Below are 57,671 nucleotides of genomic sequence, written 5' to 3'. Positions count from 1 at the left end.
CTTGTCCATAGCTTTCGCCCAAATTAATTAGGGTATGAGCCAGTTTGACAGCAGGCCGATAAGAGCGAATTTGTAAGGGCTGGTTAATTTGTCGCAATCGCCGCACCATCAGTTGCAACATCCGGTGATGTAACTGCGGGTCTTTAAATAATATTTGAATAAAACGCTCTCTAGAGATACTCAACAACTTTACTGGCGAAAGGGCAATCACATCGGTTGAACGGGGGGATTCATCCAAAATAGCCATTTCGCCGAAAAAATCACCTCGACCCTAGCGCTGGCAGAAATCAAACATCGCCAGTTGTGAAACTCATTCCTGAATTCTTAGAGATTGGGCTGCAAGATAGACTTTTGTCCATTCGCCCATCACCTGATGAGTTTTGAGCTTTAACTGTTGAGCTATTGCTTCTATAGAATTGCCTGCTTTACGCAAATCTAGGATTTGTCGCCTCAAAGGAGTTAAGTTTTCATACAGCTGCTGCCATTGGTTTTGAGTTAGTCCCAAATTATTTTCTGCTAGGGAAATTCCCAACCAGTTATCCACGAGTTCTGGTTTACCTTTGAGGGCAAAGACGCGCACCGCATGGTAGCTAATTTTTTCTCGCAGTCGGTAAATTTCTTTGATTGGCTTATGTAGTTTTTTGGCGATTTCATCTTGGGATTTGCCTTGCAGATACAATCGCAGCCACTCTACTGCTTCTTCTCCCAGGGTTTCTTGTAAATAATCAGCAAATTCCTGTTGTACTAGCTGCCGCAGTGCTTGTTGTTCTTCTAGTTGTTGTGCTGTTTGATATTCGGCAACTGCCTGATTATCCGCCAAGTTCACCCGATGATCATTATCCTCTGAGAGGATTTCTTCGGAAACTATCCTAACTAAATCACTGCTTGGCACTTGGGTTAAGCCCCCACGCTGAACCCGTCGCAGGTAGTTGACAAATCTATATAGGAGCAAGGGTTGATTCCGCACTGGACGCATAGAATACTCTTCTATACTGGCAAATAATAGCGTATCACGCAGTCGTTTATCCGGGGTAAATTCAGCAATACAAGCCATTTGCTGCTGCATATACTTATCGTTTTGCAGTAATTCTTGTATAACTTCTTGCAAAACATCCATAACACTACGCTGGCGATCGCGACTCAGAGAAACCCAAGTCTGTATACTATTGCGTAATGTGACTAAATTTCCTAGACGAGTCAGCAGGTGACGGTAGGCACGTTCTCGCCCGATACCCAAGTAGCGTTGACGTAAAATTTTCCAGCGATATTCCATCGCTTGTTTAGCAATGTTGAGTTCTTGAGGTTTGCTCTGGTCGAAGCGTTCTAAATCACTTCCTAAAAGCCAAAGAATAATACTTTTTCTGTTGGCCATGCTTTGTTCTGGACACTCCGCCGCCAGACGCTTACCCCAATAATCAGCTAATTTTTCTGCCTCCTTAGTCATAGCGAGATTGCGCTCCTCAAAACCCTGTATTAAAGTTGGCATCACAACCCCCATTTGTCATACTTAACTTATCATCTGGCAGTTGCCCATGAGTATGTCTTTTTCATAAAGACATTTCATTGGTCTATTCTTATTACGTCTGGATTTACTAACTTTATGCAAAATTCAGGGAATTTTTTCTAAATTTTAGTTTTTATTTGACCTAGATGTATCTAAGATGAGTTGCTGCTGCCATCACTTTCTGTGCTTTGTTAAATAATATTTAGTAGATTAGGAACTAAACGGGAAGAAATAGGGGAGATGATGAGGTTGTGTTGCAATTAGTCCTACGGCTAATCTCAGGTAAAAAAATCTTTTTCCATGTCAACCTAACCTAAGTTAAAGTTTCATATTTAAGTATATAGCGATACCCACCTCAATCAGGTACACCAAGAATTAATTGACCACAGATAAACACAGATAAACACAGATAAATCCCTACCCCAGCAAACTAGGAAACGCTATATCTATTTAGAAAACAAATAACATCCCACCCTTAGTCTCTCCCACCTTAGCTTCATCTTTGTCGGAGAAGTTTGCCCAGATGAAAACTCTCCTAGCCACTTCTCTTTGCCAGGGAGGAGGGGACTAAAAGCTTTTTTTGATCACCTAGTACCGCAAGGCGGAAGTCAAAAGTCAAAAGTCAAAAGTCAAAAGTCTGACTTTATAGGCTTTTGATTGATTTTAAATGGTTGTCCTATTTACGCCGTACTGTACTAGTTATTGGGATAGAAAACTAAAGTTATGGATTTATCATAGTTTGGTCAAAAAAAAGTCAATAGTCAAAGGTTAATTGTCAATAATTCATTAACACCTCAACTTTTAACTCTTGACTAACAATTGATGAATTTTAGCTTATAACCTGTTAGATGAGCGTACAATTGGGTTTTCTACAGAATCCCGATACTGTTGGACTGCATCTGTATAGCCAATTGGTAGAACCGCTTCCACGTTTTCATGGGGACGAGGAATAATTACCCAGGATTCTAGAGTTCCACCATGAACATTTTCTGCGGCTTCAATACCAGCTGCCATAGCTGTTTTGACCTCAGAAACGTCTCCGCGAATATTGATTGTAAAACGAGCGCTACCCACTCTGATATAACCAACAAGGGTGACGCGACCAGCTTTAACCATCGCATCAGCTGCTGCTAGTACAGCCGGAAAACCCTTCGTTTCAAGTGCGCCAACGGCCTGTAGTGACATTAGTAATCTCCTGTATGAATAAATGTATTGTCGGAAGCAACGTGGGGAAGTTTGATGATTTTCACAAAAAACATTTTAAAACCCTGACCGGGTAAAAATTTGCTCAATGTGTTTTTTTCATACGTTGCGGGTTTGTCATCTGTGCTTATTCGGGGCTGAAATCTTGCATCACTGATTTGATGACAATTTTTATCGGGTGAATACTGTTTACCGTGCGCTCAAACCTTGATTTTTATGCTTTTGGTAGTGTTCACCCTAGAGTTATTGACAATGGTGCAAGACATGAGATCACGAATTTGCCTATTACATACGAAAAGGTTCAGATGTTTCGGTGAAGTGGATTGGTAAAATGGTTTCCACGTTTTCTGGAGGGTTAGGAACAATGTAGTGGGTAATTACTTGACCACCAAACGTTTGTTCTCCGGCGAATATTCCTGCTTCTACCGCCCTGTTAACTTCCGAAACGCGTCCCCGAACAGCGACTAACATCCGAGCGCTTTCAGCTTGACCATAATACACAATTGTGACTGCGGCAGATTTAACCATTGCATCGGCTGCTGCTAGTACAGCAGGAAAGCCCAAGGTTTCAATTACGCCAACCGCCATTGGCATGGCATTAGCTCCTGAGTTGAAAAAATGAAGTGATATCAATTGTACGAGGCTTTCGTACCAATTTTGACATTTGAGATATTTTTCTGTTTTTAGAGCAGTGACGGGTTAGGTGGTGACTGGATTTCTGCTATGCTTTACCAGCCAGTCTAAGAGGCTACCACTCAACACGGCATAAATTGGCGAAAAAATCATGATAAATATGCCCATACCGGGTAAACCACCGATGTTATACCCCAGAATCAATACCCCCAATGCTGCCAACAGCATAATTAAAGCATGAGCCGGAATCCAGCACCATGATTGCCGCACAGACGAACGTAGAATCAACCACTGAAATAATCCCATCAGCGCACCCGCTAATGTAACTTGTGCAATCGCTCTCCCAGCTAAGGGCAATTGTGCTATGATAGGCTGCCCAAATTCCGGCGAACCAGGTACAGGTATTGCTGTGTATAGCATGACAATCAAGGTGAAGAAGATACCGCACCATCCTAAAACCGATGCGAGAATCCACCATTGGGAACGCGATACAATGCTGCGGAGGATAAACCATTGGGCGATACCAACCGCTAGCCCTAAGCCTATCGCTGCGCCTAATGCTGCGCCAAGAATTATACATCCAATTGCACCTTGTCCTTCACACCCTCTAATCACCCAAGATAGTGGATAGGCAAGGATTTTAAAGCCCAAAAATCCCCCCATTAAGCCTGTAATACTACTCACAAGAAAGCCTAGTAAAGTGATGATAGTCCACTTTAGCCATAGAGAATAATTTAACAATCGAGTCAGGGACATAAACATATTTGATATACCCACAATTTGGCAGTAACTGGAGTACTCTTAAACGGTAAACTAAAATATATGTTTCCTAGTTTTTTACCTACCTCAGTTGGGCAACTGACAGAATCTACTTCCATCGCCTTGGCTGAAAATATTCAAAGTCAAGCGATCGCAACTCCTTTAATTAGCCAACCAATTACTACTACCTATGTTCAACAAGGTAGTGGTGGTACGCCGATTTTATTAATTCACGGCTTCGACAGTTCCGTGTTAGAATTTCGTCGCCTTTTGCCACTGCTCGCAAGGGATAATCAAACTTGGGCTGTGGATTTATTAGGCTTTGGGTTTACAGACAGAATAGAGGGTTTACCATTTAGCCCCATAGCCATTAAAACCCATCTGTATCATTTCTGGAAAACCCTGATTAACCAACCAGTGATTTTGGTGGGTGCGTCGATGGGGGGTGCTGCGGCCATTGATTTCACCTTTACTTACCCAGAAGTAGTAGAAAAACTGGTGTTAATCGATAGCGCTGGTTTAAAAGGGGGTTCACCGTTAAGTAAATTGATGTTTCCCCCATTGGATGCTTTTGCAGCTAACTTTTTACGTAATCCGAAGATACGCGATCGCATTTCCCGGACTGCGTACAAAAATCAGCTTCTCGCGTCAATCGATGCTCAATTATGTGGCGCATTACACCTAGAAATGCCCAATTGGACACAAGCATTAATAGCCTTTACTAAAAGTGGTGGTTACAGTGCTTTTAAAGCAAAGCAGCTTTCAGAAATTGTGCAACCAACACTGATTTTATGGGGTGATACAGATAAAATTTTGGGTACAGTTGATGGCAAAAAGTTCCAACAGGCAATTCCCCATAGTAAACTTATCTGGATTGAAGACTCTGGTCATGTCCCACACTTAGAACAGCCAGAAGTCACCGCCCAACACATTTTGGCATTTCGTAATTAATCAATTTCGTAATTAATCACGAATCACGAATTACGAATTACGAATTACGAATTCAATCGTACAACCAAGTATTATCGGCAAAATTATCTCCTTCTTTTTGGCGTTCTAGGAGATATTCGGGAACTTGATGTGATTTTTTATAACCCACTGGGTTATATTTTTCTTTTACTTGGATAGCCGAGGTGTTCGGTTTCTCTGGAATTACAGGCTTATTCTCTTTGACTGGGATGCGTGATTTACTTTCTTCTATAAGTTGAGAATTAGCTTCTGCAAGGTGTAACGCGTCTTGTTTAGCTTCGTGTAGTTCTTTTGTCAGCCGTTCTATTAATACTTGCTTTTCATACAAAACTGATTGCAAATCGACAATTTGCTTTTGAAAAGCTTTTTGTTTATCTTGAGATTCTTCAAGATTTTCTTTTAATTCTTGGACAGTGGTTTCTAAATTATTATTAGTAGACATAGCTTCCTTGAGAGGAGTCTGTTTATGAGACAGCGTAGGTAATTTATCTGTAGTTAAAGTATTTTCTTCGGTAACTTTCTCAGCTTTAACTTCAATCACCGATTGATTTTCCAGTGGTATCAACTTTTGCGCTTCTTCTTGTAGTGAGTCAGATAGATGTTTCTTAACCATTATTTTCTCCAATCACGCTGTAATTCCTCCGCCACGCAGCATGAGACTAACTCCGCCTGCGGTGCATTGTTTCCTCGCCATTGAGTAATGACGACACCTTCTAGTTATAATTCCGCCCCGTCCAATAATTGGCAGAAACTTGAATATCTGCATCAATGAGATTAAACTTGTTTTTTTGCCCAAATTGTGCAGCTAAATTAACTGCCATAGTCGTTTTACCGACTCCTTTCTTAGCGTTGAGGATAACGATGATTTTTGGCAATGCTTACTTACCAGGCTGCCTTAGTTAAATATACCGCTTTGTGTAGCCTTCATTCACAGAAAAACTCGTAAAAATTAACATCAGCAGCCGTCACTTCAAACAAACTCCTATGACAGTAACTTACAACTTACCTGATGGTCCCAAATTACCACGCTATTTGCGGATGGTTAAATTTATCACTCAGCCGGTGAAATATGTAGAAGATTTTGCCCAAGTTTATGGTGATAACTTCACTATCTGGAATCGCGGGGATAAGCATATTGTCTATTTTAGCCATCCTCAAGCACTAGCAGGAGTTACGCAAAAACCCTCTCAGACCCTTATTCCTCTGTGTACTCTGCGTCTGGTGTGGTTCGTTATTCCGTAATTTGTGCGTAAGTCATAAGGTATTATAATTGACATTATAAAATTTAGTATAGCTTTTCCTAAAAATCACAATTATTATTCAATACTGTATGGTATAATAGATACAAAAGATAGAATAGTAATTTTATAGTAATTTTTAAGAGTTGGGCTTCGATGGTCTCAATTGATCTCAGTCCCTCTAAACGTAACCTTCCCAAGTTGTAGTTAGATTTAGCTGAGGAAGTCGAATTGATCAGAAGTGTAACCGAAATCGGAAACGTTCAAAACGTAGGGATATTTATAAGGAAGGAAGGCAGGCTGAAAACCCTTGAGGAACAGGTGCGTAGCACCGTATCCCGTGCTTTAGGCAAGGGATGAAAGCTGCCTGGAGGAGTTTGCGCCATCTAAGAGGATGTTTGATAAGTTTTCCACAGGTAATTTTTATCTTAGGAAACAGGGAACAGGGTTGGGAACTGATTAGAAATATTTATCCATACTTACTCATAACTACTTAAATGCTATGCTATAGTAGTTATATGAGTAAGTTATCTATATCTGAAGCAGCAAAGTTAAAAGGTGTAAGTGTTTCCACACTCAGAAGATGGGAAACAGAAGGTAAATTAATTCCCGAAAGAACAGCTAGTGGTCATAGAAGATATGATTTAGCTCAATTGTTAGGAATCAAGCCTGATTTATCTTACACCATTGGTTACTGTCGAGTTTCTAGCCATGACCAAAAAGAAGACCTAGAAAGACAAAAGCAAGTTGTTGAATTATTTTGCGCTCAAAATGGTTGGCAATTTGAAATTATAGAAGACTTAGGTTCAGGCTTAAACTACAGCAAAAAAGGATTAAAGAGATTAATCCGATTAATTGTTGATAGTAAACTTGAACGTCTTGTTTTAACCCATAAAGATAGACTATTGAGATTTGGTAGTGAATTAATTTTTAGTTTGTGTGAACATTTTGGAACAGAAATAGTAATTATCAATAGAACTGAAGACTCAACTTTTGAAGAAGACTTAGCTCAAGATGTTTTAGAAATAATTACAGTTTTTAGTGCCAGACTGTATGGATCTAGAAGTCACAAAAACAAGAAAATTATAGAGGAGTTGAAAGAAGTTGCTGTTCGGCTTTAAAACTGAGTTAAAAATCAATAACCATCAGCGTACCCAACTACTTCAACATTGTGGTGTTGCTCGTCATGCTTGGAATTGGGGATTAGCTCTTACCAAACAGATATTAGATCACAATAAGTTAAATCCTAATTCCAAAATAAAATTTCCTACTGCTATTGATTTACATAAATGGTTAGTAGCATTAGTAAAAAGTGAAAATCCCTGGTATTACGAATGTTCAAAATCAGCACCACAAGAAGCTCTACGAGCTTTAAAAACAGCATGGGATAGGTGCTTTAAAAAAATATCAGGAGTGCCTAAATTTAAGAGAAAGGGTAAACATGATAGCTTTACCTTAGAGGGTAGTGTCAAAAATTTAGAGTCAAATAAAATACAAGTACCGAAGATAGGAGTTCTCCAAACTTATGAAAGACTACCTCAAAAAGAAATTAAATCAGTAACCATTAGTCGTAAGGCTAATAGATGGTTTATTAGTTTTAGATTTGATGTAGAAAAACAAGATAATAAAAACCTCAAAGTTGTGGGAGTAGACTTAGGTGTAAAAAATTTAGCTACTCTATCAACAGGTGAAATTATAGAAGGTGCAAAGTCTTACAAAAAATATGAATCTAAATTAAGCAGGTTGCAATGGTTAAACAGAAATAAAGTTATCAATTCAAACAATTGGAGAAAAGCACAACTAAAAATTGCTAAATTGCATCTGAAGATTGCCAACATTCGTAAAGATACATTACACAAACTTACTACTTTATTAGCCAAGAACCACGGCAAAGTGGTAATCGAAGATTTAAACGTATCTGGAATGTTGGCAAACAGGAAATTAGCAAAAGCAATCTCCGATATGGGATTTCATGAGTTTCGTCGTCAACTAACCTACAAGTGTGAATTGTATAGTTCTGAACTTGTCGTGGTTGATAGATGGTATCCCAGTTCTAAAACTTGTTCTAATTGCGGAACTAAAAAAGAAAATCTCACACTTAACGAAAGAGTTTTTCAATGTGAAAATTGCGGTTTTGAGTGTGATAGAGATTTAAACGCAGCTATCAATTTATCAAAAATTGATTTGTCAAAAGCTGTCAGTTAGACAGTGTTAGTCTGTGGACTGGATAATGCCGACATTACCAGGATGAAGCAGAAAGTAAACTTCAAACCCCATCTAGTACAAGTTATCTATTATAGAAAAGTCTAAATAGGTAAGTTTGAGTAAGTTTTATGTAACGGAACAGGGAACACACCCAACACACAAAAAACAATCAAATCCATTCCCCTCCCCTTACAAGGGGAGGGTTAGGTTGGGGTCAAATAATATTCGATACACTACACTAATCATGACTTTCCAAACATCCTCTCAGAGGATAGAAAAACAAGCATCCTTAATACAAAACCTCCGGCAACTATATCATTTGTTACCTTTGGCTCGGAGAAGACAAATGTTATGGTTACTAATGCTGATGGTAGTGACTGCGGCAAGTGAGGTAGTGAGCTTGGGGGCTGTGTTACCATTTCTAGGGGCATTGAGTAATGCCGAGGGTGTGCTGCAAAATCCGACTTTACAACCCCTTTGGGTGCAGTTAGGGGTAACTAAGACTTTTCAACTGGTGGCGTGGTTAGGGGGGAGCTTTGGAACGGCAGTAGTCTTGGCTAATGGGTTGCGACTGCTGACATTGCGCTGGCAGTTACGGTTTGCGGCAATGGTGTCCAGTGATTTGAGTTGTGAAGTGTATCGTCGTACCCTGTTACAACCTTACAGTTTTCATGTGCGTCATAGTAGTAATGAATTAATTGCCGATATTACCCAGGATCTTCAGAGTGTGAGTTCATCCGTTTTGCCAGCTGTTCTGAATCTGGTAGTTAATAGTATAATTGTACTAGCACTGGGGCTGTCAATTTTGGCAATTAATCTGGGAGTTGCCCTAGGTACAGCGGCAGTTTTGGGGATAACTTATGTTATTTTGCTGCGGATCACTCGTCGCGCACTAGCCCGCAATAGCAAGACCATCAGTAGTCAAAGTCGGTTTGTGGTGAAATATCTCCAAGAGGGATTAGGAGGGATTCGGGATGTGTTGCTTGAGAGTAATCAGGGGATGTTTATCACCCGCTATGATCAGGCCTATCGTCCCACCCGTGTGGCGATCGCAAATAATGCCTTCATTGGTGTGTGTCCCCGGTTTTTAATAGAGGCTGTGGCTATGGTCACCATTGCCCTCATGGCTGTGGCCATGGCCTATGATCAGCAGCAGTTAGCTCAAGTAGTACCCACATTGGGGGCTTTGACCTTGGCAGCCAATCGGTTATTGCCGGCATTGCAGGCTAACTTTAATGCCTTGGTTAATATACGTGGGAATCAGGTATCTCTGCAAAACGTATTGCGGAGATTGTCCATGCCTGTGTCCCTGGTTCCCGTGGGTTCTGGGGTGGGTCAACCTCTAGACAATGAATTGCGCTTACAGGGGGTGTGGTTTCGTTATACAGAATCTACACCTTGGGTATTACAAGACCTATGTTTACAGATTAAGGCTAATACTACAGTTGGTTTTGTAGGAACTACCGGTAGTGGTAAGAGTACTACTGCGGATATTATTTTGGGTCTATTACAGCCAGAACAGGGGGAAGTATTGGTGGATGGCGCAGCCCTGACAGGGGAACGGTTACACCGTTGGCAGCGTACCATTGCCCATGTACCCCAGAGTATTTTTCTCAGTGATGCTACTGTGGCAGAGAATATCGCCTTTGGGATTCCCCGCAGTGAAATTGATCTGGAGCGGGTGCGACAAGCGGCACGATTAGCTCAAATTGCCGAGTTCATTGAAAGCCGCCCAGAAGGTTATGGAGAAATAGTAGGAGAACGAGGAATTCGTTTGTCAGGGGGTCAACGGCAGCGTATTGGCATTGCTAGGGCATTGTATAAGCGGGCATCAGTGATTGTGTTAGATGAGGCGACCAGTGCCTTGGATAATGAGACAGAACGGGAGGTGATGGCGGCTATTGAGGGGTTAAGTCATCAACTGACGGTGATTTTAATTGCCCATCGGTTGACGACGGTGCAGAAATGCGATCGCATTTTTCAGTTGGTTCAGGGTCGGTTGGCAGCACAGGGAACTTATGAAGAATTGCTGGCTAATAGTGGCAGTTTTCGGGCTATGGCTTTGAAGGGAAATTAAGTATAGAAAACTCAGGTTGGCAAACAACATCAACAGAAATTAAAGGTATTTTATGGCAACTCAAAGGAGATATCTTGTGGATAAATTTCTAAATGATCAAATACCGTTTATGTCTGGTGACATTCTGGATATTGGGGGCAAAAAAAATAACAAGCGTGGTAATTTCCGTCCACCCATAAAGCAGGTATCGACTTGGAGGTATATCAACATTGACCAAACAACAAACCCTGATTTTTGTTGTAGTGCTGAGGCAATTCCATTACCTGACTCATCTGTCGATGGATTTTTACTTTGTGAGGTGCTTGAACATCTAGAGGCTCCTGAAGTTGTTCTGAAAGAGGCGTTCAGATTGCTTAAACCAGGCGGTAAGGGCTGGATTACGATGCCGTTTCTTTATCAGGTTCATGCTGATCCTTATGATTATCAACGCTGGACAGACGCAAAGTTGCATCAAGTTTTGAAAAAAGTAGGCTTTACAGAGATTGAGATCAGCCCTATGGGGGGGGTTTTCTCAGTCATTCATGACTTGTGGTACTCAAGTTTATGCCGTTCACCACAAAGAAGCAGTATTTTTAATAAAATTGGCTTCCGCCTACATCGGTTGTCAAGTCGTTTTTTCCAGATGCTTGACAAGAGTTTTTATTATACTAAACCTTATATGACAACTGGATTTGCTATTTTTGTGGTAAAATGAATGCGATACTATCTAGCGAACGCCCAAAGCTAGGTTTGCTGAGTCCATAGCGTACTGGTACGTGCGTATTTCAAACTCAATTCGATAGGTACGTTACATCACTGAATTTTCTTGGAAAACGTCATGAGGCGGTTTTCACTTGAATGAAGTACATGGCGATCCCCCTCTAAATTCCATTATAAGGGGGGGAAAGGATGGAGCTTGGAGAGTGAAAAGCTGGGAGGCTGAAGCTGGGGAAATTTGTATTTCACTGAATCAAGAACTACAATAGATGCCATTTCCTTCCCTTAAGTAGGGCTTGGTGAATAAATCCAAAAACCTTACATGTAAACGGTTTTAGCTATTTTGATTTTCAAAAAGTGCAAGCTTTTCTGAGGTGGCAACTGAAAAACCTTGCACTTAATTCCTACTTAAAGAAAAAATCGTTCCTATCCAACTCTTGAAACTGTCACCTGTCACCTGTCACCTAGCCTTCACAGATAACTTTTGCAGCAAACCCTAAGTAAGACCTATAATGTCTAAATCCTATACGCAGATTAATCTTCTTCCCGACAACAGTAGATGGGTCACTTCTTGGGAAAATAAAGCACTTAAACAAATATTATCCGAACTTGACTTTGAAGTAAAGTGTAATCGTATATCTTATCGACAAGTCTGTTATCTTCCTTCTAAATATTTTGCGGCTAGTTATAAGAGCGTAATTTATCATTTTCTTGGAAATAGGTTAGCATTTGATTATTACCACGGCGATCCTTCCATTTCGCCTGAGTTCTCCCCATTGCTAGATACCTTGAAAAGGAGAAAACATCACTTTCATCGTATTCGTGTTCCTCACTCTGGAATTGAAACTTTATTGAAAAATGAAGGCTTTGATCAGAAAGTTTTTCGAATCCCTATTGGCATTAATCTTGATTGGTTCCCCTTTAAGTCTCTTACGACAAAGAAACTGCTGCGAGAAAAGTATAATATTCCTCAATCAGCAGTTGTTATAGGTTCTTTCCAGAAGGATGGCAATGGTTGGGGTGATGGTAATGAACCTAAATATATTAAAGGACCCGATATTTTTCTGAAAGCAATTGAAATATTAAAGAGTCAGATTCCTGAACTCTTAGTGCTACTGACAGGTCCTAGCCGGGGCTATATGAAGAGAGGCCTTGAAGATCTGAAAGTTCCTTATCGTCATTATGTACTCAATGATTATCGAGAGATTGGCAATTACTATCAAGTACTAGACGCATATATTATTGCTTCTCGTGAAGAGGGTGGACCAAAAGCTGTCTTAGAGGCGATGGCTAGTGGAGTCCCCTTGGTAAGCACAAGGGTAGGACAAGCACAAGATTTAATACAACATGGAGTTAATGGTTGGTTAGTGGATGTATCAGATGTAGAAGCATTGGCAGAATATACTTTTCAGGCAGTCGAAAAATCAGAGGGCATTAATAGCCTTGTGCAAACTGCTCGGCAAACAGCAGAACTTAATGCCTATAACAAAAACAAACAACAAAAACTCTGGTACGATTTCTTCTTACCTTTAGTCACCAAATAAAATTGAATGAAAATTCACATTGCGTTTCCACTCACTGATAAGCCTCACGGAGGTGGGAATCAGTTTCTCTCCGCTTTGCGCGATCAATTGCTCGGCAGACAAGTTTATGTTGATAGACTAGAAAAAGCTGATGTTTTACTATTCAATAGCTATCCTTTTGGTTCGGCTGGCCGTTTGTATCGTCAGGTCTCCCAACTCAAAGCAAAAAAGAGTAACAACTTGATAGTTATTCATCGTGTTGATGGACCTTTATCGGTAGCGCGAGGCTGTGCTCGCAGTATAGAGATTGATTATAGCATAGGCATTTTCAATAATCAAATAGCTGATGCTACTATCTATCAGTCTGCTTGGAGTCGTGAGATATGTTACACATTTGGTATCGGTATTGATAAGCCCAGTATAACTATTCCTAATGCCTGTAATCCGCTATTATTTTTCCCAAAAACTCAATGTTCCTCATTGTTGCCTGATCGACGAATCCGTATAGTTGCAACTAGCTGGTCATCTAACTGGCGAAAAGGTTTTGACATTTACAGTTACCTTGATCAGTATCTCGATTTTAGTCGCTATGAAATGACCTTTATTGGAAACAGTCCTACTGAGTTTAGAAATATTACTCAACTTTCTCCTTTGTGCAGTAAAGAACTTGGTGAAGTCTTACGAGAACATGATTTTTATATAACCGCTAGTGTAGATGATCCTTGTTCTAATTCCTTAATCGAAGCGTTGAGTTCTGGCTTGCCAGCAGTCGCCCGATGCAGCGGTGGACATCCAGAATTAGTGAATCAAGGTGGAGTTTTATTTCATGGACAAAGAGATGTTTTGAGTGCAATAGAACAATGTGCTAGTGATTTGAATCTTTATCGAGCAGCGATTGCGGTTCCCAGTATGGATGAAATTACTCAAAGATATCTTGATTTTGCAACTGAAGTATGGGAATCGTGCAAAGCACAGAAGCAGCCGAGTTCTAGAGCAACTTTCATGGATACTGCAAAACTGCTAACGACAGTTGCTAAACAACGCTATGGATCGAGAATCACCCGACAGATATCTACTATTATCCCAAGGGGGTTGAGAGAAGATCGCTTCTATCGGAATATTGCTGCCTTGCGTCAAGCTAGCTGGGAACCAAGGGGAGATTCACTCTGGAATGAATCTCAGGCTTTGCAATGGTTAGACGGTGTGCTGGAGCGGTTGCCTGTTTTCTTAAGCAGCATGCGACACCCTGCCGAATCTCGCCTCTACCGCTATAGTTATAGCGGTGATTTGCAGCCTAAGCCTAGCTTGGCCGCAAGTGCGTTTGTTGCTAAGATTCGTTTTATGGCTAATTTGCTAGATACCACCGAAAGACAGGTATTATCAGAACACATTCGCTCATTTGCGAGTCAAGATGGCTCAATTTCCGATCCTTGGGTAGTACAACATAGCCGACTCAGGCGTTTATGGACTGCTTTCAAAAATCGTGATACTGCAAACCTTAGGGTAGTTCAAACAGTTCGCGCTGAAACTCGTCAGTCCTTCGCTGCTTTACAGTGTTTGGGAACCAAGCCAGATAAACCTTTTGATGAAATTCCCTCTACAATGCAAGGAGTCGAGGATTATATTCAGAGTTTAGATTGGACAAATCCTTGGCATGCAGGCTCTCACATTAGTCATTTAGCCTTCTTTATACAGCGTCACTTTTTATGGTTTGGCATTAAGAGCGATTGGTCAACCGAAGACGTTTTACAGTATGTTGAAGAATGCTACCGTCAAGAAGACGGTGCATGGTATGCCAAGGATGCTGCAGTTTCAGTGCAGCAAAAAGTCAACGGAGCTATGAAAATGGTGACGGCACTAGATGCAGCAGAAATTGAGAATCTTGCCAACCCTGAAGGGCTAATTGATCTTTGTCTAGCTGCGGTGAATGATAAACAAGCCTGCGATCACTTTAATGTAATCTGTGTTCTGCATCGTTGCCAGAAATTGACCACTTACCGACTGGAAGAAATACGGGCTTATTGTCTTGACCGCTTGTGTCGCTATCGATCCCACTACTGGCCTTGGCAGGGTGGATTTTCCTTTTATTCTACAGGGGCTAACCATAATTACTATAACGCTAGAATAACTACAGGTATGGCAGAACCAGATGTGCATGGGACAGTGTTGATGATATGGGGAATTGTTTTGATTACGGAAATAATGGGTTGGCAAGATAAGTTTAACTTGGTCAGACCCTGGACATAGGAATTGAATGATTAAATGATTAAATGTACTTAAAGTTAGGAGATCTGCTTTGATAAAATCAAATTAATTTCATAAATATAAGCACAGAGGAGCATATCATTGGGAACAAGTATCCAAGAATCCTTTCAAGAGAAACCCTTTTGTTTTAGGACGCTATATCAAGGTTTGTTCGCTGATTAAGGAGAATTTTGGAAATCTGAAAGGCTCAAAAATTTTAGATGTCGGCTGTGGAGATGGTGTTTTAACTAATATGCTGGCTCGACAAGGTTGCCAGACATCCGGCATTGATTACTCCTTAGAAGCCATTCGCTATGCACAGCTAAATTCAGATCCTTGTTTGAAAATAGATTTTAGGCAAGGCAGCGTCTATGCCTTACCGTGGACAGATCAGACCTTTGACATCGTAGTTTCTAGCGATGTTATAGAACATTTGACAGACGTGAATAAGTTTTTAGAAGAATTAGTTAGAGTAACTAGAAAAGGAGGTCTAGTAGTAATCAGCACACCTGTTAGATTCACAGAGAGACCTCTAGACGAAGAACACGTTATCGAGTGGTTTCCTGATGAGTTTGTCAATGTGATTTCTAGACATATGGCAAATGCTAATTTTTGTGTTTCACATCCTGTATCACTGATGGAGTTACAACAATCAAGATATCTATTTAAATTATTAATGTCAATTTACAGTTTACTTGAAAATCCTTTTTTAAAATCTGATTCAAGATGGAGGTATTTTGCCTTGCAATATGCTTCTTGGCGGAAGTTATAGTTCCTGTAATCTGTAACTATATCGACAGATTATGAAGATTAAGAGGTCATTGAAAAAGAAAGATTGAAGTCTGTTCAGGAAGTATCTCCTACTCTGGCGAAGATGCACTCCTTGAAAGAACAATTTAGAGACATATTTGAATCCTCCACATCTTGGGGAGACAGCATCATTAATTTATTAGACATCTCCAGAAATTAAATATGCGGTTTCCAGAACCCTTGTAAAGACGTTGCATGCAACATCTCTATATTCATTTTCGGAGAAGTCCATTAGATTGGATGCATGATGCACTGTTATTATTTCCCAAAACTATCGGGACAATGGTTAGATGGTTTGGGGAAATAGTCGGTTATTTTGATGGCAGAACTACCAGTGGGACTGTGGAAGGCCTTAATAATAAACTCAAGTTGATTAAACGACTTGGATATGGATTTCGTAACTTTAGCAATTTTCGACTACGCAGTTTATTAAACTGGCACTTTACTATTAATTCTCCATAAAAGAGACGCAAGAACCAGATTTGAAAGACGTTATAAGTTTTAAAATGGGAACTATCAACACAATAAAACGAGCCATTAAATCTTTCCTAACTCAGGAAAATTTTCCCCAGCATCCCTTTGGTACATCACCCAAAGCTGACCGAGAAACTTATCTACAGCTACATGAGAATGCCCGTGCAGTCACCTATCCTGAAATTGATGAGATGGAACAGCGATTAGGTTACAGTATTGATCGTAAGTGGCTGGAAAATTTAGCTTTACATACCCAAATAGTCATTAAAAAATCTCGGTTAAATTACCAGCATGGACGGCTTCTTTATGCGGCTTTGCACCGCTACCTTGCTGATAATATTAAATACATTAATGGGGGGGTGACAATTCTAGAAACAGGCACGGCGCGTGGTTTCTCTACGCTCTGCATGTCAAAAGCACTGACAGATACCAATTCACAAGGTAAAATTGTTACATTGGATATCTTACCCCATAACCAACCCATATTCTGGAACTGCATTGACGACCATGATGGGAGAAAGACCCGTCAACAGCTACTAAGCCCCTGGCTAGATGAATTAGATCGAGTTGTATTTGTCCAAGGCTGGACAAAAGCCCAATTACAACGCACAGGACTGTCTCGCATCCACTTTGCTTTTTTAGATGCCCAACATACTAAAGAAGATGTTTTAATTGAGTATGCCTATGTGCGCGATCGCCAAGTTACAGGGGATATGATTGTCTTTGACGATGTTACACCTGGCTTATTTGATGGCGTAGTTGCAGCGGTGAATCAGATTGAGTCTGATGGACTATACACCATAGAACGACTCACAGTCAGCAACGAAAGAGGCTATGCGATCGCTCGTCGAAGTTAATCCACCAACAAGCTTCTTATTATCGCAATTATTACACCATGAGAAGATATTACGATCCAAACAAAAAAGCTTTAGTTTATATTCAGTCATCAGCTACTCCGGAAATGTGGGATGCCCACTGGAGCATTACAGATGAGGATAAGGCCAGACTGGCACTTATTCCTCCTCAAAAACTAAACTTTGTGGCTTCCATAACCCGGCGTTATCTAACTCCTGAAGACGGATTGATCCTAGAAGGGGGTTGTGGAACTGGAAACCATGTTGTTGCCTTAACTTCAGCGGGTTATCAAGCCCTAGGCATTGATTTTGCCCCTCAAACCGTTGCGATGCTCAACAAGGTTGCGCCCCATTTGGATATTCGTGTTGGTGATGTCCGCTCCTTACCTTTGTCAGATCAATCTGTTGCCGGATATTGGTCTTTAGGTGTAATTGAACATTTTTACTCAGGTTATGACTCAATTTCTCATGAAATGCGAAGAGTAATCAAATCTGGGGGCTACCTATTTCTTACCCATCCCTACATGTCACCATTACGTAAACTCAAAAGGCTTTTAAGACTATTTGATTATCAAAGCTTACCATCAGAACCGTCAGATTTTTACCAGTTTGCTCTTGATCATCAGCAAACCATAATGAATTTTTGTCAACTAGGCTTTTCCCTTTGTGAAGTTTGTCCTAGCGCAGGATTAAAGGGATTTAAAGATGAACTGCCCTCATTTTTCAAATCACCACTGCAAAAACTCTATGACTATTCAGGAAAGTCAATCTTGGTTCGTGGGTTACGTTATATTCTTGATAAAGTTCTTAGTCCCCTATGTGGGCATTCTTGCTTAATTGTTTTCAGAAGACACTGAGCCTGGAAAAAGGGACTTTGACTCTAAAATATGCAGAAAGAATATTTAGAACAATTAAATAGAAGAAAAGGCATTTTAATACGCAAAAAGCTGATATATGTCATCATAGCGACTATTGCTTACGCCATTTTCATGGTATTTTTTGCCTGGGATAAAATATCTATATCTGCGGTTTTAGAAGGAGGATTTCGAGATTTTGGTCGTTATGTTTTATATTTTAATAATGCCGTTGTTACGGGTACAAGTAAGGCAGAATTATATAATTGGCAAAGTTGGAATGAATATTTTACAGGAGAGGTTTTATGGGATGAACTAGTCATAAAACTGACAGAAATCACAGGTGAAGCAACAATTGCTCTTCGCATTGTTTCCTTTTTCATATGCTTAGTTTGGGGTGCATACCTTTTTCCAAAAGTTAGTATTCCATGGGCATTAGTTTTCCTATTAAATCCTACATCTATCGATGTTATCCTTTCTGGAATTAGAAATGGATTTGCCTGGTCTATATTTATTCTGGCAACAATCTTAAAACCGCAAGGCGTTAAATACATCTTATTCGCGTTGACACCGTTTATTCATTCAAGCAGCGCCATATTATTACTGCTAAATTTTTGCCAAACAAACTTTTTTTCCCTGAGAATACCTAAATTGCGGCTAATACCAACAAGGATAAGAATTATTCTATGGGCAACTTTACCAGGGGTTTTTGCGGGAATAATCTTAACAGTTGGTAATTCTTTACTTCAATTCCTAGGGGATCGTCGTCTTAGTCAGGGCGAAGACTATATCAGAGGAGGAGGCAGTTTTCTACAAATGCTATTTTGGATTCTATTAATCCTTGTGCAACTGAACTGCAATAATGACTATATAAAGAAGCATAGCTTAGTGATTAATATATTAGCTTGGTATATTGTAATGAATCCTTTTATTCCTTGGTCATATCGAATTTGGGGGGCAACAATGCCATTGATAGCCTATGCAATTTGGGAATTGCCTCGAAAGCAGCGCAAGATAATTTTTTACATCTGGATTGCTTATCTTATAATTTGGTATCTTTATTGGTCAATATTATTTAACTATTGGTATCCTAGTTAAGCGAATATGAATATATGTAGTAATTTTTTAAATTAAAACTTAAAATATGTTTTGGTTAAAAGTATAAAAAATCCAAAATTCAATATTATGAAAATTGTCTTCATCGCTCCAAGATTTCACACAAATCAATATGAAATTGTCAAGGTATTGCAAGCCAATGGTCATGATGTAGAGTTACACGTGAATTATATCGGACCAACAGAAGAACACTCAATATTAACTCCTAAGGTATATCCCGCTTGTGGAGCTTCAAAATGGCTGGAAGCCACCTTTGGTAGTGGTGACGGTGATAAACCAAGATTATTTCCCAATCCTATTACTTATTTTCGTGAGCTGATTCATAGTCAGGCGGATATTCTTATTATCCGCAATCCCAATAGATATTTCTCTATACTAGCCGCTGTGTATGCTATGGTTCTGGGTATAAAAACGATTTTTTACACTCAAACAGAAATCAATAAACATCATTCCCTAGCTAAAAGAATCAAAATTCATCTGCTGCTATCGATTTTTAATGCTGCTTGGTATAGTCCCTTGTTAGGCACAGATAAAACCAACAGTCAATCCCTCAAATGTATACACTATGTTCCCTTTGCCGTTCCCCAAGCAAAAATAACTCATGTTGCCGAAGAAAAGGGCAGAATAATTCATTTGTTAATGATCGGCAAATATGGGGCAACTAGGAAAAATCATCTTCTATTTATCGAGGCATTAGCCCATCTGAAAGATCAATACAAATTTCATGCCACAATTGTGGGAGAATGCGTTCACCAAGATCAAATAGAAAGATTTAATTTGATTCAGCAAAAAGTTTATGAATTAGGCATGCAAGAGATAATTTCTCTGAAAAAGAATATACCATTTTTGCAAATGCAGCAATTATATAATTACTCTGATATTTTCGTGCTACCATCGCGAGATGAGCCTGCCGCTATTTCCATATTAGAAGCAATTGCTAATGGTGTGCCAGCAATATGCTCAGATACCTGCGGTACTCAATGTTATATAAAAAATGGCAAAAACGGATATGTGTTTAAGACTGACAATTTACTCGATTTAGTTGATAAAATTAAACAGCTTTTAGCAAAGCCTCAGCAACTTATAACTATGAAAAAATATTGTTTGTCTACCTATGCAGAGGAAATATCGGGTTTAGCTTATTATCAACATTTAAATAATTTACTTCAAGATAAATGGAACCTGAGTCTAGACAAATGAACATTATAAATAGTACGAATAATACAAATATTAATTCACTGTCTAAAACTTCCTCCAAGTCACAAAAACAGCCACACCAAAAAATCACTCTCTTTTTACCATCCCTTAGAGGTGGGGGTGCTGAGAAAATTATGGTGTATCTTGCCAATGGCTTTGCACAGCGCGGGTTTGCTGTGGATTTAGTTCTAGTTAAAGCCGAGGGTCCCTATCTTCCCCTAGTGAGTGATCAAGTGCGCGTCATAGATTTAAACTGTCCTCGCGTCCTGGCTAGCTTACCCAGTTTAATTCGCTACTTAAAGACAGAAAAACCCCATGCCATTCTCTCCACCTTAGACGATGCCAATGTCATAGCAATTATTGCTCGTTTTTTATCTGGCGGGTCACAGAAAATCGTAGTGAGGGTGGCTACTTCCTGGAGTAGTTTAATGCTTTATGAGAAAGGTATTCGGCTTCGGGTAACACAAGTGTTAGCGAAGTATCTTTATCCTGGGGTTAATCAGGTAATCGCAGTTTCTGAAGGTGCAGCTGAGGACTTAGTGAAATCACACAATATCCCCCAACATAAAGTCACGACAATTTATAACCCAGCTATAACGCCTGAACTACTACATCAAGCCCAAGAACCTTTCAACCATCCTTGGTTTGCTCAGGGGAAACCCCCTGTAATTCTCAGTGTAGGTAGGCTGACAGTGGCAAAAGATTTTACTACATTGATTCGTGCCTTCGCTCACTTAAATCAGCACCATTCAGCCCGACTGATGATTTTAGGAGAGGGAGAAGACAGGGCAAAACTTGAGTCTTTAGTAAAAACTCTGGATTTAGAGCAGCAAGTCAGTTTACCGGGATTTGTGGATAACCCCTTCCCTTACATGAAACAAGCCTCCGTATTTGTTCTTTCCTCCTGTTTTGAAGGTATGCCCAATGCCTTATTACAGGCTATGGCCTGTGGTACACCAGTAGTAGCCACCGACTGTCCCAGTGGACCGAGGGAAATCCTAGAAGATGGTAAATGGGGTCAACTGGTTCCTGTGGGGGATGTGGAGGCTATGGCTGAGGCAATTCTAGCTAGTCTTCAGGGAGAAACTCAACGCCCCTCCCGGGAAATCTTGGAAAGCCGCTTTGGGCTGGATACTATCATTGATCAGTATTTATCCATACTAGTCTGAAATTTTTCTTAACCCTGTGATTAAACTTACTCTTATCATCACCGGACTCAACACTGGTGGTGCAGAAATGATGCTGCTCAAACTTCTAGAGCGGTTATCACCAGAATTTACCCCTCAAGTCATATCCCTCACTGATATTGGTGCGATCGGTGAACGCATTCAATCTCTGGGTATTCCCGTCACAGCCTTGGGGATGAGTCGCACAATTCCCAATCCCTTGGCTTTACTTAAGCTAGTCAAGTTATTAAAACACAGTCAACCTGATATAGTTCATACCTGGATGCCTCATTCTAACTTACTAGGTGGTTTAGCTGCTTCTATGGCTGGAGTGTCAAAGGTAATTTGGGCTATTCACAATAGTGACCTATCCAAAGAAAAGAATAAAGCCACTACTCTCTTGGTTGCAGGATTATGTGCGCGACTATCCCCAATCATTCCCCATCGCATTCAGTGCTGTTCTGTTGTCGCAAAGGATATTCACATATCAATTGGTTATGCTGAAGATAAATTCATAGTCACACCCAACGGCTTTGACTTAGAAAGATTTCAGCCCAACCCAAACTTGCGTGAATCTGTACGACAAGAGTTAGGAATTGCAGCCGATACACCCCTAGTCGGTGTGATTGCTCGCTTTGACCCCCAGAAGAATCATACAGGCTTTTTTGCCGCTGCTGGTTATCTACATCAAAAAAGACCAGATGCCCATTTCTTGCTGGCGGGAAGTGGTATTAATACTGTTAATTCTGTACTGATGCAAGCGATTAACAAGGCTCAAGTCAGCCACGTCACCCATTTGTTAGGTCTGCGTCAAGACATTCCCCGGCTCATGGCTTCCCTGGATGTTTTAGTTTCCCCTTCTTCCTATGGCGAAGCCTTTCCCATTGTTTTAGGTGAAGCCATGGGGTGTGGTGTTCCTTGTGTGGTTACCGATGTGGGGGACTCAGCCTATATTGTTGGGGAGACAGGTAAAGTTGTTGCTCCTGATGACATGATCGGTTTAGCTGAGGCTGTTGAATCCTTACTCAGTCTCCCAAGTTCCCAGCGTCTCACCCTGGGGGAACAGGCTCGCCATCGGATTCAGGAAAACTTTGAAATTAATCATGTGGTGAGGCTTTATGAGTCACTGTACCAAGAAGTTTACACTGAAATAAATATCCCCACATACAAACCATAAAATCTTTAACAGCTATCTTTTCGAGTCAGTCAAGTATCCTTTGTGTAATAAAAAGGTTGTTAATCTGTTATGAAAAAAAATGTTGATATTCAGGTGGTCGAAGGATTTGGTGACGAGTGGAAACGTTTTGACTATTCAGGTTTCTCTCAAACTGAACTCAAAGAAATGTTCAATGGCTATTATAGATTTGGGACAAAGTTGGAAAAACGCTTCTCACGTAATCAAATCCAAGCAATGCTAGAACGTTCAGGGTTAGAGAATATCAGCTTTAGTGATACCCCACCTTATTGGTGTGCCGTTGGCTACAAAAAGTCGTGAAAAAAGTCAACAAAATCCACAAGAAAGTTGCAAAAACCAAGTCAATTGATTTCGGTGGTTGAGCGAAGTCGAAACCACGATCCCCCCAATCATCTCTAAAATCTCTTGGGGTTATCTTCACCTCACTTCCTCAGCCTGATATTGTTCCCTTCGACTTCGCTCAGGGAACATACAGCAGTGAGATGATTCCACAACCCAAACCCGGTGGTCGCCAGATCACAAGGGTAGGTATTTTACATTGTCGTCAGGGCAAGACTTGGGGGACAAAGAAGGACAGTGGACAAGGGAGAAACTCCGTACAAATAATGTACAATTAGTAACAAAAACTGACGCTCAACAGACCATTTTTTGTAGAAAATCTTTCTTGTCTACTTTCCCTCCTAGTCTTCGGTAGTCCTGCCTTCACAGTTAATATTAAAAACCTACCCCTGCTCCGGTGCCCCCTGCCCCCTGCTATAAATGAATAAATTTACTGTATATATTGTATTTCTATGTGTGGTATTATAGGATACTGGGTTGAGGCAATTAATGTCGAAGAGATGGAGACGATCGCCCGGCGAATGTCTGCCACTCTTTACTATCGCGGTCCCGATGACGGGGGAACTTGGGTAGATCCTAACGCAGGTCTAGCTTTAGGACATCGCCGTCTCGCCATAGTTGACCTGTCTCCGGAGGGACATCAGCCCATGGAGTCAGCCAATGGTCGTTATGTGCTAGTGTTCAACGGTGAAATTTATAACTTTTCCTCCCTCCGTCAACAACTCCTGATACTAGGTCATAGTTTTCGCGGTCATTCTGACACAGAAGTAATGTTAGCCGCATTCTGCCAGTGGGGCATTAAACCCGCAGTGGAAAAATTTGTCGGTATGTTCGCCTTTGCTCTGTGGGATAGACAGGAGCGGACTTTATCCTTAGGACGGGATAGATTAGGGGAAAAACCCTTATACTACGGTTGGATGGGGACAACCTTTCTCTTTGGCTCTGAACTCAAAGCCCTAAAAGCTCATCCCCATTGGCAAAGCAACATTGACCGCAATGTTCTCAACCTTCTACTAAGGTATAATTATATTCCTGCTCCTTATTGTATCTATCAGGGTATTTACAAACTTCCACCAGCCACTATCCTGACCCTTACCCACCCCAATGATGATTCCCAACCCCAACCCTATTGGTCAGTATTATCAACAGTGGAGTGGGGACAGGTCAATCCATTCCCTGGGAGTGTAACAGAAGCCATTAACCAACTGGATCATCTGCTCAGGGACTCCATTCAACAGCAGATGATCGCTGATGTTCCTTTAGGAGCCTTCCTGTCCGGTGGTATAGACTCTTCCACCATTGTGGCTTTAATGCAGGCTCAGAGTAGTCAACCTGTGAAAACTTTTACTATCGGTTTTGAACAAACTGCTTACAACGAAGCCCCACAAGCCCAATCCGTAGCCCAACACTTGGGAACAGAACACACTGAACTCTATGTCACTCCCCAAGAAACTCAGTCCGTCATCCCCAAACTCCCCACCCTCTACGATGAACCCTTTTCCGACTCATCCCAAATTCCCACCTTCCTGGTATCTCAACTAGCTCGTCAACAAGTCACCGTTAGCCTATCCGGTGATGGCGGGGATGAACTATTTGGTGGCTACAACCGCTACCTGTGGGCTAATAGCATTTGGCAACGCATGGGTTGGATATCCCCAAGCATGAGGAAACTGATTGCCCTCACTATGACTAGTTTATCCCCGAAAATTTATAACAACTTATTTGATATCCTCACCCCCATTTTACCCAAATCTCTACAACAAAGGCTACCGGGTGATAAAATCCATAAATTGGCTGGGGTTTTAGGCTTTGACAATCCATTAGACCTATATCATCGGCTATGTTCCCATTTGCATAGCCCAGAATCTTTGGTTATAGGTGCAGATAAATTTAAATATCACCCCACAATGAAATGGGTTGACCATCTCCACTATACTCAATGGATGATGGCGATGGATTCTATCACTTATTTACCGGGAGATATTTTAACGAAAGTAGATAGAGCCGCTATGGGGGTGAGTTTAGAAACCCGCATTCCCTTCCTAGATCATCGTATTGTAGAATTTGCCAGTACCTTACCCTTAGAGTGGAAAATTCGTGATGGTAAAACTAAGTGGCTCCTACGTCAGGTACTTTATCAATATGTTCCCCCCCATTTAATTGAGCGACCTAAGATGGGTTTTGGCATTCCTTTAGATACGTGGCTACGTACTGATTTACGAGAGTGGGCGGAAGATTTACTTAGTACACATCGTTTGCGCCAAGATGGTTTTTTCAATCCTGAACCCATACGGAAAAAGTGGCAGGAACATTTATCTGGTAGTCGCAATTGGCAACATTACTTGTGGAATATACTAGTATTCCAAATGTGGTACGGACAATAACTTTAGCGTGAAGTCGATATGTGGTCTGTATTGATTTCGGTGGTTGAGCGAAGTCGAAACCACGATACCCCCAATCATCCCTAAAATCTCTTGGGGTTATCTTCACCTCACTTCCTCCCCCTGATATTGTTCCCTTCGACTTCGCTCAGGGAACATTAGGAATCAATTTTCAAGTGCTAAAATCTGACTAGAAGAAAAGCTAAGTTAAATCATCCTCAGCTATGGAAGAACTCCTAGAATTAAAAGGCTTGTTGCTTCAAGGTGATATTTATGCGGCATTAGCCATTGTTGAAGACTTAGAAGAAATGAGTCGGGATGACAAAATCAACAATATTCGTAGTTACACAGTTATACTGCTATTGCACTTAATTAAGCGACAGGCGGAAAAGCGTACCACACGCTCCTGGGATGTTTCTATTCGCAATAGTGTCAGAGAAATTAGGGAGAAAAATAAGCGGCGCAAAGCAGGGGGACATTATTTAAACCCAGAAGATTTACTTCAAATCCTAGAGGTTGCTTACCCCATGGCTATTGATCAAGCCTCTCTGGAAGTAGAAGGGGGACGTTACGAAACCGAAGAGTTAGAAAACCTGGTGAATCAACAGGAAATTATCAATCACGCCCTGGCTTTGATTGACCCCACAGCCAACAGCAACACCTGAATAGTTTTCACCAACTACGCTATAGTACCGAAGTATAAACTAATTGAGAGATATACTACAGTAGATAAGCTAGATGACCTAACCTATGGAAGAACTCTTAGAATTAAAAGGCTTGTTGCTTCAAGGTGATATTTCTGGGGCGCTAGCCATTGTGGAAGACTTGGAAGAAATGAGCAGAGAGAGCATAAATAAACGGAGTAATCTGTAGTTTATGTGAACCAAACCACTCAAAACATGAGTAAACGTTATCTAGGTCATAACACCTTGGGATTCGCTAGTCCCCTGCCATGTTGCTACTTATTAAACAATCCGCAAGGATAGTGTATTTAGCATAACAAGCTCAGATAACAAGGTTGAAGCAAACATTACCCTGAAAAGGTGAAATTTAAATGTCTAATTTTGTTCTAGTTCTTGATACCAACAAAAAACCACTTACTCCAATTCATCCAGGAGATGCACGTTTTTTATTAAATCAACAAAAAGCTGCTGTATTTAGAAGATTTCCATTTACCATAATTTTGAAAGAACCTAAATCTGAAGTTCCAACTCAACCGATTGAATTAAAAATAGATCCAGGGAGTAAAACTACAGGTTTTGCGTTAGTTCAAAATAATAAAGTCATCTGGGGTATGGAATTACAACACAGAGGTTTAGCTATTAAAGAAAGCCTAGAAACTCGAAAAGGAGTAAGGCGAGGAAGACGTTCTAGACATACTCGTTATCGTCAAGCTAGATTTCTTAACCGCACTAAACCTCAAGGTTGGTTAGCACCTTCTTTAAGCCATAGAGTTTTAACTATTAACACTTGGGTTAAAAGATTATGTAATTTTGCCCCAATAACTGACATAGTTGAAGAGCTTGCTAGGTTTGACCTACAGCAGCTAGAAAACCCGGAGATATCAGGCTTTGAGTATCAACAGGGAGAGTTACAAGGGTATGAAGTCCGTGAATATCTTTTGAATAAATGGAATAGAAAATGTGCATACTGTACTGCGGAAAATGTCCCTTTACAAGTTGAGCATATTAAACCAAAAGCCAAAGGAGGAACTAATAGAATTTCTAATTTGTGTCTAGCTTGTGAGAAATGCAATATCAAAAAAGGTACTCAAGATATTGAGAAGTTTTTAGCAAAAAAGCCTGAGTTGTTGAAGCAAATTTTATCCCAAGCCAAGCGTCCACTAAAAGATGCGTCTGCTGTAAATTCAACGAGATGGGCTTTATTTAATAAGTTAAAAGAAACTGGATTACCTATAACAACAGGTTCAGGAGGTTTAACTAAGTTTAATAGAACTCGTTTAGGATTGCCTAAAACTCATTGGATTGATGCTGCTTGTGTAGGAAAAGTTGAAACTCTCAAAATACTGACAACAAAAATTTTAACAGTAAAAAGCACGGGGCATAGTTGCAGAAGATTCTGTAGGATCAATAAATTTGGTTTTCCTTGCACTGAGCCTAAAAAAATATTCACTCATGTTTCTACAGGAGATTTTGTTAAGGCTACTTTGCACAAAGATCGTAAAAACATAACTTCTGGAAAGTATGTAAGTCGTGTTAAAACTCCCACAAAAAACGGATGTGAGATTGTTATCAATGGTTTTAGAGTTGAATTTTCAACAATGAAAGATATTACTAAGGTTCATTGTAGTGACGGGTATAGCTACGTTTGACTACGCAAAACTACAATTTTATGAGATTAAATGCAAAGACGACAAAATCAATAATATTTGTAGTCATGGGAAAATTCTGCTCCTGCATCTGATTAAACAAGAGGCTGAAAATAGGACTACACGTTCTTGGGATGTTTCTATTCGTAACTCGGCTCTGGAGATTCAAAGGAAAAATAAACGGCGCAAAGTAGGAGGGTATTATCTGCAACCTCCAGAACTGCGCCTGTGTCTAGAAGACAGTTACGAACAAGCCCTCAATGCAGCATCCTTGGAAGTAGCAGAGGGGATTTACGATATAGAAACATTAGAGAAGATGGTCGATCGCCAGGAGATTATTGATCTGGGATTATCTCTGATTTTAGCTGAAAAGTAATGGTGATTGTAAAACAGTTACAATTGTAACCTTGCCCTGATGTAGAAAAACTATACTGAGTGTTACAATTCATTAGTACAATGGCAGGCGATCGCACAAATCTGTTCCTGAGAAATATCAGAGGGCGATCGCTTACAATTAATACTCCCCGCCACCCCATAGAGTGATCAATCTATGACTTATTGCGGCAGAATGTTTACCTAGATTTATCCAAACTTTATCTATGAACACAGAAAATCATCGCATTGCCGTGCTTGGTTTAGGCTATGTTGGCTTACCCGTGGCTTTAGCCCTAGCAGAAAAATTCCCGGATGTAGTGGGCTTTGATATCAACCCCGATCGCATCCATGACTTGAAAGCAGGAATCGATACCACGAAAGAAGTAGAAAGTCACACCCTGACTCAAACATCCTTACACCTGAGCGATAATCTAGCCACTCTCCAAGACAGGAACTTTTTTATCGTCTGTGTTCCCACCCCTGTGGATGACAATCATCAACCTAATCTCACTCCCCTCATTAAAGCCTCCCACACCATTGGTAAAGTCATTCAACCCGGTGCAGTGGTGGTTTACGAGTCTACAGTTTATCCGGGAGTGACAGAAGAAATCTGCGGACTTGCGATCGCCCAAATTTCTGGGTTAAAACAGGGGATAGACTTTAAACTGGGTTATTCCCCTGAAAGAATTAACCCCGGTGATAAGTTACATACCCTAGAGAAAATCACCAAAGTTGTGGCGGGGGAAGATGAAGAAACCCTAGAACGTATTGCTACAGTTTACGGTCAAATTATCACAGCTGGTATTCATCGCGCCCCTTCCATTCAGGTAGCAGAAATGGCCAAAGTTATCGAAAATACCCAGCGTGACCTGAATATTGCCTTTATGAACGAATTGGCTTTAATTTGCGATCGCCTCAATATCCGTACCCATGACGTGTTACAAGCGTCCCAAACTAAATGGAATTTTCTTCCCTTTACCCCTGGGTTAGTGGGTGGTCACTGTATCGGTGTTGATCCTTATTACCTCACCGCCAAAGCAGAAACCCTTGGTTATCATCCCGAAGTTATCTTAGCAGGAAGACGCATTAATGACCAGATGGGAATGTACCTAGCCCAGCGATTGGTGAAACTACTCATACAAGCTAAAATCCCAATTCAAGGCAGCCGCATCGGTATTTTAGGATTAACCTTTAAAGAAAATGTCCCCGACCTGAGAAATAGCCGCATCCCTGATATTATCAAAGAGTTACAGCAATTTGGCATTGAACCCCTAATTCACGACCCCCTAGCCGATGCCCAAGAAGCACAACAGGAATACGGAGTTGAATTAGTAGAGTGGCAGCAGCTATGCCATCTAGATGGATTAATCTTGGCTGTCAATCATCGGTTTTACCTAGACTTACCACGGGAAGAACTATTAGGTTGCTTAGGATCTTCTGGTGTTGTGATGGATGTCAAATCTGTTTTAAATCCATCGAGTATTCCTAATACAATGACTTACTGGAGTTTATAGTTTTAAATAGTTTTAAGATGTGTAACTTAAAATAGATTGTTACGGAATTTTTTGGGGAAATATCTAAATCCTAGGATGCCAACAGAAAAATTATGAAAATCTTAGTTACAGGTGCTGCAGGCTTTATTGGCTTCCACCTGAGCCAGCGACTATTAAACCGCGGTGACGAAGTTATAGGAATCGATAACCTGAATAACTACTATGACGTTTCCCTCAAACAAGCTCGCCTGGCTCAACTGCAATCACAGCAGCTATTCACCTTTACTCAACTGGACTTAGGGGATCAAGAGGGAATCAACAACCTATTTACAACACATCAATTTGATGTAGTTGTCAACCTCGCAGCCCAAGCTGGGGTGAGGTATTCTCTCCAAAATCCCCACGCCTATATTAACAGTAATATTCTCGGATTCACCAACATCTTAGAAGGTTGTCGTCACTCCCAAGTCAAACATTTAGTATTTGCCTCCTCCAGTTCTGTCTATGGAGCTAATACTAAAACCCCTTTTTCCATCCATGACAACGTGGACCACCCCATTAGTTTATATGCTGCCAGTAAAAAAGCCAACGAGCTAATGGCACATACTTACAGCCACCTCTACGGCTTACCCACTACGGGACTGCGCTTTTTTACCGTTTATGGTCCTTGGGGAAGACCAGACATGGCTTTATTTTTATTTACCAAAGCCATTTTATCAGGTCAACCCATTGATGTATTCAATTATGGTAAAATGAAACGTGATTTTACTTACATTGATGATATTATCGAAGGTGTGGTAATAGTTACCGATAATATCCCCCAAGGTAATCCTCATTGGTCAGGGGATAAACCTGACCCAGGGACTAGTAAAGCACCCTATAAAATCTATAACATTGGGAATAATAATCCTGTGGAGTTGTTGCATTTCATTGAGGTGATAGAAGACTGCTTGGGGATGAAGGCGCAAAAGAATATGTTGCCTTTGCAACCCGGAGATGTAACCATGACCTATGCTGATGTGGATGATTTAATTGCAGATGTGGGGTTTAAACCCGCCACTCCCATTGAGGTGGGTATCAGGCGTTTTATCGATTGGTATAGGGATTATTATCAGGTGTAAATTAAATAGAAGTTTGAAAACACAATCTTAGTTAATAGGTCAAAGACAAAGATCCCCGACTTCTGAACACAATCTTGTTATCTGATCACAAGTGCTGATAGAAGTCGGGGATCTAACTTCTTAATTTCGATATTCTGAATCAAGAGCTTACAAGTTAATGGCTAAAAATAATCTACAACGCCACTGAAACTTATGTCTAAGAAACTGCTTTTCATAATTAATGTGGATTGGTTTTTTCTTTCCCATCGCTTACCGATTGCCTTGAAAGCAATAAATTTAGGTTACGAAGTCCACATTGCCACAGGTATCACTAAACATCTTACACAGATGCAGTCATATGGATTACACGTTCATCCCCTATCTCTTCATCGCAGTGACACTAATCTCATTAGTTCAATGAAGTTAATATTAGAGATATTCCATATCTATAAAAATATACGACCTGATATAGTCCATCTAGTTACTATTAAACCTGTCATTATAGGCGGTATAGCAGCCCGTATAGCCAGAATTCCTAGTGTAGTATCTGCTATTTCCGGACTTGGTTTTGTCTTCACAGATTCTAGTTTGCGAGCTCGACTGATTCGGGTGATAGCCAATCAAATTTATCCTTTGGCTCTGGGACATCCTAATCTTCGTATTGTGGTACAAAATCCTGATAATTTGGTAATAATTCAAAAAATCGCCAAACTATCTACAAAATCCTTCAAGTTAATTCCTGGTTCTGGTGTCAGCTTACAAGAATTTCATGTCCAACCTGAACCTGTAGGGATACCGTTAGTTTTGATGGCCAGTCGCATGTTAATTAGCAAAGGAGTAAGAGAATTTGTGGAGGCTGCTCATCATCTCCAATCAGAAGGAGTTAAAGCTCGTTTTGTCCTTGTGGGCGATACTGATCCTGCAAATCCTGCTTCGTTGTCAAAAGAACAGCTTGAGACCTGGCATAAACAATCTGTGATTGAATGGTGGGGCCACTGCACTAATATGCCTCATATTCTGGCACAAGCACACTTGGTAGTACTACCCAGCTATGGCGAAGGCTTACCTAAAGTTCTCATTGAAGCCGCAGCCTGTGGTCGCCCAGTTGTTACAACTGATATTCCTGGCTGTCGCGATGCCATAGAATCTCAAGTAACAGGTTTATTAGTACCTCCAAAAAACGCCACTTCTTTAGCAGCAGCCATCAAGACCCTCCTCCTCAATCCAGAGTTACGAACAAGCATGGGTGCTGCTGGACGTAAGCGGGCTGAAGCAATTTTCTCAATCGAGCAAATTGTCTCAGATCATTTGGATATCTATAATGAATTGAGCCAAAATGTAGCCTCTAACAGATTACCCAACCAGGAGGAAAAGGCTGGCTATTCACACGGAAAAAACCAAGGTTTAGACTTATGACAGTAGCAGATGGGTTCATCGGATGTGTTTTAATGGCTAGTCCAAAGCACCACCCTTTTAATGTTTGTGGTAAGTTTGAACAACTTTACCAGCGTCAGGGATTTAAATTCTCCAACCAAGTAGACACCAAGCTGTTTAAACTATTTTCTAAAAACCTTACCAAAATCTTTCAGTTAATCCGCTGCCCCAAAAAACAGGCCTTATCTCTACAGCAGCTATGAATATTCTCATTACAGGTGCAAATGGCTTTGTAGGACAAGCCATTTGTCATCAGCTTGTGCATACCCCCCAAACTAACCTTATTTTTGCGGCAGTTCGTTCTGGCCAAAGTCAAGTCAATCTTTCTTACCCCATACAGACAGTTGAGATCGCATCTCTGGATGACCTCAACCAACGCCAGGACATACTAGCACGAGTTGATTGTATCATCCACTTAGCTGCCCGAGTACACCAAATGAAAGACACTGCGGCAGACCCCCTCGCCGCCTTCCGGGCAATAAATACCGAAGCTACTCTCAACCTAGCTCGCCAAGCCGCCCAACATGGTGTTAAACGCTTCATCTACTTAAGTTCCATCAAAGTTAACGGTGAAAAAACTACCCCTGGTTGTCCCTTCACCGCAGACGACACCCCCGCGCCCCAAGACCCCTACGGTATTTCCAAAGCTGAAGCCGAAATCCAAATCCGGGAACTGTCCGCAGAAACTGGACTAGAAGTAGTCATCATCCGTCCCCCCCTAGTATATGGTCCGGGTGTCAAAGCTAACTTCCTCTCTATGATGAGATGGTTAGACAAAGGCTTTCCTTTACCCTTAGGTGCTATCCATAACCGTCGTAGTTTAGTAGCACTGCCCAACCTAGTGGACTTAATCATTAACTGTCTCACCCATCCTGCCGCAGCCAACCAAACATTCTTAGTCAGTGATAACGAAGACCTCTCTACCACTGACTTACTCAGACGGATGTCCAATGCACTAGGAAAACCCGCCTGGTTACTCCCCATCCCTGTGCAGTGGCTGGAATTTACAGCATCCCTCCTAGGTAAAAAAGCTGTAGCCCAACGCCTCTGTAGCTCGCTCCAGCTAGACATCCACAAAACCCAAACTCTTCTCAACTGGACACCACCCATCAGCGTTGATGAGGCACTGCAATACACAGCCCGTCACTTTCGTCAAGCCTAAAGATCCCCGACTTCTATCAGCACTTGTGATCACATGAGAAGATTATCAGCAGAAGTCGGGGATCTAACTCCCCAAAGATCCCCGACTTCTATCAGCACTTGTGGTGACATGAGAAGATTATCGGCAGAAGTCGGGGATCTAACTCCCCAAAGATCCCCGACTTCTATCAGTACTTGTGGTGACATCAGAAGATTATCAGCAGAAGTCGGGGATCTGACTAGTTGCAATTACAGATTATAATATCAAATATTAACCATTAATTTTATACAAAGATTTATAAATTACACCCCAGGCATCTACTTGCTTTAACTTAGACATCTACATCTAATACCCATTTCATACCAAGTGATTTACTTCATATTCATTCCCCTGAGTTTCCTGCTTAGTTGTCTGTTGGTCTATCTGATCAAAAATCAACTTAGCGCCCATCTCATAGATATTCCCAATGAGCGCAGTTCCCACACTCAACCCACCCCCAGAGGTGGAGGACTGGGTTTTGTAGCCTCCTTCTTCATTGTCAGTTGGTGCTTTTCCTGGCTATTCACCCCCAATACCGTCAGTACAGCCCACATCAATGTCAGTCATATCTGGTTAGTTCTGCTCCCTCTGACAGTGGTTGGCTTGCTGGACGACCGTTCGCACATTCCTGCTAGGCTGAGATACTTAGTACAGATAGTTGCAGCCAGTATAGCCATATCTTTCTTTGGTATCTTTCCCCAACCCTGGTTAACCAACCTCGGTCCGGTTGGTATTACAGTCGCTATCCTTCTCACCCTCGTGGGTATGACCGCCCTGATTAACTTCTACAACTTCATGGATGGTTTAGATGGTCTAGTAGGGGGGATAACCATGATTCAACTGAGTTTGATAGCACTGATGGGAAATCAACCTCTGTGGGTGCTGCTAATCGCTGCTCTAGCGGGATTTTTGTACTGGAACTGGTCCCCCGCCAAGATATTTATGGGAGATGTAGGTAGCACTGTCTTAGGGGCTACAGTAGCCATAGCCCTATTCAATTATTCCCATGATGCCTCTGCTGTGCAATCATGGTCGGCCTTAACCATCACCCTACCCATCGCTGGAGACGCTATTTATACCTTAATTTGCAGGTTAAAGCGCCGGGAAAACATTTTTAAAGCCCATCGCACTCACTTATATCAACGCTTACACCAAGCCGGATGGAATCACTCCCAGGTAGCCATTAGCTATATGATATTTACCAGTGCCATAGGCCTGAACATTTATCTGTTGGGTAGCGTTGGAGCCTGGATAAACTTACTCATAACAATAGCCGCGATCGCCTTTCTGGAAATGTATTTAAAGCAACTTACTACATATTCTCGTGAGAAAGTATTGACAAAAGACGTAAAAGATGTAAATGATGCAAGTAAATAACTCCGTGACCAACTCAGCTTTTGTACCTATGCGCCTTTAACACTACCCTGGGGCGATCAATTCCCTGAGATCAAATGAAAACAGATAAGCTATTTTACCGTATATTCCTAACTCAACCAGGTATCCTTGCCGAACTGATACCGGGAATTCCCCCAGACTGTGAGTTTGAATACTGCGCCCCTGTGATTAAAGAACAGGAATTTCGCCACGATGGGGTATTAACTCCCATAGGGGAAGACATCAACCTACCCATAGTATTTCTGGAAGCCCAAATGCAACCAGATAAAGGTTTTTATGGGCGCTATTTTGCAGAAGTTTACTTATATCTGAAACAATACAACATCAGCGGATCATGGCGGGGACTAATCATCCTCAAATCCCGCAGTCATGAACTGGGGTCAGAAATACCTTATGGAGATTTAGAGCAAAAAGTACAGAGACTTTACCTGGAAGACTTGCTATTAGAGACAGACCTAAGTCCTAACCTGGGAATATTACAGTTAATTGTTCTCCCTCAAAACCGGGTAGGTGAAGCAGCCCAAAAACTACTGCAAAACGTAGAGAACAAAACACAATTCACACAAAGACTAGACCTGATCGAGGCTATACTAGTAAGCAAATTCCCCCAAATCAGTCCAGAGGAAATATTGAAGATGTTAGACCTGAAAACAGCAGATATTACCCAGACAAGATTCTATCGGGATGTGTTTCAACTAGGAGCTAAGGAGGGTAAAGCCGAAGGTAGACAGGAGGGTGAAGCCCAGCTAATTATCCGTCTGTTGAACCGTCGCTGTGGGGTATTGTCCCCCAACCAAGAAGCTCAAATCCGTTCCTTAGACCTGAATCAACTGGAGTCCCTAGGGGAAGCCCTCCTAGACTTTACTACCATTGCTGACCTAGAAGCCTGGTTAAATGGTACACATCAGGAAAAATAGGAATATTAATTAAATATACTAGTTAGGGTGCGATCGCCTACCTATACTAATACTAGTGGTGGTGCGATCGCATCTCTCAAAGAAAATGAAAACAGATAAGCTATTTTACCGTATATTCCTAACTCAACCAGGTATCCTTGCCGAACTTATACCGGGAATTCCCCCAGACTGTGAGTTTGAATACTGCGCCCCTGTGATCAAAGAACAGGAATTTCGCCACGATGGGGTATTAACTCCCATAGGGGATGACCTCAACCTACCCATAGTATTTCTAGAAGCCCAAATGCAACCAGATAAGGGTTTTTATGGGCGCTATTTTGCAGAAGTTTACTTATATCTGAAACAATACAACATCAGCGGATCATGGCGGGGACTAATCATCCTCAAATCCCGCAGTCATGAACTGGGGTCAGAAATACCTTATGGAGATTTAGAGCAAAAAGTACAGAGACTTTACTTGGAAGACTTGCTATCAGAAACAGACCTAAGTCCTAACCTGGGGATATTACAGTTAATTGTTCTACCTCAAAACCGGGTGGGTGAAGCAGCCCAAAAACTACTGCAAAATGTAGAGAACAAAACACAATTCACACAAAGACTAGACTTGATAGAGGCTATACTAGTAAGCAAATTCCCCCAAATCAGTCCAGAGGAAATATTGAAGATGTTAGACCTGAAAACAGCAGATATTACCCAGACAAGATTCTATCGGGATGTGTTTCAACTAGGAGCTAAGGAGGGTAAAGCCGAAGGTAGACAGGAGGGTAGACAGGAGGGTAAACAAGAGGGTAAACAAGAGGGTGAAGCCCAGTTAATTATCCGTCAGGTTAATCGTCGCTGTGGGGTATTGTCCCCCAACCAAGAAGCTCAAATCCGTTCCTTAGACCTGAATCAACTGGAGTCCCTAGGGGAAGCCCTCCTAGACTTTACTACCATTGCTGACCTAGAAGCCTGGTTAAATGGTACACATCAGGAAAAATAGGAATATTAATTAAATATACTAGTTAGGGTGCGATCGCCTACCTATACTAATACTAGTGGTGGTGCGATCGCATCTCTCAAAGAAAATGAAAACAGATAAGCTATTTTACCGTATATTCCTAACTCAACCAGGTATCCTTGCCGAACTTATACCGGGAATTCCCCCAGACTGTGAGTTTGAATACTGCGCCCCTGTGATCAAAGAACAGGAATTTCGCCACGATGGGGTATTAACTCCCATAGGGGATGACCTCAACCTACCCATAGTATTTCTAGAAGCCCAAATGCAACCAGATAAGGGTTTTTATGGGCGCTACTTTGCAGAAGTTTGCTTATACCTCAAACAATATAACATCAGCAGACCATGCCGAGGACTAATCATCCTCAAATCCCGTGGTCATCAACTGGGGTCAGAAATACCTTATCGATCAATCTTAAAGGAAGACGTACAGAGACTTTACCTGGAAGACTTGCTATCAGAAACAGACCTAAGTCCTAACCTGGGGATATTACAGTTAATTGTTCTACCTCAAAACCGGGTAGGTGAAGCAGCCCAAAAACTACTGCAAAATGTAGAGAACAAAACACAATTCACACAAAGACTAGACTTGATAGAGGCTATACTAGTCAGCAAATTCCCCCAAATCAGTCCAGAGGAAATATTGAAGATGTTAGACCTGAAAACAGCAGATATTACCCAGACAAGATTCTATCGGGATGTGTTTCAACTAGGAGCTAAGGAGGGTAAAGCCGAAGGTAGACAGGAGGGTAGACAGGAGGGTGAAGCCCAGCTAATTATCCGTCAGATTAATCGTCGCTGTGGGGTATTGTCACCCAACCAAGAAGCTCAAATCCGTTCCTTAGACCTGAATCAACTGGAGTCCCTAGGGGAAGCCCTCCTAGACTTTACTACCATTGCTGACCTAGAAGCCTGGTTAAATGGTACACATCAAGAACAATAGGAATATACTACCAAATATAGTAGTGCTGGTGCGATCGCCTACCTATACTAATACTAGTGGTGGTGCGATCGCCTTTAACACTACCACGGGTGCAATATAGAAGTAATTTTACCAAAAATTCAAACTACCCTAGCCACATTTAACCGGTGGCTAGAATCTCAGGTCAAGGTGAGATAAACGGATATCTGGGGAAAATTATGTCAGATGAAAAATTTGCCTCTAACATAGGCATATAGCTGAAATCTCATACATGGATTATGCTCAAACCTCTGCGCCTATTTACCCTAGCTGGTTGCTTGGGAATGTTCACTATAGCCACTGCTATCCCCCTGCGTCTAGCCATAGCACTTCAACAAAAACCCCATCCCCAAGCCATCTTGATGCTCAGTGGGGACAGCAGCAGACCCAAATTCACCCGAGAAATGGCTCAAGAATTCCCTGACCTTCCCATCTGGGTCTCCGTGGGCGACCCGGAAATCCGCAGCATCTTAGACGACCTTGACAACCAAGGGCTACAGGGAGGCGATCGCATCCAATACGACAACCGCGCCACAGATACAGTTACTAATTTTACCACAATTGTTGCAAAGGTGCAACAAAATAATATTCGCCACGTCTATCTCGTCACCTCAGACTACCATATGCCCCGCTCCCAGGCGATCGCCACTATCGTTTTTGGTAGTCAGGGAATCGCCTTTACTCCGGTCTCCGTCCCCTCCCAAAGCTCTCAGCGAGAAGCTCTACCCCGCATCTCTAGAGACATAGGGCGCTCAGTGCTGTGGCTAGTCACTGGACGCACCGGAGCCAGTTTCAATCCCCGCTTGCAATCGGCGACAGGGAATAGCAGATCATAACTGTGTAAATTTACTAATATATCCCCCAAATATCCCCGACTCCTGGTAATGTACAATTGTTACGAGAAGTCGGGGATTTCATTATTAACAGGACTTACGCAAAATATCTCTCAAACCTTCTTTCCTTCTCCCAAGGGGAGACGCTACGCGGTAAGCGTTCGCGGAGCGTCTCGTAGAGAAGCTATGCCGAAGGCTTTACGTGTTCTTCTCCCAAGGGGAGAGGCTAGCGCCAACGTTCCTTCTCCCAAAGGGAGAGGCTAGCGCCATAAGCGAAGCTATGCCGTAGGCTTTACGTGGTTCATTCTTTCGTAAGTTGTGCGTAAGTCCTAATTAATACTTAATTTATACCAAATTTAATTTCAAAACTGTTTGCTCACACTTTCACATAAATAATTATGCAAATAACATATTTTCTGCTGACGGTTTTGATCAATACTGTTTTTATCAAAAATATTGTCCATTTTCTCAAGACTTCCTCAAGAACAAAAAAGCATCTGATTCTGTATTTAACTGACTCTCTACTATTTTTATTGGCAATTTATATTGCATTTTCCATAGATTCCCAGATTTTATTTCCTTTGGATATCCTGGGTAAATATCTCCCTTCTATTATTCTGCTGATTCCCGGAAAAATCCTGTTATTTTCCCTACTGGGAATGTACAAAAATGTCCTCAAGTACAGTGAATTTGCCTTTTTATACACAGCATTCAAATCAGTTATTCTGGGACAAGGAGGATTGATCATCCTGGATTGGATTTTACAGGTCAATTTCCTACCCATCTCTGTTCAGATATTAGATACTTTAATCACACTAATTTTAATAGTCAAAGTCAGACTCATAGCCCGATGGCTGTTATATGGTTTGAGTTCCCCCCTGAGATTAAAAGAGCACTCTCAAGTCAATAGTAGTGTAGGAGATAGCAAGCAACTCCTGCAACCAGTAATTATCTATGGAGCCGGACAAGCTGGATTTCAACTATCCCAAGCACTTGCTCAGGATAACAACTTTCAGATTATAGCCTTTGTGGACGACAATTCACAACTATGGAAACATACGATTAACGGCATTCAGGTTTATAGCCCTGAGAAGTTGGAATATCTAATTAACAAGTACCAGGTGCAGCTAGTACTGTTAGCAATTCCATCAGCTACCCCCAAAAGAAAGCAAGGAATTGTTGCGGAACTCAAAGGTCTACATATAGAAGTGAAAACAGTACCCACCCTAGCAGAAATCATATCAGGTAAAGTCTCCATTGCTCAAGTCCGAAAAATCAATATAGGCGATATTTTAGGACGTGAGGAAGTTCTACCAGATCCCAAGTTACTGCGAGTCAACATCACAAATAAATCTGTTTTAGTCACGGGTGCGGGTGGTTCTATTGGCTCAGAACTCTGTCGCCAAATTGCTCAACAACAACCCCGCCACCTGGTTCTATATGAATTAAATGAATTTGCACTATATAACATTGAGATAGAGTTACGAGAAACCTACCCTAACTTATGTTGTTCTGCTTGTTTAGGCTCAGTAACTGATGCCGAACGTCTCAAACAGGTAATTACAGAATATGATGTTGATACTTTATATCATGCTGCGGCTTACAAGCACGTTCCTTTAGTGGAAAAGAACCCAGCCCAAGGAGTGATTAACAACATTTACGGTACACTAGTAGCTACCCGCACGGCCAATGAGTGTAAAGTTGAGACTTTTGTCTTAATTTCTACCGATAAGGCTGTACGTCCCACCAGTGTGATGGGGACAACCAAACGAGTGGCTGAGTTGATTTTGCAAGCTTTATCAAAACAGCCGGACACCCACACTCGTTTGATTATGGTGCGGTTTGGTAATGTGTTAAATAGTACGGGTTCAGTAGTACCCCGATTTCAGCAACAGATTTTACAGCGACAACCGATTACTATTACCCATCCCGAAATTACTCGCTATTTTATGTCTATTCCCGAAGCAGCTCGCCTGGTAATTCAAGCAGGCGCTCTGGGGGAGGGGGGGGAGGTTTTCCTCTTGGATATGGGCGAACCGGTGAAAATTTACGATCTGGCGGTGCAAATGGTAGAACTCAGTGGTCTAGTTTTAGGGAAGGATATTGAGATTAAGATCACAGGTTTACGTCCAGGGGAGAAGCTCTATGAAGAGCTGTTGATTCAAGAAGAAAATGTTAAAAAAACTATAGATCCGAAAATTTACGCCGCCCAGGAAGGGATGATACCTTGGATAAAGCTAGAGCCATATCTGCATCAGCTATTCTTAGCAGCCGAAACAGAAGACAGAGATACTCTTTTATCTTTGCTGAAAGTGGTGGTTCCTGAATATTCCCCCGGCAAAATCCAATCTTCCAGTGTAGAGCGTAACTCATTTTCGCACTCGCGCAAAGTCGAGCCAAAGGCGATAACTCCCTGACAAATAGGGATTCTCCCCGCAAATGTATCATCTTCCAGCTTGTCATAAACTGCACTAGCGATCGCTTGTTCAACATAGTCGCTCAAAATGAATCGTATAGCCATGAAATTCCATCCTATTAAATAATCAATAAACTCTACCCATTGCGCCTTTTTTGATCGCGGTTTCCATCTCTTCTAAAGATGCGCTTTTCATCCCCGGACGATATAAAATCCCGGATAAGCTTTGGATAGGAACATTGATAGGAATCAGTTTAACTATGCCATTTTCATCAATCACAAAATCAACTTTACTCCCAGGATTAAGATTAAGATAATCTCTAATTTCTTTAGGAATAGTTACTTATCCTTTGGTGGTGACAGTCGCCGCACTCTCAAATCCTAAAATAACGTAGTATACTGGGGTTAATCCTATTTAACCGAAAGATGAAATACCTAACCCCAGAACAAGTTTACAAACAATTTGGCTATCACCCTAAGACGACGGCAGAATGGGCTGACTTAGGGAAAATAGAATGTATCCGTTCCCCTGGTGGACATCGAAGATATCCAGAGTCAGCATTTATCAAAACAGTCTCAACGGATAAAGAGCGGGTTCTTTATGCCCGTGTCAGCACAAAAACCCAGTTGTTAGACCTTGACACACAAATAGAATTTTTAGGCAAAACTTACCCAGGATGTCGAGTCGTTAAGGATGTGGCTAGTGGCATGAACTGGAAGCGGAAAAACTTTCTTAAATTAATGACTCAAGTTGCTCCCGAATCAAATCTCTGAAATTGTCGTGGGACACAAGGACAGGTTATGCAGATTTGGCTTTGAGTTCGTTGAGTGGTTTTGCAACCTTCACGGCTGCAAAATTGTTGTGGTAAACAATGCCAAACTATCACCGCACGAAGAGTTAATGCAGGATTTTATGGCTATCATGCACTGCTTTTCCTCCAAACTTTACTTCCTTAGGGCTTACAAGAAAAAAATAGCCGAAGAGCAAAATATTCATGAAATAAATAGTAGTCAATACTAGTCAATAGACATCTCCGAAAAAGAATAAAATTATGGTATAAGAGTATAAAATGCTATTTTTAGTAAAGCATTATGAGCAGTATATTCGATTATATCCAAAATAATCCCCAGGAAGCACAGCGTTTAGTAGGGCTGAAATATGAACAGTTGCAGGAACTTTTAGACAAAGCCATTAAACGGCACAATCATAAACGAGAATTGCTTGAAGATAGAAAAGTGAGAATTATTCTGGGTGGAGGTGGTCGCAGACCAAAATTATCACCATCGGAGCAAATAATTCTCACCCTAACATATTTACGACATTTAACCACATTTCAACTATTGGGTATTCAATTTGGCGTGAGTGAAACAACTGCAAATGATACGTTTAACTATTGGTTGCCATTATTGGGAGAATTATTACCACCAAGTTTAGTAGAACAGGTAAAAAAAACTCCAGTGACTATGAAATTGTTAAAGAAGTTTTAACAGACTTTGAACTAATCGTAGATAGCTATGAACAGCCCATAGAAAGACCTTCAGAGTATCAACAGCAGGAAAAATATTACTCAGGTAAGAAGAAAATGCACACTAGAAAAAGTCAATTAATTGTTCTGCCTAATGGTAGAGATATTGTTGATGTAGTAGCTGGTGAGCCAGGACGAAAAAGTGACATAAATTTATTTCGGGAAAATAAAAATGGGTTTGAAGAGAAACAAAAATTTTCCGGTGACAAAGCTTACCAAGGAGAGAAATCAATTAAAACACCTGAAAAAAAGCCTAGAAAAAAAGAATTAAGTTCTGAACAAAAAATTCAAAATAAAGAACTGGCATCAGAGCGCATATTTGTAGAACATTTAATTCGTTTAGTGAAGATATTTAGAGTAGCTCAAGAAAGATTTAGATTAAATTCCTCTAAATACGAGCAGATAATTATGACTATTTGTGGACTCGTTAGATTACGCATTGGCACATTTATTTTGTAACTATAAAAACTTGAAATTATTTATAATAAAATTACCTCAAAGAGATCCTACTTTTGGCTAATTACCAACAACACGCATTTCTAACACCTATTCTACCGTAGAATCTCAGGATATTTGCAGTTAGCGATCGCTCACCAAAAATATCGTAACTGCAAGGGTTTGATAGTTTTCGGAGATGTCTAATGGGTGTATAGTAGTAAAAGATGTAGTAAACCAAGCCGATGAAACTCAAGGTAAAGAATCAATTAACCGTTACGAGAATAGCTATTTTAGGGACTCAAAAACTAAATAAGTGGAAATCTAACGAGCTTGATTTGATTGCTTTGAGCTTGGGTAAACTACGCTCTGATTTGTGGAATGAGTTCGGGTCGTTGAAAGCCTGGGGCGTTTCTAAATTTGAGATTGACAAACAGCTACGCACCTTAAAAGACAAATACAAATTACCTGCTAAGTTATGGGAAGCAACTCTCTATGACGTAATTGATGATATTCATTTAGTTCAGGCTTCTTGTGTCGAAAAGGTAATGAAATCTTTGGGTCAATCGTTCCAATCGTTTCCGACTAAAAAAGGGGTTTTACAACTTACCTTAGAAAGTCGTGAATGGTTGGAACACCCAAAACTTTGCACCTTAGTTAGAAAGTTTTGGTATCGAGGTAACACGAAAGTTTGTAACCAAATTATCGTGAAAGCTTATGATACTAAAATGGATGATAAAGGTGTGGTGTGGTTGCGTTTTGGAGGTTTAACTCCATGTAAAACTCTAAAACTACCAACGACTTTACCAACAGAAATCAAGTGTCAGGTAAGGCTAATTAACCGTAATAGCAGATGGGAAATTCACTACACGACTGATATCCAAAAAGCTGAAAAAAAGACCGATGGTAAAATAATTGGATGTGATAGAGGTTACACCGAAGTTTACGCCACATCTTCTAACGATGGTGCTAGATTTTTGGGTAATGATTTTGGTAAAATCCAAACTCAAGAAACCGATTACAGAACAGCGAAACAAGTTAAACGTAATAAAATCAGGTCAGTTTTTAACAAGTCTACGAAGAAAGGAAACAGTGCCAAGGCTGATAGAATTAAACGGAATAACCTTGGTAAAATCAAGTGGAATAATCGGGAAACATCCTTTAAAGGTAGGATTCAAACAATAGTTTTTACAGCTACGCATGACTTAATGACAGATGCGTTCAAGGTAGCTTTTGAAGATTTGACGGAGCAAATAAAAGGCAAAAAGCCCATGAAAAAGCGCATGAAGAGAAACGTTTCTTCATGGTGCAAGGGGATAGTTGCGGATGCCCTCAAACAAGTTTCAACCCGTGTAGGTTGCACGGTTGTTAGTGTCAATGGTGCGTATACGTCACAACTTGACTCCAGGTTCGCTACCTTAACAGGCAGTAGAAATGGTGACAAGTTTACCGGACATGATGGGGTCGTGATGCACTCAGATACTAACGCTGCTGACAACGTTCTAGCAAGAATGAGTGACGTTGAAATCACTCGTTACATGAAACATTCCGATGTAAAAGTAATCTTACTAGAACGGACTCAGAAGTTTCGGGAATCTCTGATAGTAGAGACCGAGGCGACAACGGGCAAGGATAAGCCCCAGACTCTAGAACCTAAAAGCAAACTTACGAGTAAGGTCAATCAGAGAGCAAATTATCAGCAATTGACGTTGTTTGACCTTAGTTAACTACGTTATTTGTGTATCCCTAATCAGAGTTGATATACGGTAATAGTCCTTATCAATCATCCCCAAGATGGTTTCATGGTTAGCTTCGGTCAGTTGTCAGATGTACTATGGCTTCTCAAATAGACATAAATTTGTCCGAAGAAGTTTTACAACGCTGGCAAACAGCGAAAAGTGCTGTAAACCGAAGCGTTAACTCGATAACTAACTCAGCACAGCAGTTTAGCCAGTCTTTAAAAGAAACAGCAAATACCACAACGGATCAAGCACTTAATACAGTTACAACTACCCTAGAAAAAGCTCAAGATTCCATAGAACAAACTTGGCAAACTGCTGAACACATAAAAAATACAACATCAGTCGCACTACAAACTGCTGTTACTTCCTCTGTAAATGATTGGCTGAATCAACACCCAGCATTTTTGCGATTATTTCATATCCTTGATTGGGCAGTTAATCATCCGATTATCAGTTTAATCATTCTGCTTGCAGGGATTGCTCTGATTTGGAGTATTATCAAAGCAATTATCCGCCTAATTGAAACAGCTAGTACCGCAAGGCGGAAGTCAAAAGTCAAAAGTCAAAAGTCAAAAGTCTGACTTTATAGGCTTTTGATTGATTTTAAATGGTTGTCCTATTTACGCCGTACTGTACTAGCACTTCTACCTACAAACCCTCCAACCCTTGATCAAAACAAACACCAACGATTAGCAGAAATCTCCACCCGATTAGAAAAAATTCAACAAGAACAACAAGAACTCTTGCAAGAAGCAGCAGACATAATTGCTACAGAAAAAATAGAGTTATAGCAACTCTCAATTATCTCTTTGCGCCTCTGCGCCTGGTGCGTGACACAAACCCACCAACCCTAACGTCCAGGCGATAACTGAGTAATAATCTCATCCTCCTTCCCAGCCAAGAAATTAGCAAAGCGCCGAGCCAAAGGTGGTACAATCACCAGAGGGTTACTAAAACTAGAAAAAATATGAACACCCTCAAATCCTGGAATAGCCCCAATCAAAGGTAGGCGATCGCTACTAAAAGCCACCAAACAATGATGCCAAGTTCCTGATAAATTCCCCAACATCGGTAAAATTTGCTGAACATTTGTTCGTAACCACATTTCACTTTCCTCAGCGTTAATCTTGCCAAAAGGATCTGTGAGAACACGGCTAACCTGACCCAAACGCAAACTACCATCTTGAAATTGAACCGCACCCACATCTAAAATCGGCGGTACTGGTTCATTAGGTACTTGCCATAATTCATCAACCTTAGTAGATTCCGCCTCTAACTGAAACCTTTGCAGATTTGCTGGCATGATTAAAGTGCGTAAACTCAACTCAACAGGTGGAGTTTCAATGACCTCAGCATGGGTAAAGTACAGCTTCATGGGAATACCAGCCAACTTTAGTAACTGTCTGCTAAATCCACCCGCGCAAATTACTACATTCTCACTGTGGTAAGTGTCAACATTTGTTTGTACACCAGACAACTTCATTCCTGCGTTAGAAGATGAAGTAGTCTGTAAATCGAGAACTTGGGCAATTTGCATTTCACCCCCAGCACGCAGAAAGCCTTGAATATAGCCCTGATTCGTCTTTTCTGGGTTGATATGACCATGTTTAACAGTCAAAGCCCCAGCGATCGCCTCTGAATTCAGCAGTGGTTCCAACTCACAAGCCTCTTTTATATTGAGTAACCGAGGTCGAATAGCAACATGATTGTAGGATGCAGCAGCAGCTTGTGGATCGTGATCAGCCGCAATAGTGAGTAATAAGTCTAGTTCCCGGAACTCAGTCTCAGCGTCTAATTCTAAATTCAAGTTCTGGTAAAGAGCGATCGCTTCCTCACATAGTTGGCGCGTTAGTGGCGTACTCCCAGACCAATAAGCTAGACCACCATAACTATAGCGAGTTGCATTATCAGGTGTGCCGTGTTGTTCTAACAAAAGTACAGAAAAACCTGTTTTCGCCAATTCGTAGGCGATCGCCGCACCCGTAATTCCCGCCCCAACTACAATCGAGTCATAGTTCTTCATCGATTTAAACCTGTTTTTAGTTCCCCTCTATATATATAGAACAGTTCCTCTACAATTCATATACGCCAAAACCCTTTCTGGGCAAGGCGTACAAGTAATAGCAAAAGAATTCAAAAAAAAACTTTGCCAAACCCCTTGACGAAACCAGATAGAGTTGTTATGTTAAATAAGTGCCAAGGCAAAAGCCGCAACACCTGAACCGAGAAAACAAAATACTTTGAAAGCGAAACAATAACCAATCCTCGTCAAGAAGATTTAGTTTGGGAAGATTCCCAAAGGTTAATCAAAAATTTTTACAGGATTCTGAACCGAGAGTTCGGAAGCAAACTCTAAGCACAACAAAACGGAGAGTTTGATCCTGGCTCAGGATGAACGCTGGCGGTATGCTTAACACATGCAAGTCGAACGGTCTCTTCGGAGATAGTGGCGGACGGGTGAGTAACGCGTGAGAATCTGGCTTCAGGTCGGGGACAACCACGGGAAACTGTGGCTAATACCGGATATGCCGAGAGGTGAAAGGCTTGCTGCCTGAAGATGAGCTCGCGTCTGATTAGCTAGTAGGTGTGGTAAAAGCGCACCTAGGCGACGATCAGTAGCTGGTCTGAGAGGATGATCAGCCACACTGGGACTGAGACACGGCCCAGACTCCTACGGGAGGCAGCAGTGGGGAATTTTCCGCAATGGGCGAAAGCCTGACGGAGCAATACCGCGTGAGGGAGGAAGGCTCTTGGGTTGTAAACCTCTTTTCTCAGGGAAGAAAAAAATGACGGTACCTGAGGAATAAGCATCGGCTAACTCCGTGCCAGCAGCCGCGGTAATACGGAGGATGCAAGCGTTATCCGGAATGATTGGGCGTAAAGGGTCCGCAGGTGGCTATGTAAGTCTGCTGTTAAAGAACCTAGCTTAACTAGGTAAAAGCAGTGGAAACTACAAGGCTAGAGTGCGTTCGGGGTAGAGGGAATTCCTGGTGTAGCGGTGAAATGCGTAGATATCAGGAAGAACACCAGTGGCGAAGGCGCTCTACTAGGCCGCAACTGACACTGAGGGACGAAAGCTAGGGGAGCGAATGGGATTAGATACCCCAGTAGTCCTAGCCGTAAACGATGGATACTAGGCGTGGCTTGTATCGACCCAAGCAGTGCCGGAGCTAACGCGTTAAGTATCCCGCCTGGGGAGTACGCACGCAAGTGTGAAACTCAAAGGAATTGACGGGGGCCCGCACAAGCGGTGGAGTATGTGGTTTAATTCGATGCAACGCGAAGAACCTTACCAAGACTTGACATGTCGCGAATCTCTCTGAAAGGAGAGAGTGCCTTCGGGAGCGCGAACACAGGTGGTGCATGGCTGTCGTCAGCTCGTGTCGTGAGATGTTGGGTTAAGTCCCGCAACGAGCGCAACCCTCGTTTTTAGTTGCCAGCATTAAGTTGGGCACTCTAGAGAGACTGCCGGTGACAAACCGGAGGAAGGTGGGGATGACGTCAAGTCAGCATGCCCCTTACGTCTTGGGCTACACACGTACTACAATGCTACGGACAAAGGGCAGCTACACAGCAATGTGATGCAAATCTCACAAAACCGTAGCTCAGTTCAGATCGCAGGCTGCAACTCGCCTGCGTGAAGTCGGAATCGCTAGTAATTGCAGGTCAGCATACTGCAGTGAATTCGTTCCCGGGCCTTGTACACACCGCCCGTCACACCATGGAAGCTGGTCACGCCCGAAGTCGTTACCCCAACTGTTCGCAGAGGGGGATGCCGAAGGCAGGACTGGTGACTGGGGTGAAGTCGTAACAAGGTAGCCGTACCGGAAGGTGTGGCTGGATCACCTCCTTTTAGGGAGACCGAATCCACTCAAACATCGAAAGCAAATCGCAATTAGATACTGAGTTGGTCATTCCTAGGTCGGTCGAGAATTGGTGAAAGCTTTCAAAGTATTTTTGGTTCAGTTCATTTATAAACATCTTAATCTCTAATTGGAATAAAAATTCAGCAATTGATTGCTTCATACAATCGAACTGCTGGGTGATAATCCAGCCAGAACCTTGAAAACTGCATAGTAACGCGAAAAAAAAGCAGGCAGACGGATTAGAGTCCTGATTGCTTCTTGACTGAGTGCTGAGTGAAATCAGTGCCTAGAAGGAAGTAAACAGAACGAAAAAAAGTTTGCAGAAACACCAATGTAAATGTGGTCAAGCTAATAAGGGCTTACGGTGGATACCTAGGCACACAGAGGCGAAGAAGGACGTGGTTACCGACGATATACTCCGGGGAGTTGGAAGCAAACATTGAGCCGGAGGTTTCCGAATGGGGCAACCCTAAATACTACCTGTTGAATATATAGACAGGAAAGAGCCAACCCAGCGAACTGAAACATCTTAGTAGCTGGAGGAAGAGAAATCAAAAGAGATTCCCTGAGTAGTGGTGAGCGAAAGGGGAAAAGCCTAAACCAAAGGATTTATCCTTTGGGGTAGTGGGACAGCGATATCGAATCTGGCGGTTAGACGAAGCAGCTAAATACTGCACCAAAGAAGGTGAAAGTCCTGTAGTCGAAAACTCAAGGATAGTAGCTGAATCCCGAGTAGCATGGGGCACGAGGAATCCCATGTGAATCAGCGAGGACCATCTCGTAAGGCTAAATACTACTGTGTGACCGATAGTGAACCAGTACCGCGAGGGAAAGGTGAAAAGAACCCCGGAAGGGGAGTGAAATAGAACATGAAACCGTAAGCTTACAAGCAGTGGGAGGACGATTGAACGTCTGACCGCGTGCCTGTTGAAGAATGAGCCGGCGACTTATAGGCACTGGTAGGTTAAGGCGAGAATGCCGGAGCCAAAGGGAAACCGAGTCTGAAAAGGGCGCTCAATCAGTGTTTATAGACCCGAACCCTGGTGATCTAACCATGGCCAGGATGAAGCTTGGGTAACACCAAGTGGAGGTCCGAACCGACTGATGTTGAAAAATCAGCGGATGAGCTGTGGTTAGGGGTGAAATGCCAATCGAACCAGGAGCTAGCTGGTTCTCCCCGAAATGTGTTTAGGCGCAGCGGTAATGATTAAATCTGGGGGGTAAAGCACTGTTTCGGTGCGGGCTGGGAGACCGGTACCAAATCGAGACAAACTCAGAATACCCAGAGAACACATTGCCAGTGAGACAGTGGGGGATAAGCTTCATTGTCAAGAGGGAAACAGCCCAGACCACCAGCTAAGGTCCCCAAATCATCACTAAGTGATAAAGGAGGTGGGATTGCATAGACAACTAGGAGGTTTGCCTAGAAGCAGCCAACCTTAAAAGAGTGCGTAATAGCTCACTAGTCAAGCGATCCTGCGCCGAAAATGAACGGGGCTAAGTGATGTACCGAAGCTGTGGGATTAATCTAGTATTAATCGGTAGGGGAGCGTTCCGTAATAGGTAGAAGCAGTAGCGGCGAGCAGCTGTGGACGAAACGGAAGTGAGAATGTCGGCTTGAGTAGCGCAAACATTGGTGAGAATCCAATGCCCCGAAACCCTAAGGGTTCCTCCGCCAGGTTCGTCCACGGAGGGTTAGTCGGGTCCTAAGGCGAGGTCGAAGGGCGTAGTCGATGGACACAGGGTGAATAATCCCTGACTACTATGTGGGAGCATTGCGAGGGACGCATGAAAGATAGCCATACCCTGATTGGTTTGGGAGGAGTTTACGAACTCCGCGTGGTGAAGGATAGTGTCAAGAAAAGCTCGTAATGTGATGAAAACATAGTACCCGTACCCGAAACCGACACAGGTAGGGAGGTTGAGAATACCAAGGGGCGCGAGATAACTCTCTCTAAGGAACTCGGCAAAATGGCCCCGTAACTTCGGGAGAAGGGGTGCCCACCTCAGACGTGGGTCGCAGTGAAGAGATCCAGGCGACTGTTTACCAAAAACACAGGTCTCCGCCAACTCGAAAGAGGACGTATGGGGGCTGACGCCTGCCCAGTGCCGGAAGGTTAAGGAAGTTGGTCAGGGGTTCGCCTTGAAGCTGACGACCGAAGCCCCGGTGAACGGCGGCCGTAACTATAACGGTCCTAAGGTAGCGAAATTCCTTGTCGGGTAAGTTCCGACCCGCACGAAAGGCGTAACGATCTGGATGGTGTCTCAGAGAGAGACTCGGCGAAATAGGAATGTCTGTGAAGATACGGACTGCCTGCACCTGGACAGAAAGACCCTATGAAGCTTTACTGTAGCCTGGAATTGTGTTCGGGCTTCGCTTGCGCAGGATAGGTGGGAAGCGAAGAAGTATCCCTTGTGGGGGATATGGAGCTAACGGTGAGATACCACTCTGGCGAAGCTAGAATTCTAACCCATGACCGTAAGCCGGTCAGGGAACAGTTTCAGGTGGGCAGTTTGACTGGGGCGGTCGCCTCCTAAAAAGTAACGGAGGCGCGCAAAGGTTCTCTCAGCACGCTTGGAAACCGTGCGGCGAGTGTAAAGGCAAAAGAGAGCTTGACTGCGAGAGATACAACTCAAGCAGGGACGAAAGTCGGCCTTAGTGATCCGACGGCACAGCATGGAATGGCCGTCGCTCAACGGATAAAAGTTACTCTAGGGATAACAGGCTGATCTCCCCCAAGAGTCCACATCGACGGGGAGGTTTGGCACCTCGATGTCGGCTCATCGCAACCTGGGGCGGAAGTACGTCCCAAGGGTTGGGCTGTTCGCCCATTAAAGCGGTACGTGAGCTGGGTTCAGAACGTCGTGAGACAGTTCGGTCCATATCCGGTGCAGGCGCAAGAGCATTGAGAGGAGCCTTCCTTAGTACGAGAGGACCGGGAAGGACGCACCGCTGGTGTACCAGTTATCGTACCAACGGTAAACGCTGGGTAGCCAAGTGCGGAGCGGATAACCGCTGAAAGCATCTAAGTGGGAAGCCCACCTCAAGATGAGTGCTCTCACTACATAAGTAGGTAAGGTCACGGGCAGAACACCCGTTTATAGGCTCTAAGTGGAAGTACAGTAATGTATGAAGCTGAGGTGTACTAACAGACCGAGGGCTTGACCTCAAATTCAGTTAACAGTTAACAGTTAACAGTTAACAAATTGGTTGATTCGCGTTACTGTGCAGCCTTCAGGGTTTTGTATCACTTATCTGATAACTGATAACTGATAACTGACCACTGTTTTTCCTGGTGTCTATTGCGCGGTGGAACCACACTGATCCCTTCCCGAACTCAGAGGTGAAACGCTGCTGCGGCGACGATAGTTTAGGGGTAGCCCTACGCAAAAATAGCTCGATGCCAGGTTTATATATGAAAAATAAGAGCCTCTTCTGTAATGGAAGGGGCTTTTGTTTTTCTATTGCCTTCTTTCATTGGGCATATTTCCTAATGATAAAATCTAGCGATCGCCAGATGCTAAAACTCTCTTAGAAGCTATAAACTGCAATTGTTGCACCGAAAAATATACTTGTGGATGCCATATTAGAACGATCGCACGAATTAAAACAAGCCTTAGTCGATTTTGTCTTAGATGCAGAAGGCGAACTAGCAGAAGCGCTCGAAACTTATGCAGCAGAACATTTGCGCCGTGGTAGTGGAGATAGTAGTCAGCAAGACTTAATCATTGATAGCTTTCTTGTAGAAGGCAAAGTTGGTGATAAGTCACCATTAGAATTGTTTATCGAAAACCGTCAAGATTTATCACAGAGCAATGGCATTTTACTAAAAAATTGGCATCGTAGTTTTATTGGCTTATTTGCCATATCTAATATTTTACCCGATGGCTTTGAGTTTACCAATTGGCTTACAGATAAGCACTACATTGTCAAGCCCAGCGATATTCAAACCTTAGAGAAATTATCTCGCTTGAAAGTAGGAGAAATATTACTAACTCATATTTTCCCCATTAATAATAGCGACTGGATGTTTTCTAGTCCCTACACAATCATGGGTAAATTGGGTAAGCCAAAACTCGCTGTAGCAATTGGTAATTTCAAAGAAAACTATAAAAATAATCTTTATAGCGATGCTCCTGAATTGTTAGAGGAAGCTTGGCAATCAGTAGAGCAGTATCATCAGCAGTTTCTAGACTTTTTCGGCAGTGATGAAATTACATTACCGGGATACCAACTGAATAAAAAAATTGCTGAATTTCAAGAGTTAATTACTGAAAAACGTTTGGCTGAGGCAGGAATTGATTCTTCCAAATCTCTGGCGGAAATGGCAGAAGAAGCTGGCGTTCGCGAAGAGGAAATACAAACAGCCGCAAAAGAAGTTGGTGCAGACTCCAATGTAGTTTCTCAAATTTTTAAAGATAACAAGAGTACCGGCAAGACTAAAATGGTCATGCCAAAGGTTGATTTACCAGCCGAACTGAGGAAAGCAGAACAGGTTACGGCTCTTTCTCATCCTCGTTGGGGACAAATGTTTTTACCAACGTATAGTAGGATGCAAGCAATTCTCTCAGAGGAGGATGGGCAAAATATTGAAGGTAACGAAAAACTAATTCGCCACTACCTGGAAGACAAAAGTATTAATGCTTTTATTTGGCATCGTTTAGCCCAAAAGTATCCAATTCAACTAGAAAAGTTGTTGCAAGATTTTCTACAACGTCCAGAGTTTAACCTTGCTAATGATTTAGATTCACTTTTACAGGAATTCGATAAACTTATAGAGCCAGATTTACCAGAAATTGCCAGTGTACCTATACATTTGCACAATTTATTTCAAGAAGCGATCGCAGAAGTTAACAAATCTAAGCCCAAAGGTAAGGGACAAAACAAGTCAGCAAAGGGTTTTAAATAAGCCTTGATTAGAGTTTCACTCCCCATAGAAGTTTTTTGGGATAAATTTAGTATAGATGTAGGGAGTGTCAAAAATTAGGGCGGATCACTAAAAAATGCTGCGATTAAAACTGTGGCAATGGGTAGTATTAGCATTACCCATTGCACTAATTATTACTTTTTTGCTCATCTTTGCAGGTATGCAAATTCATACCTGGGGTATTAGTTGGATTTGGGGTATATTTACCCTGGTATTTGTGGGCTGGCGTTGGCTGCTGGTGAAATGGACGAAACCCCAAATCAATGTGATAGAATCAACATTGGCAGAAGTCACAGAAGAGTTAGAATCTGCGGCAGATCAGCCAGTAGGACTACCAGCCCAAAGCGACAATATCAAACAGGCAGAAATAGCACTACAAGAGATTCTCAAAGCAGCAGAAAGCGATCGCCCGATTTGGGAAGATTGGCAAACTTTTTGGACACGATGCCAAGATTTAGTCACAGCGATCGCGCATATATATTATCCTCAAGTTCAATATCCCCTGTTGAATATTTATATACCCCAGGCTTACGGGTTAATTCGGGGAACGATGGATGACCTAGATCAGTGGATGCAGAAGCTATCACCAGCACTGAATCAGATTACCGTTGGACAAGCTTACCAAGCTTATGAAGTCTATCGCAAACTGGAACCATCGGCTCGGAAAGTTTGGCAAGCATGGAATTGGGCGCAGTGGCTATTTAATCCTGTAGTCGCAGTGGCCAAGCAAGCTACTAAGGGTTATACTAACCAGGCAACTCAGCAGTTATTAGTAAATTTAGGGCAACTACTGCGGGAAAATGCGCTGCGGAATTTATGCCGTCAGGCGATCGCACTTTACAGTGGTAGCAAATTACCAGTTACAGAAGCCAGTATTTCTACACCAACTCTACCCACAGCTAAGACTCAAAACCTGCGAGAAATTTTAACCAAAGCCGAACCAGCCGAGGAAATTGCCCAAAAACCCGTCAATATTCTGATTGTAGGGCGCACAGGTTCGGGAAAAAGCAGCTTGATTAATACTTTATTTCAGGCTGATCTCGCAGAGGTAGATGTTTTACCCAGCACAGACCAGATTCAAAATTATCATTGGCAAAGTTCCACCGGGGAAAGTTTAACGCTGTGGGATTCCCCAGGTTATGAACAGGTGAACCGAGGTGATTTGCGAAATCTGGTGCTTGATTATGCTACCAACGCAGATTTACTACTGTTAGTGACCCCTGTACTTGATCCCGCCCTACAAATGGATGTAGATTTTCTCCAAGATATGCGGGCGGAAGTCGCAGATTTACCAACTATCGCAATCATCACCCAAGTAGATCGTCTGCGTCCGATCCGGGAGTGGGAACCGCCTTATGATTGGGAATCAGGGAATCGTTCCAAAGAAATTGCGATTCGGGAGGCTACTCAATACCGCGCGCAACTTTTGGATAACTTCTGTAATCTCATATTACCGATTGTTACCAGTGATATTAAAACAGGTCGAGCCGCCTGGGGTGTAGAAACACTATCTTTGCAAATTGTAGAGGCGATCGCACCTGCTAAACAACTGCGATTAGCCCGCTTTTTGCGTAACTTGGAAGCTCGTACTGCCGCATCTGCCAAAATCATCGACCATTACACCTTCCAAATGGTGACTACTCAGGGACTAACCTCACTGCTGAAAAGTCCTGTGCTGCAATTTATTTCCACCGTATCAACTGGCTCTCCCACTTTGGCGTATCTCCTCGCAGAACAAATTCCCGTGGAACAATTACCGATTGTAATTGGTAAACTGCAAATGGCCTATGACCTGTTTTCCCTATTGCATACAGGTAAGGTTAATCCTCTTAACTTTGATTTGCTATCTCTTTGGCCATTGCTATTAGAAAACTCCGCTACACCTGACCGCAACGCCTGGGCATTTGGTCACTCCCTCGTCGAATACTGGACTCAGGATATGAGTGTGGAAAAACTACGGGAACGGTTTAGTTACTATTTGAAAGAAGTATAAGTAAAATAAAAAATAAAGTTTTCCTTGAGTTTTTACACAATAAGAAGTAAGTGAGCCAGAGAAATTTAATGTATGTCAAGAAATATAAATTATTCGTAGGGTGTGTTATGCCGTAAGGCTAACGCACCTTGAATCGTTGTCGGTGCGTTGCGCTGCGCGACAACACACCCTACATTGAAATTTATACGCCTGAATTAAATATTTAGGCATCTTCAATTTCAAGTTGAGCTACAGTCACAGCGTTAAAAGCGAAGGCAAAAACTAATGGCATAGGACATTTTAATACAACTGTAGAAACGATAGCTACGATTGTGCCAATTACCGCCGATACTGACCAGACTCTTTCCTCAACAGTTAACCCCTTTTCAGCTTTAATCAAGTTGAGGACGTGATGGGGAATTGGTTCAGGCATTACGCATCCCGGAGGAAAAGCCCAATAGTTGTTGCGCCGCTCGACAAATAATTCTGTCCAGCCATTTTCTTGACACCAGGCTTCAATCCAATCAATAGAGTAATGAGTCATAAGGATGTTGGTAATTAAGACTTGTGGAATTTGTGTAGTTGGTGAATATAAATGTGTGGGAGATTCCTTAATAGTTACTTAATGATTAGGAACTTGGCATAAATGCTTAGACATACAAGAATTGCTTAACTGCTCACATAATTAAAGACTAACAGCCGATAGAAAATGCTGCGTTCAAAATACAATAAACTTTACTTATGAACTTAATAGATAGATCCCCGACTTCTCAAAGAAGTCGGGGATCTGGTAACTGTGATAATTAATTTTTGTTAAGATAAAACATTTTAAATAGTTAACAAAATTAACAGTTAAGGCTAGTGCTTTCTTATTCTCTTAGAAAAGATTTGGTTGAGTCGGACAAGTCTTCGGTTTTGCAACCTACCAAGCTATCCGACTCGGTTTTATATTCGGAGGTCGTCGCCTTCCTCACTGGTTCAGGTCTGAACTCCCGATTGTACGCCCGATAAATTCCCACTTATCAGCTCTGACATTTAGGAGTACTCACGCCACAGCCACAGCCACCACGCGAAAACCAACATTGTTGTTACGATTCGCGCGCGCGTTCCTATTGCGATTGGCAGAACGGCAATTCCTAGCGTTGTTGATCCAACTACCGCCACGCAGCAGCTAAAATCGACCTGCCCCAACCTCAAATTCTCAACTGAATGAGAAGTTTGATTAAATGTAGTGTATAATGGATTTGATATCAAGACACCAGATTTGAGAAAAAATTTTTTTTCCGCCTAGCGGCGGGGAAAGAAGTGAAAAGAATAAGAAGTGCAGAGGGCAAAAGGGCAAGAGTGTAAAGGGCAAGGAATCCTCACGCCACAGCCACAGCCACCACGCGAAAACCAACATCGTCGTCACGATTCGCGCGCGCGTACCTAACGCGAATGGCAGAACGGCAAAGCCCAGCGTCGCTGAACCAACCACCGCCACGCAGCAGCTTTGTGTTATTATCGCTACCATTCAACCACGGAGTACCGTCTATGGGCGCGCCTTGGTAGCTACTATTATATATATCTTGACACCATTCCCATATATTACCATGCATATCGTATAAACCGAAAGAGTTTGGCGGAAAATTTCCTACATTTGTTGTTTGCTGACGATATTCACCTTTTGGTGCTGAGGCGTATGGAAAATTTCCGTCGTAATTAACTAAATCTGTGGTAATCGTTTCACCAAAATAAAACGGTGTCGTTGTTCCCGCACGACAAGCATATTCCCATTCAGCCTCGCTGGGTAGCCTGTAGGTTTTTCCTGTCTTCTGACTCAATTTTTCACAGAATTCTACCGCCTCATCCCAACTTACTGTTTCTACAGGTCTTTTCTCACCCTTGAAGTTAGCAGGATTTGTCCCCATAATTGCTTGATACTGTGCCTGAGTAACTGCATATTTACCCATGAAGAAACCAGGAACCCTTACCTGACGCTGGGGACCTTCATCGTCATCTCGCGCTGCTTCCTCTGGTGGTGAACCCATTGTAAAAGTTCCCCCTGGTATCTGCACCATTTCCAAAGACACACCATTTCCTAAATTTTCTTCAAAGTATTCTGCTTGCAGGTTGCGGCGGTTAGTAATATTTCCCTGTACATTTACGGTAACAGTTTCAAAGGAAAAGGTTTCCACGCTATTTGAGGGAGTAGAAGGTTGGGAAGGAGAAGGAGTTTCTACAACTACTGGTGGAATTTCACTTGTCACCGGAGTTGTAGTAGTAATATCTCCAGAATCAGAGGGAAATAACAACCGATTCCCGATAACAGCCAAACCAAATCCCCCAGCTA

The 57,671-nt window shown here is 42.0% G+C and carries 51 protein-coding genes, 3 rRNA genes and 4 pseudogenes (1 of these 58 running past the window's edge); 45 read left to right on the top strand and 13 right to left on the bottom strand.

Annotated features, from left to right (window positions below):
- The 5 genes and pseudogenes from NSP_RS24605 to NSP_RS22115 all read right to left on the bottom strand — a co-directional run.
- Positions 1-271 (bottom strand): annotated as a pseudogene (locus tag NSP_RS24605) (Crp/Fnr family transcriptional regulator) (its annotated part extends 194 nt beyond the left edge of the window); the annotation flags it as partial.
- Positions 272-310: 39 nt separating this feature from the next.
- Positions 311-1,498 carry a HetZ-related protein 2 gene (locus NSP_RS22130; RefSeq protein ID WP_006197040.1) on the bottom strand — a complete coding sequence of 396 codons (1,188 nt, stop codon included), beginning with the start codon at positions 1,496-1,498 and terminating at the stop codon, positions 311-313.
- Between the two features lie 840 nt (positions 1,499-2,338).
- Positions 2,339-2,689 (bottom strand): carbon dioxide-concentrating mechanism protein CcmK, encoded by a 351-nt coding sequence (locus NSP_RS22125; RefSeq protein ID WP_017804430.1) that lies wholly within the window; start codon positions 2,687-2,689, stop codon positions 2,339-2,341.
- A gap of 303 nt (positions 2,690-2,992) precedes the next feature.
- Entirely contained in the window at positions 2,993-3,301 is a 309-nt protein-coding gene (locus NSP_RS22120) for a carbon dioxide-concentrating mechanism protein CcmK (RefSeq protein ID WP_006197038.1), read from the bottom strand.
- A gap of 105 nt (positions 3,302-3,406) precedes the next feature.
- Positions 3,407-4,096, bottom strand: a complete 690-nt coding sequence (locus tag NSP_RS22115; protein ID WP_006197037.1) for a hypothetical protein — start codon at positions 4,094-4,096, stop codon at positions 3,407-3,409.
- A gap of 66 nt (positions 4,097-4,162) precedes the next feature.
- Here NSP_RS22115 and NSP_RS22110 point away from each other — a divergent pair, with 66 nt between their 5' ends.
- On the top strand, positions 4,163-5,050 hold the full coding sequence (locus tag NSP_RS22110) for an alpha/beta fold hydrolase (protein WP_006197036.1): 888 nt from the start codon (positions 4,163-4,165) through the stop codon (positions 5,048-5,050).
- 52 nt (positions 5,051-5,102) lie between these two features.
- On the opposite strand, the gene NSP_RS22105 is transcribed toward NSP_RS22110, so the two are convergent.
- Both NSP_RS22105 and NSP_RS24600 read right to left on the bottom strand, forming a co-directional pair.
- Positions 5,103-5,681: a hypothetical protein gene (locus NSP_RS22105; RefSeq protein WP_006197034.1), complete on the bottom strand. Its 579-nt coding sequence runs from the start codon at positions 5,679-5,681 to the stop codon at positions 5,103-5,105.
- Between the two features lie 103 nt (positions 5,682-5,784).
- Positions 5,785-5,943: pseudogene (locus tag NSP_RS24600) on the bottom strand (AAA family ATPase); the annotation flags it as partial.
- A 109-nt stretch (positions 5,944-6,052) separates the two neighbouring features.
- Here NSP_RS24600 and NSP_RS22100 point away from each other — a divergent pair.
- The 33 genes and pseudogenes from NSP_RS22100 to NSP_RS21950 all read left to right on the top strand — a co-directional run bounded on the left by NSP_RS22100 (position 6,053) and on the right by NSP_RS21950 (position 40,871).
- Entirely contained in the window at positions 6,053-6,310 is a 258-nt protein-coding gene (locus tag NSP_RS22100) for a hypothetical protein (protein WP_006197031.1), read from the top strand.
- Between the two features lie 514 nt (positions 6,311-6,824).
- Positions 6,825-7,427, top strand: a complete 603-nt coding sequence (locus tag NSP_RS22095; protein ID WP_006195580.1) for an IS607 family transposase — start codon at positions 6,825-6,827, stop codon at positions 7,425-7,427.
- Positions 7,411-8,511, top strand: coding sequence for an RNA-guided endonuclease InsQ/TnpB family protein (locus NSP_RS22090; RefSeq protein WP_017803715.1), 1,101 nt, complete (start codon positions 7,411-7,413; stop codon positions 8,509-8,511). The genes NSP_RS22095 and NSP_RS22090 overlap by 17 nt, the downstream gene beginning before the upstream one ends.
- Before the next feature lie 244 nt (positions 8,512-8,755).
- Entirely contained in the window at positions 8,756-10,588 is a 1,833-nt protein-coding gene (locus NSP_RS22085) for an ABC transporter ATP-binding protein (RefSeq protein WP_231859510.1), read from the top strand.
- A 52-nt stretch (positions 10,589-10,640) separates the two neighbouring features.
- A complete protein-coding gene (locus NSP_RS22080) occupies positions 10,641-11,282 on the top strand; it encodes a class I SAM-dependent methyltransferase (protein WP_006197028.1) in 642 nt (213 codons plus the stop codon).
- Positions 11,283-11,796: 514 nt separating this feature from the next.
- Positions 11,797-12,828 carry a glycosyltransferase family 4 protein gene (locus tag NSP_RS22075; protein WP_006197027.1) on the top strand — a complete coding sequence of 344 codons (1,032 nt, stop codon included), beginning with the start codon at positions 11,797-11,799 and terminating at the stop codon, positions 12,826-12,828.
- Between the two features lie 6 nt (positions 12,829-12,834).
- On the top strand, positions 12,835-15,054 hold the full coding sequence (locus tag NSP_RS22070) for a glycosyltransferase (RefSeq protein WP_006197026.1): 2,220 nt from the start codon (positions 12,835-12,837) through the stop codon (positions 15,052-15,054).
- 157 nt (positions 15,055-15,211) lie between these two features.
- Positions 15,212-15,823: a class I SAM-dependent methyltransferase gene (locus tag NSP_RS22065; protein WP_309145432.1), complete on the top strand. Its 612-nt coding sequence runs from the start codon at positions 15,212-15,214 to the stop codon at positions 15,821-15,823.
- A gap of 51 nt (positions 15,824-15,874) precedes the next feature.
- Positions 15,875-16,323: pseudogene (locus NSP_RS24900) on the top strand (ISL3 family transposase); the annotation flags it as partial.
- A 44-nt stretch (positions 16,324-16,367) separates the two neighbouring features.
- Positions 16,368-17,192 carry a class I SAM-dependent methyltransferase gene (locus NSP_RS22055; protein ID WP_006197023.1) on the top strand — a complete coding sequence of 275 codons (825 nt, stop codon included), beginning with the start codon at positions 16,368-16,370 and terminating at the stop codon, positions 17,190-17,192.
- Positions 17,193-17,230: 38 nt separating this feature from the next.
- Positions 17,231-18,046: a class I SAM-dependent methyltransferase gene (locus NSP_RS22050; RefSeq protein ID WP_006197022.1), complete on the top strand. Its 816-nt coding sequence runs from the start codon at positions 17,231-17,233 to the stop codon at positions 18,044-18,046.
- Between the two features lie 30 nt (positions 18,047-18,076).
- The gene (locus NSP_RS22045) at positions 18,077-19,141 is read left to right on the top strand and encodes a hypothetical protein (RefSeq protein ID WP_006197021.1); all 1,065 of its coding nucleotides are present in this window, start codon (positions 18,077-18,079) and stop codon (positions 19,139-19,141) included.
- Positions 19,142-19,228: 87 nt separating this feature from the next.
- Positions 19,229-20,359 (top strand): glycosyltransferase family 4 protein, encoded by a 1,131-nt coding sequence (locus NSP_RS22040; RefSeq protein WP_017804429.1) that lies wholly within the window; start codon positions 19,229-19,231, stop codon positions 20,357-20,359.
- Positions 20,356-21,525, top strand: coding sequence for a glycosyltransferase (locus NSP_RS22035; RefSeq protein WP_006194915.1), 1,170 nt, complete (start codon positions 20,356-20,358; stop codon positions 21,523-21,525). Before NSP_RS22040 ends, NSP_RS22035 begins: the two co-directional genes overlap by 4 nt.
- Before the next feature lie 16 nt (positions 21,526-21,541).
- Positions 21,542-22,699 (top strand): glycosyltransferase, encoded by a 1,158-nt coding sequence (locus tag NSP_RS22030; RefSeq protein WP_006194914.1) that lies wholly within the window; start codon positions 21,542-21,544, stop codon positions 22,697-22,699.
- A 69-nt stretch (positions 22,700-22,768) separates the two neighbouring features.
- On the top strand, positions 22,769-23,017 hold the full coding sequence (locus NSP_RS22025) for a hypothetical protein (protein WP_006194913.1): 249 nt from the start codon (positions 22,769-22,771) through the stop codon (positions 23,015-23,017).
- Between the two features lie 491 nt (positions 23,018-23,508).
- Positions 23,509-25,440 (top strand): asparagine synthase (glutamine-hydrolyzing), encoded by a 1,932-nt coding sequence (gene asnB / locus NSP_RS22020; protein ID WP_071839353.1) that lies wholly within the window; start codon positions 23,509-23,511, stop codon positions 25,438-25,440.
- 221 nt (positions 25,441-25,661) lie between these two features.
- Positions 25,662-26,102 carry a DUF29 family protein gene (locus NSP_RS22015; RefSeq protein WP_006194911.1) on the top strand — a complete coding sequence of 147 codons (441 nt, stop codon included), beginning with the start codon at positions 25,662-25,664 and terminating at the stop codon, positions 26,100-26,102.
- 85 nt (positions 26,103-26,187) lie between these two features.
- A complete protein-coding gene (locus NSP_RS27290) occupies positions 26,188-26,310 on the top strand; it encodes a hypothetical protein (protein WP_006194910.1) in 123 nt (40 codons plus the stop codon).
- Between the two features lie 181 nt (positions 26,311-26,491).
- Positions 26,492-27,769, top strand: coding sequence for an RNA-guided endonuclease IscB (gene iscB / locus NSP_RS22010; RefSeq protein ID WP_006194909.1), 1,278 nt, complete (start codon positions 26,492-26,494; stop codon positions 27,767-27,769).
- Positions 27,747-28,142, top strand: a complete 396-nt coding sequence (locus tag NSP_RS22005) for a hypothetical protein (RefSeq protein ID WP_006194908.1) — start codon at positions 27,747-27,749, stop codon at positions 28,140-28,142. The genes iscB and NSP_RS22005 overlap by 23 nt, the downstream gene beginning before the upstream one ends.
- A 223-nt stretch (positions 28,143-28,365) precedes the next feature.
- Complete coding sequence (locus NSP_RS22000) at positions 28,366-29,655, top strand: nucleotide sugar dehydrogenase (protein ID WP_006194907.1); 1,290 nt, start codon at positions 28,366-28,368, stop codon at positions 29,653-29,655.
- A 92-nt stretch (positions 29,656-29,747) separates the two neighbouring features.
- The gene (locus NSP_RS21995; RefSeq protein ID WP_006194906.1) at positions 29,748-30,755 is read left to right on the top strand and encodes an NAD-dependent epimerase; all 1,008 of its coding nucleotides are present in this window, start codon (positions 29,748-29,750) and stop codon (positions 30,753-30,755) included.
- Positions 30,756-30,947: 192 nt separating this feature from the next.
- Positions 30,948-32,150 (top strand): glycosyltransferase family 4 protein, encoded by a 1,203-nt coding sequence (locus tag NSP_RS21990; RefSeq protein WP_006194905.1) that lies wholly within the window; start codon positions 30,948-30,950, stop codon positions 32,148-32,150.
- Positions 32,147-32,371 (top strand): hypothetical protein, encoded by a 225-nt coding sequence (locus tag NSP_RS27120; RefSeq protein WP_006194904.1) that lies wholly within the window; start codon positions 32,147-32,149, stop codon positions 32,369-32,371. The genes NSP_RS21990 and NSP_RS27120 overlap by 4 nt, the downstream gene beginning before the upstream one ends.
- Positions 32,368-33,330, top strand: coding sequence for a UDP-glucose 4-epimerase family protein (locus tag NSP_RS21980; RefSeq protein WP_006194903.1), 963 nt, complete (start codon positions 32,368-32,370; stop codon positions 33,328-33,330). The genes NSP_RS27120 and NSP_RS21980 overlap by 4 nt, the downstream gene beginning before the upstream one ends.
- A gap of 393 nt (positions 33,331-33,723) precedes the next feature.
- On the top strand, positions 33,724-34,725 hold the full coding sequence (locus NSP_RS21975; RefSeq protein ID WP_006194902.1) for an MraY family glycosyltransferase: 1,002 nt from the start codon (positions 33,724-33,726) through the stop codon (positions 34,723-34,725).
- 74 nt (positions 34,726-34,799) lie between these two features.
- Entirely contained in the window at positions 34,800-35,660 is an 861-nt protein-coding gene (locus NSP_RS21970; protein WP_006194901.1) for a DUF2887 domain-containing protein, read from the top strand.
- Positions 35,661-35,745: 85 nt separating this feature from the next.
- Positions 35,746-36,642: a DUF2887 domain-containing protein gene (locus NSP_RS21965; RefSeq protein ID WP_006194900.1), complete on the top strand. Its 897-nt coding sequence runs from the start codon at positions 35,746-35,748 to the stop codon at positions 36,640-36,642.
- A gap of 85 nt (positions 36,643-36,727) precedes the next feature.
- Positions 36,728-37,603, top strand: a complete 876-nt coding sequence (locus NSP_RS21960) for a DUF2887 domain-containing protein (RefSeq protein WP_006194899.1) — start codon at positions 36,728-36,730, stop codon at positions 37,601-37,603.
- On the top strand, positions 37,581-37,703 hold the full coding sequence (locus NSP_RS27285; RefSeq protein ID WP_267897135.1) for a hypothetical protein: 123 nt from the start codon (positions 37,581-37,583) through the stop codon (positions 37,701-37,703). Before NSP_RS21960 ends, NSP_RS27285 begins: the two co-directional genes overlap by 23 nt.
- Positions 37,704-37,860: 157 nt before the next feature.
- Positions 37,861-38,457 carry a YdcF family protein gene (locus tag NSP_RS21955; RefSeq protein ID WP_006194898.1) on the top strand — a complete coding sequence of 199 codons (597 nt, stop codon included), beginning with the start codon at positions 37,861-37,863 and terminating at the stop codon, positions 38,455-38,457.
- Between the two features lie 395 nt (positions 38,458-38,852).
- Positions 38,853-40,871 carry a polysaccharide biosynthesis protein gene (locus NSP_RS21950; RefSeq protein ID WP_006194897.1) on the top strand — a complete coding sequence of 673 codons (2,019 nt, stop codon included), beginning with the start codon at positions 38,853-38,855 and terminating at the stop codon, positions 40,869-40,871.
- Here the strand turns inward: NSP_RS21950 and NSP_RS27435 are convergent.
- Positions 40,850-40,975: pseudogene (locus NSP_RS27435) on the bottom strand (type II toxin-antitoxin system HicB family antitoxin); the annotation flags it as partial. The gene NSP_RS21950 and the pseudogene NSP_RS27435 sit on opposite strands and share 22 nt — an antisense overlap.
- A 22-nt stretch (positions 40,976-40,997) precedes the next feature.
- Entirely contained in the window at positions 40,998-41,207 is a 210-nt protein-coding gene (locus NSP_RS24590) for an AbrB/MazE/SpoVT family DNA-binding domain-containing protein (RefSeq protein WP_173403362.1), read from the bottom strand.
- Between the two features lie 89 nt (positions 41,208-41,296).
- Here NSP_RS24590 and NSP_RS26620 point away from each other — a divergent pair, with 89 nt between their 5' ends.
- From NSP_RS26620 to NSP_RS27430, 6 genes are all read left to right on the top strand, one after another.
- A complete protein-coding gene (locus NSP_RS26620; RefSeq protein WP_006194895.1) occupies positions 41,297-41,644 on the top strand; it encodes a recombinase family protein in 348 nt (115 codons plus the stop codon).
- Positions 41,645-41,962: 318 nt separating this feature from the next.
- On the top strand, positions 41,963-42,358 hold the full coding sequence (locus tag NSP_RS27115) for a helix-turn-helix domain-containing protein (protein ID WP_006194894.1): 396 nt from the start codon (positions 41,963-41,965) through the stop codon (positions 42,356-42,358).
- Positions 42,265-42,855, top strand: a complete 591-nt coding sequence (locus NSP_RS25735) for an HARBI1 family protein (protein ID WP_173403274.1) — start codon at positions 42,265-42,267, stop codon at positions 42,853-42,855. Before NSP_RS27115 ends, NSP_RS25735 begins: the two co-directional genes overlap by 94 nt.
- 221 nt (positions 42,856-43,076) lie before the next feature.
- Complete coding sequence (locus NSP_RS21925; protein ID WP_017804425.1) at positions 43,077-44,558, top strand: hypothetical protein; 1,482 nt, start codon at positions 43,077-43,079, stop codon at positions 44,556-44,558.
- A gap of 107 nt (positions 44,559-44,665) precedes the next feature.
- On the top strand, positions 44,666-45,154 hold the full coding sequence (locus NSP_RS21920; protein ID WP_006199160.1) for a hypothetical protein: 489 nt from the start codon (positions 44,666-44,668) through the stop codon (positions 45,152-45,154).
- A 12-nt stretch (positions 45,155-45,166) separates the two neighbouring features.
- Positions 45,167-45,364 carry a hypothetical protein gene (locus tag NSP_RS27430; RefSeq protein WP_006199159.1) on the top strand — a complete coding sequence of 66 codons (198 nt, stop codon included), beginning with the start codon at positions 45,167-45,169 and terminating at the stop codon, positions 45,362-45,364.
- 59 nt (positions 45,365-45,423) lie between these two features.
- Here the strand turns inward: NSP_RS27430 and NSP_RS21910 are convergent, their stop codons facing one another.
- On the bottom strand, positions 45,424-46,596 hold the full coding sequence (locus tag NSP_RS21910; protein WP_006199158.1) for an NAD(P)/FAD-dependent oxidoreductase: 1,173 nt from the start codon (positions 46,594-46,596) through the stop codon (positions 45,424-45,426).
- Between the two features lie 340 nt (positions 46,597-46,936).
- Between NSP_RS21910 and NSP_RS21905 the strand changes: the two genes are divergently transcribed.
- From NSP_RS21905 to NSP_RS21885, 5 genes are all read left to right on the top strand, one after another.
- A 16S ribosomal RNA gene (locus NSP_RS21905) occupies positions 46,937-48,426 on the top strand.
- A gap of 354 nt (positions 48,427-48,780) precedes the next feature.
- Positions 48,781-51,609: ribosomal RNA gene (locus NSP_RS21900) — 23S ribosomal RNA — on the top strand.
- 122 nt (positions 51,610-51,731) lie between these two features.
- Positions 51,732-51,849 (top strand): 5S ribosomal RNA (gene rrf, locus NSP_RS21895).
- The 16S, 23S and 5S rRNA genes sit together here, the layout of an rRNA operon.
- Positions 51,850-52,014: 165 nt before the next feature.
- Positions 52,015-53,349: a hypothetical protein gene (locus NSP_RS21890; protein WP_006196976.1), complete on the top strand. Its 1,335-nt coding sequence runs from the start codon at positions 52,015-52,017 to the stop codon at positions 53,347-53,349.
- 94 nt (positions 53,350-53,443) lie between these two features.
- Positions 53,444-55,360 (top strand): GTPase family protein, encoded by a 1,917-nt coding sequence (locus tag NSP_RS21885; protein ID WP_006196975.1) that lies wholly within the window; start codon positions 53,444-53,446, stop codon positions 55,358-55,360.
- Positions 55,361-55,562: 202 nt separating this feature from the next.
- Here the strand turns inward: NSP_RS21885 and NSP_RS21880 are convergent, their stop codons facing one another.
- The 3 genes from NSP_RS21880 to NSP_RS21875 all read right to left on the bottom strand — a co-directional run.
- A complete protein-coding gene (locus tag NSP_RS21880) occupies positions 55,563-55,883 on the bottom strand; it encodes a slr1957 family protein (protein ID WP_006196974.1) in 321 nt (106 codons plus the stop codon).
- A gap of 501 nt (positions 55,884-56,384) precedes the next feature.
- Positions 56,385-56,507 carry an SUMF1/EgtB/PvdO family nonheme iron enzyme gene (locus NSP_RS25730; RefSeq protein WP_269454149.1) on the bottom strand — a complete coding sequence of 41 codons (123 nt, stop codon included), beginning with the start codon at positions 56,505-56,507 and terminating at the stop codon, positions 56,385-56,387.
- Between the two features lie 196 nt (positions 56,508-56,703).
- A partial coding sequence (locus NSP_RS21875) for a formylglycine-generating enzyme family protein (protein WP_017804424.1) occupies positions 56,704-57,671 on the bottom strand: 968 nt, incomplete at its 5' end.

The sequence above is a fragment of the Nodularia spumigena CCY9414 genome, assembly GCF_000340565.2.
Lineage (GTDB): Bacteria > Cyanobacteriota > Cyanobacteriia > Cyanobacteriales > Nostocaceae > Nodularia > Nodularia spumigena.
This window is presented reverse-complemented; position numbering and strand designations above follow the sequence as displayed.

Bases quoted from the DNA above. Each gene is read 5' to 3' on its own strand.
- NSP_RS22130 (WP_006197040.1), bottom strand. From the start codon at position 1,498: ATGGGGGTTGTGATGCCAACTTTAATACAGGGTTTTGAGGAGCGCAAT.
- NSP_RS22125 (WP_017804430.1), bottom strand. From the start codon at position 2,689: ATGTCACTACAGGCCGTTGGCGCACTTGAAACGAAGGGTTTTCCGGCT.
- NSP_RS22120 (WP_006197038.1), bottom strand. From the start codon at position 3,301: ATGCCAATGGCGGTTGGCGTAATTGAAACCTTGGGCTTTCCTGCTGTA.
- NSP_RS22115 (WP_006197037.1), bottom strand. From the start codon at position 4,096: ATGTCCCTGACTCGATTGTTAAATTATTCTCTATGGCTAAAGTGGACT.
- NSP_RS22110 (WP_006197036.1), top strand. From the start codon at position 4,163: ATGTTTCCTAGTTTTTTACCTACCTCAGTTGGGCAACTGACAGAATCT.
- NSP_RS22105 (WP_006197034.1), bottom strand. From the start codon at position 5,681: ATGGTTAAGAAACATCTATCTGACTCACTACAAGAAGAAGCGCAAAAG.
- NSP_RS22100 (WP_006197031.1), top strand. From the start codon at position 6,053: ATGACAGTAACTTACAACTTACCTGATGGTCCCAAATTACCACGCTAT.
- NSP_RS22095 (WP_006195580.1), top strand. From the start codon at position 6,825: ATGAGTAAGTTATCTATATCTGAAGCAGCAAAGTTAAAAGGTGTAAGT.
- NSP_RS22085 (WP_231859510.1), top strand. From the start codon at position 8,756: ATGACTTTCCAAACATCCTCTCAGAGGATAGAAAAACAAGCATCCTTA.
- NSP_RS22080 (WP_006197028.1), top strand. From the start codon at position 10,641: ATGGCAACTCAAAGGAGATATCTTGTGGATAAATTTCTAAATGATCAA.
- NSP_RS22075 (WP_006197027.1), top strand. From the start codon at position 11,797: ATGTCTAAATCCTATACGCAGATTAATCTTCTTCCCGACAACAGTAGA.
- NSP_RS22070 (WP_006197026.1), top strand. From the start codon at position 12,835: ATGAAAATTCACATTGCGTTTCCACTCACTGATAAGCCTCACGGAGGT.
- NSP_RS22055 (WP_006197023.1), top strand. From the start codon at position 16,368: ATGGGAACTATCAACACAATAAAACGAGCCATTAAATCTTTCCTAACT.
- NSP_RS22050 (WP_006197022.1), top strand. From the start codon at position 17,231: ATGAGAAGATATTACGATCCAAACAAAAAAGCTTTAGTTTATATTCAG.
- NSP_RS22045 (WP_006197021.1), top strand. From the start codon at position 18,077: ATGCAGAAAGAATATTTAGAACAATTAAATAGAAGAAAAGGCATTTTA.
- NSP_RS22040 (WP_017804429.1), top strand. From the start codon at position 19,229: ATGAAAATTGTCTTCATCGCTCCAAGATTTCACACAAATCAATATGAA.
- NSP_RS22035 (WP_006194915.1), top strand. From the start codon at position 20,356: ATGAACATTATAAATAGTACGAATAATACAAATATTAATTCACTGTCT.
- NSP_RS22025 (WP_006194913.1), top strand. From the start codon at position 22,769: ATGAAAAAAAATGTTGATATTCAGGTGGTCGAAGGATTTGGTGACGAG.
- asnB (WP_071839353.1), top strand. From the start codon at position 23,509: ATGTGTGGTATTATAGGATACTGGGTTGAGGCAATTAATGTCGAAGAG.
- NSP_RS22015 (WP_006194911.1), top strand. From the start codon at position 25,662: ATGGAAGAACTCCTAGAATTAAAAGGCTTGTTGCTTCAAGGTGATATT.
- NSP_RS27290 (WP_006194910.1), top strand. From the start codon at position 26,188: ATGGAAGAACTCTTAGAATTAAAAGGCTTGTTGCTTCAAGGTGATATT.
- iscB (WP_006194909.1), top strand. From the start codon at position 26,492: ATGTCTAATTTTGTTCTAGTTCTTGATACCAACAAAAAACCACTTACT.
- NSP_RS22000 (WP_006194907.1), top strand. From the start codon at position 28,366: ATGAACACAGAAAATCATCGCATTGCCGTGCTTGGTTTAGGCTATGTT.
- NSP_RS21995 (WP_006194906.1), top strand. From the start codon at position 29,748: ATGAAAATCTTAGTTACAGGTGCTGCAGGCTTTATTGGCTTCCACCTG.
- NSP_RS21990 (WP_006194905.1), top strand. From the start codon at position 30,948: ATGTCTAAGAAACTGCTTTTCATAATTAATGTGGATTGGTTTTTTCTT.
- NSP_RS27120 (WP_006194904.1), top strand. From the start codon at position 32,147: ATGACAGTAGCAGATGGGTTCATCGGATGTGTTTTAATGGCTAGTCCA.
- NSP_RS21980 (WP_006194903.1), top strand. From the start codon at position 32,368: ATGAATATTCTCATTACAGGTGCAAATGGCTTTGTAGGACAAGCCATT.
- NSP_RS21970 (WP_006194901.1), top strand. From the start codon at position 34,800: ATGAAAACAGATAAGCTATTTTACCGTATATTCCTAACTCAACCAGGT.
- NSP_RS21965 (WP_006194900.1), top strand. From the start codon at position 35,746: ATGAAAACAGATAAGCTATTTTACCGTATATTCCTAACTCAACCAGGT.
- NSP_RS21960 (WP_006194899.1), top strand. From the start codon at position 36,728: ATGAAAACAGATAAGCTATTTTACCGTATATTCCTAACTCAACCAGGT.
- NSP_RS27285 (WP_267897135.1), top strand. From the start codon at position 37,581: ATGGTACACATCAAGAACAATAGGAATATACTACCAAATATAGTAGTG.
- NSP_RS21955 (WP_006194898.1), top strand. From the start codon at position 37,861: ATGCTCAAACCTCTGCGCCTATTTACCCTAGCTGGTTGCTTGGGAATG.
- NSP_RS21950 (WP_006194897.1), top strand. From the start codon at position 38,853: ATGCAAATAACATATTTTCTGCTGACGGTTTTGATCAATACTGTTTTT.
- NSP_RS26620 (WP_006194895.1), top strand. From the start codon at position 41,297: ATGAAATACCTAACCCCAGAACAAGTTTACAAACAATTTGGCTATCAC.
- NSP_RS27115 (WP_006194894.1), top strand. From the start codon at position 41,963: ATGAGCAGTATATTCGATTATATCCAAAATAATCCCCAGGAAGCACAG.
- NSP_RS21925 (WP_017804425.1), top strand. From the start codon at position 43,077: ATGAAACTCAAGGTAAAGAATCAATTAACCGTTACGAGAATAGCTATT.
- NSP_RS21920 (WP_006199160.1), top strand. From the start codon at position 44,666: ATGGCTTCTCAAATAGACATAAATTTGTCCGAAGAAGTTTTACAACGC.
- NSP_RS21910 (WP_006199158.1), bottom strand. From the start codon at position 46,596: ATGAAGAACTATGACTCGATTGTAGTTGGGGCGGGAATTACGGGTGCG.
- NSP_RS21885 (WP_006196975.1), top strand. From the start codon at position 53,444: ATGCTGCGATTAAAACTGTGGCAATGGGTAGTATTAGCATTACCCATT.
- NSP_RS21880 (WP_006196974.1), bottom strand. From the start codon at position 55,883: ATGACTCATTACTCTATTGATTGGATTGAAGCCTGGTGTCAAGAAAAT.